Source organism: Bradyrhizobium sp. HKCCYLRH3099, assembly GCF_051167855.1.
In the GTDB taxonomy this organism is placed as follows: domain Bacteria; phylum Pseudomonadota; class Alphaproteobacteria; order Rhizobiales; family Xanthobacteraceae; genus Bradyrhizobium.
This window is the reverse complement of record NZ_JBNPTW010000015.1, coordinates 1-56,328: the sequence shown is the minus strand read 5'-3', so window position 1 is coordinate 56,328 and position 56,328 is coordinate 1. Positions and strand designations below refer to the sequence as shown.

The 56,328-nt window shown below is 64.8% G+C and carries 54 protein-coding genes and 1 tRNA gene; 25 read left to right on the top strand and 30 right to left on the bottom strand.

Annotated elements, in window-relative coordinates; genetic code table 11:
• Positions 1-1,520: 1,520 nt before the first annotated feature.
• Positions 1,521-2,345, bottom strand: coding sequence for a phytanoyl-CoA dioxygenase (locus ACQR1Y_RS24670; protein WP_434878761.1), 825 nt, complete (start codon positions 2,343-2,345; stop codon positions 1,521-1,523).
• Between ACQR1Y_RS24670 and ACQR1Y_RS24665 the strand changes: the two genes are divergently transcribed.
• Positions 2,344-2,580, top strand: coding sequence for a hypothetical protein (locus ACQR1Y_RS24665; RefSeq protein ID WP_434856963.1), 237 nt, complete (start codon positions 2,344-2,346; stop codon positions 2,578-2,580). The two genes, ACQR1Y_RS24670 and ACQR1Y_RS24665, sit on opposite strands and share 2 nt — an antisense overlap.
• 130 nt (positions 2,581-2,710) lie before the next feature.
• Here the strand turns inward: ACQR1Y_RS24665 and ACQR1Y_RS24660 are convergent, their stop codons facing one another.
• Complete coding sequence (locus ACQR1Y_RS24660; RefSeq protein WP_434856964.1) at positions 2,711-3,481, bottom strand: hypothetical protein; 771 nt, start codon at positions 3,479-3,481, stop codon at positions 2,711-2,713.
• Between the two features lie 116 nt (positions 3,482-3,597).
• On the opposite strand from ACQR1Y_RS24660, the gene ACQR1Y_RS24655 reads away from it, so the two are divergent.
• Positions 3,598-4,368, top strand: coding sequence for a serine O-acetyltransferase (locus tag ACQR1Y_RS24655; protein ID WP_434878805.1), 771 nt, complete (start codon positions 3,598-3,600; stop codon positions 4,366-4,368).
• Here the strand turns inward: ACQR1Y_RS24655 and ACQR1Y_RS24650 are convergent.
• Positions 4,365-5,078, bottom strand: coding sequence for a DUF899 domain-containing protein (locus ACQR1Y_RS24650; RefSeq protein WP_434878762.1), 714 nt, complete (start codon positions 5,076-5,078; stop codon positions 4,365-4,367). The two genes, ACQR1Y_RS24655 and ACQR1Y_RS24650, sit on opposite strands and share 4 nt — an antisense overlap.
• A gap of 159 nt (positions 5,079-5,237) precedes the next feature.
• Here ACQR1Y_RS24650 and arr point away from each other — a divergent pair, with 159 nt between their 5' ends.
• Positions 5,238-5,648 (top strand): NAD(+)--rifampin ADP-ribosyltransferase, encoded by a 411-nt coding sequence (gene arr / locus ACQR1Y_RS24645; RefSeq protein ID WP_434856967.1) that lies wholly within the window; start codon positions 5,238-5,240, stop codon positions 5,646-5,648.
• Positions 5,649-5,666: 18 nt separating this feature from the next.
• Here arr and ACQR1Y_RS24640 read toward each other — a convergent pair whose 3' ends face one another.
• Both ACQR1Y_RS24640 and ACQR1Y_RS24635 read right to left on the bottom strand, forming a co-directional pair.
• The gene (locus tag ACQR1Y_RS24640; RefSeq protein ID WP_434878763.1) at positions 5,667-7,685 is read right to left on the bottom strand and encodes a PAS domain-containing protein; all 2,019 of its coding nucleotides are present in this window, start codon (positions 7,683-7,685) and stop codon (positions 5,667-5,669) included.
• 444 nt (positions 7,686-8,129) lie between these two features.
• Positions 8,130-8,282 (bottom strand): hypothetical protein, encoded by a 153-nt coding sequence (locus tag ACQR1Y_RS24635; protein WP_434856969.1) that lies wholly within the window; start codon positions 8,280-8,282, stop codon positions 8,130-8,132.
• A gap of 327 nt (positions 8,283-8,609) precedes the next feature.
• On the opposite strand from ACQR1Y_RS24635, the gene ACQR1Y_RS24630 reads away from it, so the two are divergent.
• Entirely contained in the window at positions 8,610-9,338 is a 729-nt protein-coding gene (locus ACQR1Y_RS24630) for a Crp/Fnr family transcriptional regulator (protein ID WP_434878764.1), read from the top strand.
• 14 nt (positions 9,339-9,352) lie between these two features.
• Entirely contained in the window at positions 9,353-9,565 is a 213-nt protein-coding gene (locus ACQR1Y_RS24625) for a hypothetical protein (RefSeq protein ID WP_434878765.1), read from the top strand.
• Between the two features lie 74 nt (positions 9,566-9,639).
• Here the strand turns inward: ACQR1Y_RS24625 and ACQR1Y_RS24620 are convergent, their stop codons facing one another.
• From ACQR1Y_RS24620 to ACQR1Y_RS24610, 3 genes are all read right to left on the bottom strand, one after another.
• Positions 9,640-10,110, bottom strand: coding sequence for a DoxX family protein (locus tag ACQR1Y_RS24620; protein WP_434856972.1), 471 nt, complete (start codon positions 10,108-10,110; stop codon positions 9,640-9,642).
• 133 nt (positions 10,111-10,243) lie between these two features.
• Positions 10,244-11,941, bottom strand: coding sequence for a response regulator (locus tag ACQR1Y_RS24615; RefSeq protein WP_434878766.1), 1,698 nt, complete (start codon positions 11,939-11,941; stop codon positions 10,244-10,246).
• Positions 11,931-13,457, bottom strand: a complete 1,527-nt coding sequence (locus tag ACQR1Y_RS24610; protein ID WP_434878767.1) for an ATPase domain-containing protein — start codon at positions 13,455-13,457, stop codon at positions 11,931-11,933. Before ACQR1Y_RS24610 ends, ACQR1Y_RS24615 begins: the two co-directional genes overlap by 11 nt.
• A 452-nt stretch (positions 13,458-13,909) precedes the next feature.
• Between ACQR1Y_RS24610 and ACQR1Y_RS24605 the strand changes: the two genes are divergently transcribed.
• Genes ACQR1Y_RS24605 through ACQR1Y_RS24595 form a run of 3 tightly spaced genes read left to right on the top strand, consistent with a single transcriptional unit; the run spans position 13,910 to position 17,528 of the window.
• A complete protein-coding gene (locus tag ACQR1Y_RS24605) occupies positions 13,910-14,677 on the top strand; it encodes a FadR/GntR family transcriptional regulator (protein WP_434894323.1) in 768 nt (255 codons plus the stop codon).
• 20 nt (positions 14,678-14,697) lie between these two features.
• Positions 14,698-16,101, top strand: a complete 1,404-nt coding sequence (locus ACQR1Y_RS24600) for an amidase (RefSeq protein ID WP_434878769.1) — start codon at positions 14,698-14,700, stop codon at positions 16,099-16,101.
• An 11-nt stretch (positions 16,102-16,112) separates the two neighbouring features.
• Complete coding sequence (locus ACQR1Y_RS24595) at positions 16,113-17,528, top strand: amidase (RefSeq protein WP_434878770.1); 1,416 nt, start codon at positions 16,113-16,115, stop codon at positions 17,526-17,528.
• A gap of 335 nt (positions 17,529-17,863) precedes the next feature.
• On the opposite strand, the gene ACQR1Y_RS24590 is transcribed toward ACQR1Y_RS24595, so the two are convergent.
• Complete coding sequence (locus ACQR1Y_RS24590; protein WP_434878771.1) at positions 17,864-18,886, bottom strand: YihY/virulence factor BrkB family protein; 1,023 nt, start codon at positions 18,884-18,886, stop codon at positions 17,864-17,866.
• Positions 18,887-19,229: 343 nt separating this feature from the next.
• Here ACQR1Y_RS24590 and ACQR1Y_RS24585 point away from each other — a divergent pair, with 343 nt between their 5' ends.
• From ACQR1Y_RS24585 to ACQR1Y_RS24575, 3 genes are all read left to right on the top strand, one after another.
• Positions 19,230-19,475, top strand: a complete 246-nt coding sequence (locus ACQR1Y_RS24585) for a DUF3551 domain-containing protein (protein WP_434856979.1) — start codon at positions 19,230-19,232, stop codon at positions 19,473-19,475.
• A 181-nt stretch (positions 19,476-19,656) separates the two neighbouring features.
• Complete coding sequence (locus ACQR1Y_RS24580; protein WP_434878772.1) at positions 19,657-19,821, top strand: hypothetical protein; 165 nt, start codon at positions 19,657-19,659, stop codon at positions 19,819-19,821.
• 9 nt (positions 19,822-19,830) lie between these two features.
• Entirely contained in the window at positions 19,831-20,721 is an 891-nt protein-coding gene (locus ACQR1Y_RS24575) for a hypothetical protein (RefSeq protein WP_434878773.1), read from the top strand.
• A gap of 91 nt (positions 20,722-20,812) precedes the next feature.
• On the opposite strand, the gene ACQR1Y_RS24570 is transcribed toward ACQR1Y_RS24575, so the two are convergent.
• The 4 genes from ACQR1Y_RS24570 to ACQR1Y_RS24555 all read right to left on the bottom strand — a co-directional run bounded on the left by ACQR1Y_RS24570 (position 20,813) and on the right by ACQR1Y_RS24555 (position 23,357).
• The gene (locus ACQR1Y_RS24570) at positions 20,813-21,292 is read right to left on the bottom strand and encodes a GNAT family N-acetyltransferase (protein WP_434878774.1); all 480 of its coding nucleotides are present in this window, start codon (positions 21,290-21,292) and stop codon (positions 20,813-20,815) included.
• A gap of 74 nt (positions 21,293-21,366) precedes the next feature.
• Entirely contained in the window at positions 21,367-21,639 is a 273-nt protein-coding gene (locus tag ACQR1Y_RS24565; protein ID WP_434878775.1) for a hypothetical protein, read from the bottom strand.
• Positions 21,640-21,777: 138 nt separating this feature from the next.
• Positions 21,778-22,497: a hypothetical protein gene (locus ACQR1Y_RS24560; RefSeq protein WP_434878776.1), complete on the bottom strand. Its 720-nt coding sequence runs from the start codon at positions 22,495-22,497 to the stop codon at positions 21,778-21,780.
• Between the two features lie 29 nt (positions 22,498-22,526).
• Positions 22,527-23,357: an alpha/beta fold hydrolase gene (locus ACQR1Y_RS24555; RefSeq protein ID WP_434894322.1), complete on the bottom strand. Its 831-nt coding sequence runs from the start codon at positions 23,355-23,357 to the stop codon at positions 22,527-22,529.
• A gap of 552 nt (positions 23,358-23,909) precedes the next feature.
• On the opposite strand from ACQR1Y_RS24555, the gene ACQR1Y_RS24550 reads away from it, so the two are divergent.
• Positions 23,910-25,736: an ATP-binding protein gene (locus ACQR1Y_RS24550; RefSeq protein ID WP_434878778.1), complete on the top strand. Its 1,827-nt coding sequence runs from the start codon at positions 23,910-23,912 to the stop codon at positions 25,734-25,736.
• Positions 25,737-25,780: 44 nt separating this feature from the next.
• On the opposite strand, the gene ACQR1Y_RS24545 is transcribed toward ACQR1Y_RS24550, so the two are convergent.
• Positions 25,781-26,446 (bottom strand): response regulator transcription factor, encoded by a 666-nt coding sequence (locus tag ACQR1Y_RS24545; RefSeq protein WP_434878779.1) that lies wholly within the window; start codon positions 26,444-26,446, stop codon positions 25,781-25,783.
• 284 nt (positions 26,447-26,730) lie between these two features.
• Between ACQR1Y_RS24545 and ACQR1Y_RS24540 the strand changes: the two genes are divergently transcribed.
• Complete coding sequence (locus ACQR1Y_RS24540; protein ID WP_434878780.1) at positions 26,731-27,102, top strand: response regulator transcription factor; 372 nt, start codon at positions 26,731-26,733, stop codon at positions 27,100-27,102.
• A 78-nt stretch (positions 27,103-27,180) separates the two neighbouring features.
• On the opposite strand, the gene ACQR1Y_RS24535 is transcribed toward ACQR1Y_RS24540, so the two are convergent.
• Positions 27,181-27,813 carry a glutathione S-transferase C-terminal domain-containing protein gene (locus ACQR1Y_RS24535; protein WP_434878781.1) on the bottom strand — a complete coding sequence of 211 codons (633 nt, stop codon included), beginning with the start codon at positions 27,811-27,813 and terminating at the stop codon, positions 27,181-27,183.
• A gap of 166 nt (positions 27,814-27,979) precedes the next feature.
• Positions 27,980-28,318 carry a hypothetical protein gene (locus ACQR1Y_RS24530; protein WP_434878782.1) on the bottom strand — a complete coding sequence of 113 codons (339 nt, stop codon included), beginning with the start codon at positions 28,316-28,318 and terminating at the stop codon, positions 27,980-27,982.
• Between the two features lie 426 nt (positions 28,319-28,744).
• Between ACQR1Y_RS24530 and ACQR1Y_RS24525 the strand changes: the two genes are divergently transcribed.
• Positions 28,745-31,201: an FG-GAP-like repeat-containing protein gene (locus ACQR1Y_RS24525; protein ID WP_434878783.1), complete on the top strand. Its 2,457-nt coding sequence runs from the start codon at positions 28,745-28,747 to the stop codon at positions 31,199-31,201.
• Between the two features lie 28 nt (positions 31,202-31,229).
• Here the strand turns inward: ACQR1Y_RS24525 and ACQR1Y_RS24520 are convergent, their stop codons facing one another.
• The 12 genes from ACQR1Y_RS24520 to ACQR1Y_RS24465 form a co-directional block, all read right to left on the bottom strand.
• Positions 31,230-32,405: a Gfo/Idh/MocA family protein gene (locus ACQR1Y_RS24520; protein WP_434878784.1), complete on the bottom strand. Its 1,176-nt coding sequence runs from the start codon at positions 32,403-32,405 to the stop codon at positions 31,230-31,232.
• A 13-nt stretch (positions 32,406-32,418) separates the two neighbouring features.
• On the bottom strand, positions 32,419-33,474 hold the full coding sequence (locus tag ACQR1Y_RS24515; protein ID WP_434878785.1) for a sugar phosphate isomerase/epimerase family protein: 1,056 nt from the start codon (positions 33,472-33,474) through the stop codon (positions 32,419-32,421).
• Between the two features lie 711 nt (positions 33,475-34,185).
• Positions 34,186-35,223, bottom strand: coding sequence for a heme-dependent oxidative N-demethylase family protein (locus ACQR1Y_RS24510; protein ID WP_434878786.1), 1,038 nt, complete (start codon positions 35,221-35,223; stop codon positions 34,186-34,188).
• A gap of 18 nt (positions 35,224-35,241) precedes the next feature.
• Positions 35,242-36,207, bottom strand: coding sequence for a PDR/VanB family oxidoreductase (locus tag ACQR1Y_RS24505; protein ID WP_434878787.1), 966 nt, complete (start codon positions 36,205-36,207; stop codon positions 35,242-35,244).
• Complete coding sequence (locus tag ACQR1Y_RS24500; protein ID WP_434878806.1) at positions 36,204-36,806, bottom strand: dimethylamine monooxygenase subunit DmmA family protein; 603 nt, start codon at positions 36,804-36,806, stop codon at positions 36,204-36,206. Before ACQR1Y_RS24500 ends, ACQR1Y_RS24505 begins: the two co-directional genes overlap by 4 nt.
• 8 nt (positions 36,807-36,814) lie before the next feature.
• Positions 36,815-37,951, bottom strand: a complete 1,137-nt coding sequence (locus ACQR1Y_RS24495; protein ID WP_434878788.1) for an aminomethyltransferase family protein — start codon at positions 37,949-37,951, stop codon at positions 36,815-36,817.
• Between the two features lie 127 nt (positions 37,952-38,078).
• On the bottom strand, positions 38,079-40,094 hold the full coding sequence (locus ACQR1Y_RS24490) for a hydantoinase B/oxoprolinase family protein (RefSeq protein ID WP_434878789.1): 2,016 nt from the start codon (positions 40,092-40,094) through the stop codon (positions 38,079-38,081).
• A gap of 32 nt (positions 40,095-40,126) precedes the next feature.
• Complete coding sequence (locus tag ACQR1Y_RS24485; RefSeq protein WP_434878790.1) at positions 40,127-42,184, bottom strand: hydantoinase/oxoprolinase family protein; 2,058 nt, start codon at positions 42,182-42,184, stop codon at positions 40,127-40,129.
• A gap of 208 nt (positions 42,185-42,392) precedes the next feature.
• Positions 42,393-42,983, bottom strand: coding sequence for an ANTAR domain-containing response regulator (locus tag ACQR1Y_RS24480; RefSeq protein WP_434857000.1), 591 nt, complete (start codon positions 42,981-42,983; stop codon positions 42,393-42,395).
• 4 nt (positions 42,984-42,987) lie between these two features.
• A complete protein-coding gene (locus ACQR1Y_RS24475) occupies positions 42,988-44,223 on the bottom strand; it encodes a transporter substrate-binding domain-containing protein (RefSeq protein WP_434878807.1) in 1,236 nt (411 codons plus the stop codon).
• Between the two features lie 339 nt (positions 44,224-44,562).
• Entirely contained in the window at positions 44,563-45,753 is a 1,191-nt protein-coding gene (locus ACQR1Y_RS24470) for an acyltransferase family protein (RefSeq protein ID WP_434878791.1), read from the bottom strand.
• A gap of 315 nt (positions 45,754-46,068) precedes the next feature.
• Positions 46,069-46,563, bottom strand: coding sequence for a hypothetical protein (locus tag ACQR1Y_RS24465; RefSeq protein WP_434878792.1), 495 nt, complete (start codon positions 46,561-46,563; stop codon positions 46,069-46,071).
• 447 nt (positions 46,564-47,010) lie between these two features.
• Here ACQR1Y_RS24465 and ACQR1Y_RS24460 point away from each other — a divergent pair, with 447 nt between their 5' ends.
• Entirely contained in the window at positions 47,011-47,247 is a 237-nt protein-coding gene (locus tag ACQR1Y_RS24460; RefSeq protein WP_434878793.1) for a hypothetical protein, read from the top strand.
• 278 nt (positions 47,248-47,525) lie between these two features.
• Here ACQR1Y_RS24460 and ACQR1Y_RS24455 read toward each other — a convergent pair.
• A tRNA-Pro gene (locus ACQR1Y_RS24455) sits at positions 47,526-47,602 on the bottom strand.
• 227 nt (positions 47,603-47,829) lie between these two features.
• Between ACQR1Y_RS24455 and ACQR1Y_RS24450 the strand changes: the two genes are divergently transcribed.
• Genes ACQR1Y_RS24450 through ACQR1Y_RS24435 form a run of 4 tightly spaced genes read left to right on the top strand, consistent with a single transcriptional unit; the run spans position 47,830 to position 51,336 of the window.
• On the top strand, positions 47,830-48,831 hold the full coding sequence (locus tag ACQR1Y_RS24450) for an L-threonylcarbamoyladenylate synthase (RefSeq protein WP_434878794.1): 1,002 nt from the start codon (positions 47,830-47,832) through the stop codon (positions 48,829-48,831).
• Positions 48,832-48,849: 18 nt separating this feature from the next.
• On the top strand, positions 48,850-50,277 hold the full coding sequence (locus ACQR1Y_RS24445) for an FAD-binding oxidoreductase (protein WP_434878795.1): 1,428 nt from the start codon (positions 48,850-48,852) through the stop codon (positions 50,275-50,277).
• A gap of 15 nt (positions 50,278-50,292) precedes the next feature.
• On the top strand, positions 50,293-50,745 hold the full coding sequence (locus tag ACQR1Y_RS24440) for a GNAT family acetyltransferase (protein ID WP_434878796.1): 453 nt from the start codon (positions 50,293-50,295) through the stop codon (positions 50,743-50,745).
• A gap of 9 nt (positions 50,746-50,754) precedes the next feature.
• A complete protein-coding gene (locus ACQR1Y_RS24435) occupies positions 50,755-51,336 on the top strand; it encodes an NUDIX domain-containing protein (RefSeq protein WP_434878797.1) in 582 nt (193 codons plus the stop codon).
• A gap of 137 nt (positions 51,337-51,473) precedes the next feature.
• On the opposite strand, the gene ACQR1Y_RS24430 is transcribed toward ACQR1Y_RS24435, so the two are convergent.
• A complete protein-coding gene (locus ACQR1Y_RS24430) occupies positions 51,474-52,241 on the bottom strand; it encodes an SOS response-associated peptidase (RefSeq protein ID WP_434878798.1) in 768 nt (255 codons plus the stop codon).
• A gap of 63 nt (positions 52,242-52,304) precedes the next feature.
• Between ACQR1Y_RS24430 and ACQR1Y_RS24425 the strand changes: the two genes are divergently transcribed.
• The 6 genes from ACQR1Y_RS24425 (at position 52,305) to ACQR1Y_RS24400 (ending at position 55,987) form a co-directional block, all read left to right on the top strand.
• On the top strand, positions 52,305-52,859 hold the full coding sequence (locus tag ACQR1Y_RS24425) for a hypothetical protein (protein ID WP_434857008.1): 555 nt from the start codon (positions 52,305-52,307) through the stop codon (positions 52,857-52,859).
• A 66-nt stretch (positions 52,860-52,925) separates the two neighbouring features.
• A complete protein-coding gene (locus ACQR1Y_RS24420) occupies positions 52,926-53,342 on the top strand; it encodes an NUDIX hydrolase (RefSeq protein ID WP_434878799.1) in 417 nt (138 codons plus the stop codon).
• Positions 53,343-53,391: 49 nt separating this feature from the next.
• Positions 53,392-53,772, top strand: coding sequence for a TIGR02301 family protein (locus tag ACQR1Y_RS24415; protein WP_434857010.1), 381 nt, complete (start codon positions 53,392-53,394; stop codon positions 53,770-53,772).
• A 154-nt stretch (positions 53,773-53,926) separates the two neighbouring features.
• A complete protein-coding gene (locus tag ACQR1Y_RS24410) occupies positions 53,927-54,193 on the top strand; it encodes a hypothetical protein (RefSeq protein ID WP_434857011.1) in 267 nt (88 codons plus the stop codon).
• Positions 54,194-54,947: 754 nt separating this feature from the next.
• Positions 54,948-55,109, top strand: a complete 162-nt coding sequence (locus ACQR1Y_RS24405; protein WP_434878800.1) for a hypothetical protein — start codon at positions 54,948-54,950, stop codon at positions 55,107-55,109.
• A 356-nt stretch (positions 55,110-55,465) separates the two neighbouring features.
• Positions 55,466-55,987: a protein phosphatase CheZ gene (locus ACQR1Y_RS24400; protein ID WP_434857247.1), complete on the top strand. Its 522-nt coding sequence runs from the start codon at positions 55,466-55,468 to the stop codon at positions 55,985-55,987.
• The last annotated feature ends 341 nt before the right edge of the window (positions 55,988-56,328 follow it).

Below are 56,328 nucleotides of genomic sequence, written 5' to 3'. Positions count from 1 at the left end.
TGTTGCGACATTCGATTGAATCCACCCCGGCATTCCCTGCGCGATGGTCTTCACGCTTACTTCGTACTCTCCCCGGTGTACGGGCTCTTTAGCCACCGTCACCGTCGGGATCATCGCCCGACAGCTTAGCGCCAGCGTCGCGGCGCCAGGACCATACGACTTCACGTCCGCCAACTGCCGTTCGTCCGCACGCCGAAACGCGCTGCGGCCAGCCAGCGGCCATCGCCTCCCCGCCTCACGTGCCGTGACGATCGCGATACGCCCCTCGTGGCGAAGCAGGATGGCGGGAGTAGAGCACAATTTCTGCGAAAGCGAAAGATAAATCTTCTGGAATTGCGAATTTTATTGAGCGCGAACCGTTCGCTTCGGCGCCGGACCTGGTTCTGCATGAGGACAGAGGCCATGGAAGCGGCAGGTCAGCATCATTATCGGGATATCCAATCGCGGCTGAGTTGACGAGCCGGTCCGATCAGCTGCCGAGCTGAGGCCTCGCTCTCGTAACTAAGCGTTTTTCTACTTGGCGCTCTCGCGTCCGCGACAGCGGACGATCCAGTACGCCAGGGCGATTCGGGTCTATTTTTTCCGCCGCGGCGTACTGGATGCTCCGCCTTCGCGAGCATGACAGCTGCGGAGACGGTGAAAAGCTGTCCTTGGAAACTGCCGCTGCCAAAGAAACGCTCATCTAGATCACACAATTCTGCGACCGAAGCGCGGTGACGCATCATGACCGACACACCATGATACTCGCGCCAACAACGACCGGTATCTGATTGGTCATCGTCAGATCGAATCTCATCTTGATCAACTCAGAGAGGCCGAACCAACTTGCACGTGAAACCTACAACAACTATGCTGGTTGCGTTTCGCCGTTGTCTCAATCTTTCATTGATTGGAGAATTCACATGCGGCATTCCTCCCTTGCTCTCCTGACAGGTCTCACCGCCACGCTCGTGTTCGGCGCGACAGCTCCTGCTCTCGCCGTCGATCGGTTCTGTACGAGATGGCTCATCTATGAAGTCTATGACCCTGCCACTCACAGCTTTCATTGGACACGAGGCAAGTGTCTCCACTGGGAGATTCTATCCTTCACAATACCGGTGAATCCCTTCGTCAATTTCGGTTTGGGCCAGTCTCCTGGTGATCCTACCCCCTGGATTACCGAACGAGAGTACAAAGCTCTCCAACGCGCAAAGCGGCAGGCTTTGAATCCTCAACCTTTGCCTCCGGCGACACGAATGGCGAAACAGACCTGAGCTGAGGCATAGGAGGTTAGGACGGCGCATTTGCGGGACAACTTCACCGCGGCCCACGGCAGTTCGATAACGGCAGCGGTTGAACGGGCTTGCGCGGTGCGCTCCAAGACCTCGCCTGACTGGCGATGCAATCGACAAGGCTCATCTTCTCGGTATTTCGTATTTCGGTGGTATGTCGGTGACAGTGCACTCAACTACCTGTCATATTGAGTGCACTGTCACCGAATTATCGTCTTGCCTCGGCGTTAGCGCTGCCGAACCGGGCGTTCAGCCTTTGCCGAGCGCAAGACGGGTCGCGATCTCGACCGGCGAGTAGGCCGCATCCGCCCGATCGAGACAGACCGGCTCGCTTGGATGCAGCGGCGGCTGGGCGAGGAAGCGCGGCTCCGTGCCCCGGTGCATCTGCGCCGCATGCGACAGAAACGGATGGCAGAGATAGACGTCGCCGGCTTCCCCGGTCGCAAGCACCTGGGGGCGCTCCAGGCTGGCGGAGAACTGGCTCAGCTCATCCGCGGAGCGCCCGGCCTCGCCGGCCGGCGCCAGATATCGCGCGACATCGAGATGCGACCCGACCTTGATGCGCGTCGGCGCGTCATGCTCGCCGATGTCGGAGAACAGAAACAACATCAGCAGCGCACGACCCTGCGACAGAAAATTGACGCGCCAAGTCGAGAAGCCCGGACGCGCTTCCGAGTTGCTGTCGGGACCGGGAAAGCTCAGATCGACGTGCCAGCCGGCGTCGCCGGGATCATCGGGATGAGGAAAGCGCACCGGGAACGTGCCGAGGCCCGGACGCGGACGCCAGCGTCCAGGGCCGACCAATTGATCGAAGGCGGCGTAGAGACGCGGCGTGTTGACGGCCTGCTTGAACGGCTCGTCGTGATACTGGCCGAGCCTGATCACCGGCCGCGTCCATGAGGTGGGATCATCGGCGCGGCACGGCAGGTCGCGCCAGAGAATGGCGCGCGCCGCCGTGGCAAGCTCGCGCGAGAACGCGCGCTCGAGCTTGACGAACCCGTCGCGGATGAACTGATCGATCTGCGCAGACGACAGCACAGGCGGCTGCGCCGCCGAGATTGGATTGTCGGGCATGAAGGTCCTCGCATCGCATGGCCAAGTGAGATCCTTCCGCGCGTTGCGCGGTCACTGGCCGGGTCTGATCCTGAAACATGCGGCAACGCGCCGCGCCACGTCGTGCGCCCGCGAGACGGGCCGCGATCAATGGGTCAGGAAGAAGACCGAAGCGATGGAGATGATGCTCTTCATGCAGAAAGCGTATCACTCGTCACCATTCCAAGCAAGCAATCGCGGCATCGCAAGTCCATAGCGACGGGTGAGCACGAACCTCTGCAGTTGCAAACCCGAGCCCGTACGATCGTAACCGAGTTCATGGCACGAACCGCGGACCTCCGCCCATGCCGCCGTTGACCTGCAGAGTGCCGAGCCTCGTAAACAAGTTAGTTTTTCGGCGACTGAAACACTGTCCACCGATCGTCCTTGAACAAATAGAGCCCGGACGACACCCGCAAGCGATCGCCGCTGGCGTATATTTGATTGATGTTTCTGCGCAGCCAGTCGACGGCGTCGCGGCGGGCGAGCGGAGCAAACAGCAGGGCACCACGCCTGGGCACCGCAGCGACCAAGCCCTCAGGATGGTCCTGCAATCGACGCTGCCAGAATTCGCGATCCAGAAAATAGCTACTGTCGAGATCGGGCGACCTCCCGGCGACCTCCATGACGCCGTTGTCCCAAGGCTTGACGACAGGATCGCCATATACTCGCTTGATATTTGCGACCGCAAGCTGGAGCGCCTCGGCCGGAGCAAGGCCAAGGCGGGCCAGATCCTGCGGTTTGGCGTTCTGCATCATGCTGAGCCCATCGAAGACGAACCTGATGTGCATGTCACCAAGGAGCAGGAATGCGCAGAGCTCGAACTCCACCTCCTTGCCGTCGGCCAATTTCGCCCGCATCCTGCCCATGGGCTCCAGCGTTTCAGTCTGTTTGTTGGCGCCTATCGACTCCCTGATGACCACCATCAGGTTCTTCGCACTCATATCAACCGTGGAGTCGGCTCGCGCGGGCGAGCCTGCGACCATCATCAGCCCAAGCAGCAGCGCGCGGCCATACCGCCGTACGCAGTCGAGCAGATCGGGCGAGGTGGATGGCTTAGAGCTGGACCGCAATTTTTTGCTCTCTCGTGAAAGTCGCCGCTTGACGAACGATATCACGATCGTTCGCGCGGCCAAGAGAAAGGGGCCAGGAACGGTCTGCTCGCCTCGGCGGCTGGCATCGGCGCCGGAAGCCCTGTATGTTAGGGGGCATTGTCAGCGGATTAATGACTGTCATGACGGCTAGCCCTGACGTCGAACACGAATTGTGGTCATCCCTTCGGCGCGAAGCAGAGCTGGCCGCAGCGCGCGATCCCGTGTTTGGCCGCGCGATGTCGGCTGCGATTCTCGATCATCGGGATCTCGGAAGCGTGATCGCATCCCAGATCGGCGTCCGCCTTGGCCGGGCGAGGGCCGAGCAGGCGCAGTTCGCCGCGATCGCGAGCGAAGCGCAGCTCGCGGCCCCCGAACTGGTCGACGCAGCGTATCACGACCTCGGCGCCATCGCCGCGCGCGATCCTGCAACCACGGCGCTGCTGCCGCCGCTGCTGAACTACAAGGGCTACATCGCGCTTCAGGCGTATCGTGTTTCGCATTGGCTCTGGAGCAACGACAAGCCCGACCTCGCGCTGCTGCTGCAGGCGGAGGCCTCGACCTCTCTGCAGGTGAGCATTCATCCATCCGCCAGGCTCGGAACGGGGGTGTTTCTCGATCACGCCACCGGGATCATCATCGGCGCGTTTGCCGAGATCGGCGACGAGGTCACGATCCTGCAGAACGTCACGATTGGCCGGCAGGACGCGCTGCCTGGCCGCGCGCCGCGGATCGGGCGCGGGGTGCTGGTCTCGTCGGGGGCAATCATCCTCGGCGACGTCGCGGTGGGCGCGTTCGCCAAGATCGGCGCGGGAGCGGTCGTCACCGCGGATGTGCCCGCCGGCTGCACCGCCATCGGCTCTCCGGCGCGTTTGACGAATTGCCCGGATCGGCTCGCGCCTGCCGAGGCTTAGGCCCGCGGCGTGTATTCGTCGTGCAGGCGGACCCAGTCCGAGAGGTTGCCGCGGCCGGTTTCGTTGCGGCCCTTCGGCGTGAGATCGAGATAGTGATAGGCGCCGATCAGCGGGTCGCCGCCGCGGGAGCGGACCTGGAAGGTGCAGAAGATGTCGCCGGCCGCATCCTTGGTGAACACGGTGAGGCCGGGAAGCTCGTGCGAGCCGCGCTTCAAGGGCGCGAAATTGTAGATCGCCTGCCCGGTCGCGATCTGCTCGTCCGAGAACGAGACCTGGAAATCGAAATTGAAGTCGCTGGCATGCGATGACACCCAGTCGAACGCCCAGCCCATCCGCGCCTTGTAGGGCAGGATCTCGGCCAGAGGGGCGCGCGACACCGCGACCAGGCTGACATCGTGGTGGCGCAGATGCTGGTTGGCGCCGTCGATATGGTCGCACAGGAACGAGCAGCCGGGACAGCGGTGCGGATCGCCCGGGCCCATCATGAAATGATAGATGATGAGCTGGCTGCGGCCCTGGAACAGACCGCTCAAGGTAACGGGCCCCTGCGGCGCCTGGAACAGATAGTCCTTCTCGATCCTGAGCCAGGGCAGCGCGCGCCGCTCGGCCGACAGCGCATCGCGTTGCCGCATGAAGGCCTTTTCCTTGGCCAGATGGGTGCGATGCGCCTCGGTCCACGCGTCCTGAGCGACGATCTTCGGAGCGGTCATGTCGGGTTCCTCCGTGCTGTGCGCTCGGAGGACGATGTGACGGCGGGAATTCCGACAGGTCTCCCGGTGATTTTTTCGTGCGATCGCCGGCTTGGATTTCAGCTTGCCGGCGGCGGCGCCTTCGCGCATGACGACAGGTCACATGATCGAGGGACCCTCATGTCATCTGTCGCGACCGTGTTTGCGCAATCCTTCTTCCACGGCACGCGCGCCGATCTGAAACCGGGCGACCTGATCGCGGTCGGCCATGGCTCGAACTACATGGACGCGGCGCTGTCCTGGGTCTACTTCACGGCCACGCTGGATGCGGCGATCTGGGGCGCCGAGCTGGCAGCGGGCAGCGCGCGGGAACGGATCTATGTGGTCGAGCCGACCGGAGAGATCGAAGACGATCCGAACGTGACCGACAAGAAGTTTCCGGGCAATCCGACACGGTCGTATCGATCGCGTGCGCCGTTGCGGGTCTTGGCCGAGGTCGTCGGTTGGCACGGGCACGCGCCGGAGGCGCTGGAGCGCATGAAGCAGGGCGTGGCGCGGGCGATGACCGACGGCCCGGGGATCATCGACTGACAGGCGGGGCGAACGGCGTCATGGCGACGCCTGTGCCACGCGCGGCAGGGTCACCGTGAACGTGGTGCCGACACCGGCCTCCGAGGTCAGGCTGATGCTGCCGTTCAGACGGCCGAGCAGCGACTTCACATGCGCAAGGCCGATGCCCTCGCCCGGCTGGTCAGGCTTGCCGGCGCGCTGGAACAGCTCGAACACCCGCGCCTGGTCCTCGGGGCGGATGCCGCGGCCGTTGTCGGCGACATGAAACAGCACGTCGCGGCCGCGCTCCTCGCCGGTGATGGCGATGCGGCCGGGACGCGCGGGATCGAGATATTTGACCGCGTTGTCGAGCAGATTGCCGAAGATCTGGCCGATCGCGAGCGGATCGGCGACGAGCCGCGGCAGCGGCGCGACCTCGATGATGGCGCCTGCCGTCTCGGTCTGATGGCGGATGGCGTCGGCGAGCTTCTGCACCAGCGCGCTCATGTCGAGCGGCTCCGGATGCAGCGGCTGCTGGCCGTGGCGCGAGACCTTCAGAATGGCGGAGATCAGCCCGTCCATCTTCTGCGTCGCGGCGCGGATGAACGACAGGGACTCGTCGAAGTCGCGCTCGGCCTGCTGACGCACGGGATCGGACTTCGGCAACCGGCCGGCGTCGAACATCTCCTCGCGCAGGCTCTGCAGCTCCTGGGCAAAGCCCATGATGTTGACCAGCGGCGCGCGCAGGTCGTGACTCACGACATGGGCATAGCGCTTGATCTCCTCATTGGCGACTTCGAGGCGCTCGTTGAGATCGCGCAGCCGCGCTTCCGCGGCCTTGCGATCGGAGATGTCGATCGCGGTGCCGATCAGGCGAACGCAGCGGCCGGACGCGTCGAACAGACCGCGGCCCTTCGCCGCCACCCAGCGTACCACGCCATCGTTCTTGCCGATGGTGCGATATTCGACGTCATAGAGCGCACGCTGCACCGGGTCGGCGGCCGCCGCGAAAGCCGCGTTGGTCGCCTCGGAATCGTCGGGATGCACGCCCTCGTAGAAGTCCGCGATCGTGATCGCCGCGTCCTCGGCGACGCCGAACATCTTCCTCACCAGCGGCGGCCACACCAGGACATCGTTGACGGGGTCGTAGTCCCAGAAGCCGATCTCAGCGAATTGGGTGGCCAGCCGGAGCTGTTCTTCCGTGTCGCGCAGCGCGGCCTCGGCCGCGCGACGCTCGTGAACGTCGAGCAGCACGCCGGGAAAGCGCACGGGCCGGCCGTCACGCTGCTCGACACGGCCATTGGCCTCGATCCAGCGATAGACGCCGTCGCGGCGGCGAACGCGATATTGATGCGCGTAGGATCCGCCTGATGTCAGCGCCTCCTGGATGACGGCTGCGAGCCCGGCCTGGTCCTCGGGATGCACGGTCATGGTGACCTGCTCGAGGCTCAGCCCCTCGCGTCCGAGCGACGGATCGAGGCCGAAATTATGCGCAAAGTTCTCGTCGACGGTGAAGCGGTTCGACGGGATGTCCCAGACCCAGGTGCCGATGATCGCGCCCGCCGCGAGCGCGAGCTGCACGCGCTCGGCATCGGCGCGCGCCTGCATCTCGCTGGCGCGCAGCGCCTGCTCGGCCTCGACCTGCGCCGACACCTCCATGTTCACGCCGAACCAGCGCCTGACCTTTCCGGAGGCATCGCGCATCGGCTGGATGCGGGTGAGAAACGGACGAAAGAGGCCGTCGGCGCCGCGCAGCGGAAAGGTCATCTCGAACGGCTCGCCGGTGGCGATCGAGGCCTGCCAGCGCTCCATCACCGAGGACAATTGCTCGGGATCATGCACCGACTGCCAGCCCCAGCCTTCCATCTGCTCGGGCGTGCTGCCGCAGTATTCGTGCCAGCGGCGATTGTACCAGACGATGTAGCCGTCACCATTGGCGATCCAGCACAGCGTCGGGATGCCATCCGCCAGCAGGCGGAAATCGCGATCGTCGAGGGTGCCGGCGACAAGGTCAGGAAGATCGTAGGCAAGGGATGTCTGATTGCGCCAGAAACGACGCACGAACTCGCGACTGCTCATCCATCCCCCACTTGCGGCGACATTGCCGCCTCGCCTTGCACGACCCACGGGCAGTCACGAGTCAACGCATCGACGTAACGGCTGGGCGGGGAGGAAGTTCCACGCGAGGAACAGATTTCTCGATCGCCGCAAGGCGGCTAAAAGGGCCGGAGATGCGCCGGACATTCGGCGCAATCGGCTCCGTATTGTCCCGAATTGTCTTCCGGCGCTGATCCGCCGATTGATCTCGTGAGTTTTGGGATCGTGATGTCAGACGTGCCAGACAACAAGAGCAGCTTTTCGGGCGACGGGGGCAGCGGTCTGCCGTCGTGCCGCAGCTGTGGCCAGCCCGCCCCTCGGATTCGGAGCATCCTCAATCCCCGGACAGGAGTTGCAGAGCGGCTGTTCAATTGCTCTGGCTGCGGAACTCTCAACTGGGTGGAAGCCCGGCAGCGGTGAGCGGCCCTAGCTCTTGGGCACCTCGGAACCCGGCGGAACCTCCCGGGCTTCCTCAGCCGCGAGCAGCTGCTGAATGACCCTGCGCTTCTGCTCGTCGGTCTCGGACTCGAGCAGCTGACGAAAGCGGCGAATGTTTTCGTTCCGGATGTAGCGTTCCATGCGGGCTGCCTCTCCGTCCTGATGGGGAGAGGATGCGAGCAAGTGCGTGCCGAATCAACCTAAAAGGAGTGAGGGTCGTCCCGCGCCTCGGCCCTCTCTGCCCGCGCAAAATGCGACGGATCAAGAAAATATTCCGGCGAGGGAACAAAACTGACGCTCACCGGATTGTCTTGCACCAGCCCCACTTCTTAGCGGGAGGCTGGCCGAGAGATGATTGTGCTCCCCCTGCCTGCGCAGCGAAATTTGGCATATCGCTCTCCGGTCCCAAAGACCCTGCCTCAAGTCGATGGTCTTGTCCTTCGCCATCGCGAGCATCCGATGCACCACATGGCGACGCTGGTCCGCAAGCTGCGGAACGCGACCGAGCTGAGCGAAGACGACATCAGAGCGATCGAGGCGCTTCCCGTCGCAATGAAGGCGGTCGACGCTGAAACCCACATTGTATTCGAGGGCGACAGTCCGAGCGCGTGCTGCCTGATCATGAGTGGGTTCGCCTACCGCGCCAAGGTCACGGAGACCGGCAAGCGCCAGATCCTGTCGTTCCATATCCCCGGCGACCTGCCCGATCTGCAGAGCCTGCTACTCAAGACCATGGACCACGACCTCGTCACCATCTCCGCGGCGACGCTGGGTTTCATCGACCATGACGACATCGCCCGCCTGATTGATACACATCCAGCCGTAGCCCGTGCGCTGTGGCGCGAAACCCTGGTCGATTCGGCAATCTTTCGCGAACGGGTGCTGAACCTGGGCGTGCGCTCGGCGTCGGCCCGCATGGCTCACCTGCTCGCGGAGCTGCGGCAGCGGCTGGCCGAAGTCGGCCTCGTCGAAGACAACGAGTACCAGTTCCCGATCACGCAGTCGGATCTCGCCGATGCGCTCGGCCTCAGCACCGTGCATGTGAACCGCGTGCTTCAGGAGTTTCGCAGCCAGCGCGTCCTGGACATCCGCAAGAACCTTGTCAAATTGATCGATGTCGACAAAGTCGTCGCTGCCGGAGAATTTGATCCCGCGTATCTCCATCAAATCGACAACTCCCCTCGCGGGGGCCTGTAGCCGGAACGGACGAGATGCGCTTCTATGTCACACATCCCGGCGAAATGCCCGGCGACGCCGTCGAGCTTCCGGACGTCGAGACGGCGCTGCGGGAGACGGCGGACACCGCCCTCGCGATCGCGCGGGACCGGCTCGACCTTGCATTGACCAATGTCAGCCTGGAGGTCAGCTCCGACCATGGCCCCGTCGGACGCGTGACGGTGTCGGTGCTGATCGCGCGGAGCTGACGGAGTATCAAACGCGAGAGCCGCCCATGGGGCGGCTCCCTTGCAATCGCAGATGGTGAAGTGAAGGGGCGATCTCACGCCGCCGCACGGGCCGGCAGCACGCCGGCGCGGGGCTTGGCCTGGGCGAGGTGCACCTTCCAGGCCTCGATCGCGACGACCAGCGAAGTGATCGCCCAGAACACGGGGTATTCATAGCCGCCGGTGTTCCAGGTCCAGCCGAAGCCCTTCACGACCTGCAGGGCATAGACCGCGAACAGCAGCAGCGCGGTGGCGCCGAGCGCGGCGAAGCGCGTGCAGATGCCGAGCACCAGCGCAACACCGGCAGCGCATTCGGACGCGGCGGCGATCACCACCCAGATCTCCGGCGGATGAAAGCCGGCCTTGGCGAAGAAGCCAGCGGTCGCGGCCGACACGGTGCCGGCGGCAAACTTGCCGGCGACATGGGGAAACAGAAACAAACCGCAGATGATGCGAAGGATGTTCAGGCCATTCGAGAGATCGAAATTCTCCGCCTTGATGCGGAAGTCGTCCTTGGTGAGCCACATGGTTTTCAACTCCTTTCCGTCTGCGCCTACTATTGCAGCGGGGGGAGCAGCAGCCATTGCGGCACATCAAAATGCGGTGAGCGAAAAACGCAGAGCTGACGCTTGATTATCGATAGCTGCGTTGCTCAACTAATCAGGACGTGCGCGCACGCGACCAGACGTTCTCCACCTTCACCGCATCCAGCGCGGCGGCGAGCTCGTCGATCCGATAGGGCTTCGGCAGGATCCGAACCCCCGCCTCCCGCGCGGCGTGGACGGCCGCGCCGGAATAGCCCGAGGTCAGCAGGATCGGCATGTCGACGCGCCGCTTCTGGATCTCGCGGGCAAGATCGACGCCGTTCATGCCGCCGGGCATCATGACGTCGGAGAACACCAGATCCACGTTGCGGCCATCGGCGAGCGCGCCGAGCGCCGCCGCAGCGCTCGCAGCGCGCGTCACGTCGTAGCCGAGCTGGCGCAGCATCTCGCTGACGAGCGCGGCGACCTCGTCGTCGTCCTCGACCAGCAGGACCCGGCCTTCGTCGGGGCGGCGCGGGCGCGGCCGGTCGAGATCGACCAGATGATGCTGGTCCTTGGATGCGGCCTGGGTGGATCGCGGCAGATACAATGCGATCGTCGTGCCATTGCCGATCGCCGAGTCGATCCGCACGCTGCCGCGCGACTGGGTCACGAAGCCATAGACCTGCGCCAGGCCAAGTCCCGAGCCCTTGCCGATGTCCTTGGTGGTGAAGAACGGCTCGAACACCCGCACGCGCACCTCGTCGCTCATCCCGGTGCCGGTGTCGATCACCGACAGGCGGACATAGTCGCCGGCCAGTTCATCGTCGTCGAGATCGCGCAGGTTCTCCGCGCGCACCACGATCGTGCCGCCGCTCGGCATCGCGTCCCGGGCGTTGACGGCGAGGTTGAGCACGACGAGTTCGAGCTCGCCGGGATCGACCTCGACCGGCCACAGATTGTCGGGAAATTCGAACTGCACGTGCACGTCGCCGCGCAGGCTGCGGTCGAGCAGCTCGCGCATGCCGCCGATCTGGCGGGCGATGTCGACCGGCTCCGGCCGCAGCTCCTGCCGGCGCGAGAAGGCGAGCAGCTGACGCGTGAGGCTCGCGCCGCGCTGCGCCGCCTGGATCATGCCGTCCATCAGGCGCCGCCGCCGCGCCGGATCGCTCTGCCGGTCGAGCATGTCGAGGCCGCCGGAGATCACCATCAGCAGGTTGTTGAAGTCGTGGGCGACGCCGCCGGTGAGACGGCCGATCGCCTCGATCTTCTGCGCCTGCCGCAGCGTCTCCTCGACGCGGGCGCGCTCGGCCATCTCGACGCGCAGATGTTCGTTGGATTCTGCCAGCGCGCGGGTGCGCTCGACGACGAGCAGCTCGAGCTGCTGCGCCGACTGTTCGCGCGCATCGATCAAGGCGCGGATCTCATACTGTCGGCGGCGGGCGCGCAACGCCGACTGCACCGCGCTGGTCAGCGTGATCGGCTGGATCGGCCGCTCGAGCAGCGACACGTTGCGCAGCGCATGGACCAGCTCGCGCCGCCACGACACGACAGCGCGCTGCTCACGATGGCTGGTCAGTACGATGAACGGCAGGTCGGACCAGGGCGGCTGCCGCTCCGCCCATTGCCGCAGCGGCGCGGTGGCCTTGGCGAACAGCCCCTCTTCGGCCACGACCACCGCACCGACGCCGGCGCTCATCTCCGTGATGAGCTCCGACAGGTCGCGGCAAACGTTCGTCGCGATCCGCGCGCTGCGCAGCAGCTCCGCCGAGGCCGGGCCGTCGCGGCCGATCGGCGCGAAAACGAGAACGCGGTGATCCCGCTCAGCGCTCATCTGGCATGCTCGTCTCGGGAATGTCGGTGCCGGTATATTGCGGACTGCCCGCGAAGATGCCGCTGAACGCCTTGAGCGGCGGGCCCAGGCTGATGCCGGCGCTGCTCATGCGGAATTCTCGGATGCTATGCTCGTGGTGACCGCTGCGCTTCTTGACCACCGACATGGCACGCCGGACGTTACCCCCCGCCTCGAAATAGCGCAGCATCAGCACGGCATCGCTGAGATAGCTGATGTCGAGCGGCGTATCCATCGGCCCGACCATCCCGTGCTGCGCCAGAACCAGGATGGTCAGCACGCCCTGCTGGCCGAGATAGGTCAGAAGCTCGTGCATCTGCAGGATGAGAAAGCGCTCGTCGGGCATGGCGTTGAGATAGCCGTTGAGACTGTCGATGATGACGACGCGGGCGTTGTCCCGCTCGACGCTGTCGCGGACGATGGCGCCGAACTCGCCCGGCGACAGCTCGGCCGGATCGATCTGCTGGAAACGGATGCGGCCGGATTCGATGTGGTCATCGAGCGCGAGGCCCAGCGTCCGCGCGCGCGCCTCGACGGTGCCGCGGCCCTCGTCGAAGGCGAACAACACCGCATGCTCGCCGCGTTGCGCGGCCGCGATCGCATAGAGCATCGCCACCGACGACTTGCCGACGCCGGCCGCGCCGATCAGGAGCGCATTGGTGCCGCGCTCCAGCCCGCCGCCGAGCAACTGGTCGAGCTCTGCATTGCCGCTCGGCGTGAAATCGCCGGTGAAATCCCGATGATGCTCGGCCGCGACCAGGCGAGGATAGATCTTCAGCCCGCCGGGCTCGATGGTGAAATCATGGTAGCCGCCGCGAAACGCGATGCCGCGCATCTTGATCACACGCAGCCTGCGCCGCTCCGCGCCGTAGTCGATGGCGAGCTGCTCCAGCATCACGACCCCGTGCGCAACGGAATGCAGCTGGAGATCGTCCTGCGACGAGGAGAGATCGTCGAGCAGGATGACGGTGCATCTGCGTCTGGCGAAGAAGTGCTTCAGGGCAAGCACCTGACGGCGATAACGCAGCGGGCTCTGCGCGAGCAGGCGCAGCTCGGACAGGCTGTCGATCACGACGCGGCTCGGATTGATCCGCTCGACCTCGGCGAACATCAAGCCGGTGGTCTCGCTGAGTTCGACCTCGGCCGGATGAAACACCGTCAGCTCGCGTTCCGGATCCAGCGTGGTCTCCGGCGGCACCAGTTCGAAAATGTCGACACCAGTCAGCGACCAGCCGTGCCGTCGCGCCACCAGGTCGAGTTCGCGGCCCGTCTCCGACAGGGTGATGTAGAGCACGCGCTCGCCGAGGCTCACGCCCTTGAGCAGGAATTGCAGCGCGATGGTGGTCTTTCCGGTCCCTGGCCGGCCCTCATAGAGATAGAGGCGATTGGGATCGAAGCCGCCGCCGAGGATGTCGTCGAGGCCGTTACTCCCGGTGGAAACGCGCGGCAGATCGCCGGGGCCGCCATTGTCGCTCCCGCGAACAGGCTCCTCCGTCATGCAAAGCTCCGTCGTGACAATGAACTCAACGGCAATCACCCGGCCGGGGCAAACCGCAGGGTTCGACCGGCCAGACAGGAACACGATGAAGCCGCTCTGGGTTCCCGCGGAACCGACACTGGCACCGCAGGCGGTGGGAGACGCTTGTGTCTGGTGAGAGTTCCTAGCGCCGCGATGGCGGTCAGCTCCCCTCCCCATTGCGGGGAGGGGTTGGGGGTGGGGGTGACTTGCTCGGAGCGGAATGTGGGGCACGCGACGCAAGCGGCAGGCATTCAACGCTTAGACCGCGGGAGAGGTTAGGTCTCATCGGCACTTTTTCCGGGGACCCCCACCCCCGACCCCTCCCCGCAAGGGGGAGGGGAGCGCAGCGGGGAGGTGGCGCGAGCGAAGCCTGCTCACTCACGACCCGGACGGAACCCGCCTTGACACCCTAATTCATCATGATCATTATGATGATCATGACAATCAACATGCGCCCTGCTGCCAAGACTCCCGAACGCATCGCGCGCGCCTTGCGGGCGCGGATCATTGAGGGGGCGATGGCGCCGGACGATGCATTGCCCGGCGAGAAGGAGCTGATGGCGGAGTTCGGCGCCAGCCGCGGGTCGGTGCGCGAGGCGCTGAAGTCGCTGGAATTCCAGGGCATGATCTGTTCGGTGCCCGGCCCGCGCGGCGGCGTACGGGTGCGCGCGATCGAGGAGGAGCGCGTGTTCGACTACATGCGCAGCTTCTTCCATTTTCAGGCCCTCGAGGCCGAGCAGATCTATGCCGTGCGCAAGCTGGTCGAGCCGGCACTGGCCGAGAGCGTCGTCGGCCATCTCAGCGACAGCCATTTCGCGCGGCTGCAGGCCAGCATCGCCGTGCTCGACGATCACGACATCCACGCCTGGGCCGCTCAACGCGCGGCAGAAATCGAATTCCACGAGATCCTGGCGGAAGCCTGCCCGAACCCGTTGCTGGCGATGATGGCCCGCTTCGTCAACGAGGTCATCCGCAGCGCGGTGGCCGGCACCGCGCCGTCGCCGACGCATGCGCCGGACGAGCGCGCCTTCGTCCACGCCAATTGCACGGCGCATGCGGCGATCGTCGCCGCTCTGCGCAAGGGCGACCGGGCCAAGGTCAAGCGGCTGATGCTGGCGCATATCGAAAAGGCCGAGCAGTTCATCGTGCCGCTGCACGCGCGCACCCTCGCGCGACGCCCCGCTCCCAAATCCTCCTGATCGCATAAGGTTTGCTTCGCATGGATACGCCGCTGTGGCGCTGGTCGGCCACGCAACTTGCCGCCGCCATTCGCACCAAGGAGATCACGAGCCGCGAGGCCGTCAGCGCGAGCCTCGACCGTATCGCCGCCCTCAATCCCGAGCTCAATGCCGTGGTCTCGGTGCAGCACGAGGCTGCGCTCGAAGCCGCCGATCTCGCCGACCGCATGGTGGCCGCGGGCACGGCGCTCGGACCTTTGCATGGCGTACCGGTGACGACGAAGATCAACGTCGACCAGCGGGGACTACCAACCACGAACGGCGTCATCGCCTTCAAGGACAACATCGCCAAGGACGACGCGCCCGTCGTCGCCAATCTGCGCCGCGCCGGCGCCGTCATCATCGGCCGCACCAACACGCCGGCATTCTCGATGCGCTGGTTCACCGACAACGACCTGCACGGCCGCACGCTCAACCCGTGGCGGCCCGACCGCACACCGGGCGGGTCGAGCGGCGGCGCGGCGGTTGCCGCGGCCACCGGCATGTGCGCGATCGCGCATGGCAATGACGGCGGCGGCTCGATCCGCTATCCCGCCTATTGCACCGGCACCGTCGGCCTGCGGCCGTCATTCGGCCGTGTGCCGGCCTTCAACGGGACCGCGCCATCGGAGCGGCAATTGTCGCTGCAATGGGTCTCGGTGCAGGGCGCGATCACGCGCAATGTCGAGGACGCCCGCCTGGCGTTGGCGGCGATGGCCGCGCCCGATCCGCGCGATCCCTGGCATGTCGCGATGCCGCTCGACGGCCCGCGCATCGACCATCCCGGCGTCGCCGTCTGCCTCGATCCGGCCGGTGTGGGCATCGCGCCGGAGGTCGAGGCCGCCGTGCGCAAGGCCGCGCACATCCTGCACAATGCGGGCTACGAGGTGACGTGGCGTGATCCGCCCGATGTCGCCGCCGCGGCCACCGCGTGGAACGACTTTGCTCAAGGCGAGTCGCGCGTGACGATTGCCGCGCAGGTCGCTGAGCATGGCGACGCGCTGGCGCGACGCGCCTTCGAGCTGATGATGAATCGCACGCCGGAGCTCGATGTCGGCAGCATGATCCGGCTGACGTCGTCACGCGCGACCTATCTGCGGCGCTGGCAGTTGTTCATGCAGGATCATCCGCTGGTGCTGTGCCCGGTGGCGATGGAGACCGCCCTGCCCTACGGCGTCGATGTCGAGAGCGATGCCAGCGTCGATCGGTTGTACCGCTCGCATGTGTTCCTGTTCGCGACCGCCTTCCTCGGGCTGCCCTCGATCAGCGTGCCGACCGGTGTGCATGAGGGCATTCCGATCGGCGTCCAGATCATCGGTCCGCGCTTCCGCGAGGACCTCGTGCTCGATGCCGCGGCCGCGATCGAGCACGCCGCCGCCGAGTCCACCCCACCTCTCGCGCCGTAATGGACCGTCTCATGACCGCACAATCCAACGAGCTCTGGCGCTGGAACGCCGTCGATCTCGCCCGCGCCATCCGCGCCGGCAGACTGTCGAGCCGCGAGGCCGTGCAGGCGTCGCTGGCGCGCATGGCCGAGGTCAATCCCAAGCTCAATGCCGTGGTGGTCGATCTCGGCGCCGAGGCTCTCGCAGCAGCGGATGCCGCCGATGCCGCCGTCGCACGCGGCGAGGCGCTCGGCGCGCTGCATGGTGTGCCGATCACCATCAAGACCAATGTCGATCAGATCTGCCAGGCCAACAGCAACGGCGTCGTCGCCTTCAAGGACAACATCGCGGCCGAGGACGCGCCGGTCGTCGCGAACTTTCGCAAGGCCGGCGCCGTCATCATCGGCCGCACCAACACGCCGGCGTTCTCCTCGCGCTGGGCGACCGAGAACGATCTGTTCGGCCGCACGCTCAATCCCTGGTCCCCGGAGCATACGCCGGGCGGCTCCAGCGGCGGCGCATCGGCGAGCGTTGCCGCCGGCATCACGCCGATCGGCCATGCCAACGATCTCGCCGGCTCGGTGCGCTACCCGGCCTGGTGCACGGGGACGGTGGGCCTGCGTCCAAGCTTCGGCCGCGTTCCTGCGTTCAATCCCTCTGCCAAGGTGGAACGCGCATTGTCGCTGCAATGGATGTCGGTCCAGGGCCCGATCACGCGGAGCGTCGCCGATGCCAGGCTCGCGCTGTCGGTGATGGCGCAGGGCGATCACCGCGATTCCTGGTGGGTGCCGGCGCCGCTCGCGGGCGCGCCGCTGCGGCGGCCGATGCGCGTGGCGCTGTCGCGCGATCCGGTGAAGAGCGGTGTTCACCTTCACAATGCCTCGGCGCTGCAGCGCGCGGCGGATGCGCTCGCGGCCGCAGGCTATGTGATCGAGGAGCTCGATCCGCCTGAGATGGCAGCGATCATGGAAGACTGGCACATCCTGTCGCGCGCCGAAGCGCCACGCATGCTCGAGGCGGTCTATGCCTATGGCGACGACGGCATCAAGCGCGCGATGAAGTGGCACATGGACGACGCGCCGCCTCCCTCCGCCGTCGACTACATGGATGCGCTGACGCGGCGCGCGACATGGCTGCGCAAGTGGAATGCGTTCTTCGATAAAACGCCGCTGTTGCTGTGTCCGGTCTCGCTCGCGCCGCCGTTCAAGCACGGCGCAGACGTCGCAAGCCGCGAGTCGTTCTACGAGATCGTGGCGGCGCAGGCGCCGTGCTTTGCAATCCCGGTGCTCGGCCTTCCCGCGATCTCGGTGCCGACCGGGCTGCACGACGGCCTGCCGACGGGTGTTCAACTGGTCGGACGGCGCTTTCGCGAGGACGTCGTGCTCGACGCGGCTGATGTGATCGAGCAGCACCTCGGACGGATCACGCCGATCGCGCCGACGTTCTGAGACGATCAGGCAATGAGCATGGCGGTTGTTTCCGATTGAGCTTTCGCCGTCTGCAAGGCCGTCATGTTCCTCCGGCCTCCGGCTGGCCGGATGACAAGCTCCGGCGGAACATCCAGTACTCCGCAGCAGCGAATATGAGGCCGAGGTGTCACGGCGTACTGGATCGTCCGCCTTCGCGGACGATGACAGACTTGGGAGGGGGCACACTGCCAACCATCGTCATTGCGAGCGCAGCGAAGCAATCCAGGGGCCAAAATGCACACGCTCTGTGTTGCCCCTGGATCGCGTCGCTGCGCTCGCGATGACGGCGGTGCCGGCGCCTTGAAAACGGCCGCCTAGGCGGAACGTCCGACGGTGTCCGCCATCGTGGCACCGCGGGCGCCGAGCGGCTTCTCGGGGCCGGTCGTCGTATCGCGCGTGGTCTGATGCTCGAGCTCGGCATCGAGTTCGCCGCCGATCAGGATCACGATCGCCGAGATCCAGATCCAGGTCATGAAGCCGATCGCCGCGCCCAACGACCCATAGGTCGCGTTGAAGCTGCCAAAATTTGCTGCATACCACGAGAACAGCGCCGATCCGGCGAGCCACAGCGCCGCCGCCAGCGCGCTGCCCCAACTGATCCAGCGCCATTTCGGCTCCTCACGATTGGGTCCGTAGCGGTAGATCAGCGCGAGCCCGAGCGAGACGCAGACGAAGATCGCGGGCCAACGGCCGATGCGCAGCACGAGGTCGCCGACATCGGACAGGCCAAGAGTGTTCAATAGCACCGGAAGCACGACGACGGCGCCGATGGCGAGCAGCGCGAACAGGATGGCGCCACCGGTGAACAGCAGTGAGATCGCGTTCAGCTTGAAGAAGCCGCGCCGCTCCGGCTCGCGATAGACGACGTTCAGCGTGTCGAACAGCGACTTCATCGCCGCATTGGCGCTCCATAGCGAGATCGCAAGGCTCACCAGAAAGGTGATGCCGAGCGCCTGGCTGCCGTTGGCGGAGACCCGCGTCAGTTGGTCGCGCGCGATGTCGATGGCTCCGCCGGGCATGACTCCTTGCAGTTGCTCAAGGTGTCCCGTGATCTTGGCCGGATCGGAGAACAGGCCATAGACCGCCACAAGCGCCGCCAGCGCGGGAAAGATCGCGAGCAGCGTGTAGAAGGTCATGCCCGCGGCCAGCGCCACGATCCTGTGCTCGGTGACGTTCTCATAGACCCGGAACAGGACGTCCTTCCAGCCGCGCGCCGGAATCTCCGCCGGCGAGTTGGCGAACCGGCCGCGGCCGTCGTCGTGTCGCGTGCGCCCCGACTGTTCGGGCCGCTGCTCCAGATATTGGATCAGGAAGGCGAGGCCGAGAAGGGCCAGCATGCCTCCGGTCCCTCGTCCACCGGGGCGCCCCGCGCCGTGGGAGCCCGTTGGGTCCTGGTGCGTGATGTCTGATTTCCGGGAGCGGCGAAACATGGGATCGGTCCATCACTGTCGAGTGATAGCAACCGGAGGATTCGACGAATGTTCCGGCCTCACGTATGCAGGCGCCTTGATCCTTCGAAACGGGACGAGCGTTACAGCTTAGGTGCCGGCGGACACGAGCAATTTGTCACCGCGCGTGAACGCAAGGCTGTGACAAGGACACAACAGTTAATGTAACCGCGAGGAACGGGCCCGTGCACCCCCGCGTTTCACTGACACCTTCAACGCAAGGAAAAAACCTATGCGACGCCTGCTATTTGCTTCTCTCTCTGCCACCGCCATGCTGACCGGCTTCGCCGCGATTTCACCCGCCTCCGCCGCGCAAGACCAGTACTGCCTGCAGGGCAGGATCTGGGGATATCCGGGCAACTGCCAGTTCGCCACCTATCAGCAGTGCCTGGCCTCCGCCTCCGGCACCGACGCGGGCTGCGGCATCAACCCGGCCTATGCTTACGGCCGGCAGCGCGGCTACTATCCCCACCGGTAGACAGCGGTAAGGCCTTGCCTCTCGACGAACCGAGCGCCAACCCCGATTGAGCTGAGAACGACAAGTTGAGAACGCGCGGCGGCCTGCCTGGCCGTCGCAGCACACCGCAACCACGTCGTGGTGGTTGCGAGCCTGACACCTCCCTGTTGCGACAGACGGCCTGTTCGGCCGCACGATCGTCGTGCGCCTCCTGTTCCCCCGCGCCGCGTTCGGAACATTGCGCCTCGCCGCAACTTATACGGCGACCGATGTCCAACTGGAGGAGGAAACCATGGACGGACTGATTTATCTCGTGGGCCTGATCGTGGTCATCATGGCCGTGTTGTCGTTCTTCGGCCTGCGCTGAGACGGCAGCATGAGCATGGAAACCCAGCCGGTCGCCGTGCCTCCGATGGCACGCGCGGCCGCGGACCGCTGGACGCTGCAATGGACCCCGGTCATTGCAGGCGCCCTCGCCGCCGCCGCCGTCTCGTCGATCCTGATCAGTTTCGCGATGTCGGTCGGCCTCGGCGTCAGCTCCACCGCGCCGACGCGGCGTGACGCTTCCGTGGCGCTGTGGACCCTGTCGGGACTTTACCTGGTCCTGCAGGCACTGATCAGCTTCGGTTGCGGCGGCTACATCGCGGGGCGCCTGCGCGCGCCGCACGGCCTTGCCGAGAGCGAGGAGACCGAAAAGCGCGACGGCCTGCACGGCGTTGCATCGTGGTCGCTGGCGGTAGTGCTGGGCGCGACACTGGCGGTGCTCGGTGCCACGGCGGCGACACGGCCAAATGCGCTCTCCGCTCCCCAGATCGCCAATGAGCCCTCGGCGCTGAGCTACGAACTCGATCATCTGTTCCGCTCGCCGCGGCGGGCGCCGAGTCCCGATCTTGCCCCGGCGCGGAGCGAGGCGGGCCGTATCCTGCTGACGGCGTCGGGCCACAGCGGCGTCAGCGCCGATGATCGCGCCTATCTGGTGCAGCTCGTCACCGGTACCACCGGCCTGGCGGCCCCCGACGCCGAACGGCGAGTCGACAGCGTGATCGCCGCGGCCAAGAGCGCGATCTCGCGGACGCGGGCCGGCACCGTCATCCTGGCGTTCTCGGTCGCGACCGCGCTCCTGCTCGGCGCGGTCGCCGCCTGGGCGGCGGCGGAGAGCGGCGGCCGTCACCGCGACGGCCGGCCGGTCACCGGCTGGATGCTGCACGCGAACCGCTTCAGCCGGCGGCGCGACATGTGGCGACGGCCGATGTCGATGCCGGAATAAATCCACACCGGAATGATGTCGACCAGCCAACGGCCCGGCGCTACGCCGGGCCGTTCTGCGTTGCACCGCGGTCGTCAGCGCAGACTCGAATTCAGGTGAGACGTCGGATCATCGACCGCGCATCGTCGCCGTAGCTGGCGATCCGATCGTCGGACGCGGCTGCCTCGTCCACCGCAAACCCTTGCTGCTCCCAGAACGGCACGGAGCCATTGACGGCCACCAGTGACAGCGCGGGAAGGCCGAGCTCCAGCGCATGGGCGGCAAGATCACCGACGATTCGTGCGGCGGCGCCGCTGCCGCGCGCCTTCGGCAACAAGGCGAGATCATGGATGTAGTAGGTCTGCGCGGGCATGGGCAGCTGCGCGATCAGCACGTTCAATGCCGGTGGCTTGCCGAGATGCCAGGGATGGCTGATCACATAGCCCGTGATGGCCGCCGTGTCGGAGACCAGCACGCGACACCCCGCGGGGTGAAGACGCAGCCGCTCGGCGAACACGGCAGGCTCCTCTGGATAAGCGGAATGCACATGGGCTGCGATACGGTCGACCGCGGCCAGATCAGCCGCCGTCATCGCGCGCCAGCTCAGGCGGCCCGCAACGGGTTGGCGTCCGCCCTGCCCCTCGCTCGCTTGACTGTCCGCTGCGCTCACTTCGCGAGCGCCAGCCAGCGCTCGCAGGCCGACTGCGCCGCGGGCCACAGCGCCTCGGTCGGCTGGCCCCGGTGCAGCGCCTTGCCCACCTCGCAGATCGACATGAAGGCCGAGGAGCGCGCGTCCTCGACCTCGAGCGGCGCCGCCGCGCTCGGGCTGCGCACCAATCCCATCAGGCCGTTCAAAGTCTGCAGAGCCTCGGCCGGCGAACTCGCCGCTGCCGATCTCAGCGCGGCCACAACCTGTTGCGCCTTTTCTGCCTCCGTCATCACATCCGTCATCGTTCGCCGTTCCTCACCGTGCGAACGCTAGCAGCCCGCCCGAGGCCGGGCAATCCTGTGGGCGGGCGCCGCATGAGCGATGCCCCCCGGTTCCAGATCAAGCGTAAATCGCTGCATCAGGAGAGGTCAGGCAAGCCTGATATCGGCGAGATCGATCGAAACGACCAACGGCTCCGGCAGCGCGCTGCCATCCGGCGTGCGCGGATAGATCTTCCGAGAGGTCGGGATCTTGAACCCTTGGACCTCGGCATAGCCCGAGATGTAGTGGGCGCCCGGCGTATTGCCGGCGATCTCGACATCGTAGTCGTGCCGCTTCAGGCGGCCATCGGCATCGGCGTAGAGCGTCTGCACCGTGCTGTGTGTGGCTACATCGGCCGGGAAGGTCACGCGCAGCCGCTGCCAGGTCTCGCCGTTCTCCTGCCAGTCGGACAAGGTCTCGGTGCGAACACCGTCACGCGCCAGCAGGAATGGCAGGTTCAAATACGTCCACATCGCGCAGCCGGCGAAGTAGGCGAGCTGCAGCTCGGACCAGGGCGTCTCCAGCGTGTGACCGGCGAACGAGGCACGAGGATCGTGCAGCTCCTCGAGCACCTCGCCGTCGCGGCTCTTCAACGACACGTAGTCGGGACGAAACAGCGAGACCTTGCCGGCGGGACCGAACGGAGCGTGGGACGCCCACTCCTCCTTCAGCCCGACCGTCACCGACGTCTCGTCGAGCTTGCCGGGATGGCCCTTCAGGGCCCAGAGCGCGCCGCCCTGCTTCAGCCTGGCGGTCAGGCTCGTGTAGTCGCGCCATGCGCCGATATCGCCATGGGCCTGGATGATCTTGGTGGTGAGGGCGTTCATGGGAAACTCCTGTCTGCGCGAAGATGCGTTCAAGCGTTGAGGAAAAGATCGACGTGCGCCGTGAAGATCTCCGGGTATTGGAACAGCGCGCCGTGCGCGGAATCCGGATAGACGATCAAGGTCGCGTTGCTCATGGCCTTGAACATCTCGAAGGCATTGCTCGCCGGAAACATCGTGTCGTCGCTGCCGTGGACGATCAGGGTCGGCTGTGCGATCCGCTTGAGCAGCGCGTGCCCCGTCGTCTTGTCCGCGCACCAGCGGATGATGGCCTTGGCCTGGGCGTCGCTGATCTCCTTGCCGCTCTCGGGATCACGTTCGTGAGTGCGCTTGGCCGCTCGCGCAACAAAGGCTCGACCTGCGGCCTGGCTCCGCTCGGACGCGGTGAAGAACAGCGGGAGACGAACATCCGGCGCGTTATGCGCGAAAGCCGCCGTGACGACTTCGAGCAGATGCTCCTCGCCGCCCTGCGGAGCGCTGCCCACTGAGGCGATCTTGCGCACCGCGATCTTGCCGCGCGCGGCCATCGCCTGCGCGATGAAACCGCCGAGCGAGAAGCCAAGCAGATCGACCGGGCCGAGATCGAGCGCGCCGATGAAGGCTTCTGCGTCGATGGCCATCTGCTCCACGCTGTCGGGCGTCTGGCCGCCGGATGCGCCCACGCCGGCGTTGTCGAACACGACGACCGTACGGTTCTGCGCGAGGGCATCGATCACGGCAGGGTCCCAGGAATCCATCGTTCCCGTGAAGTGCTGAAGACACACGAGCGGCGGCGTGCCTGCTTTGCCGAGCTTGCGATAGGCATATTTCACCCCGTCGGATGCGACGACGTAGCGGTTGGGCGATGTCTCGAATTGCGTCATGATGTCGGTCATCTCGAGTTGGGGTCGAAGGCTTGCTTCGGCTGGTCCTGATGAAGGGCGAGCGATCGCTGCGATCTCGTCGAGAGTCGCAATGTCTGTCGCCATTCGCGGCCGTAAGATCGGACGGACGATCTCCATCCTTGTTGCCTGCTTTTCGCTGGCCTGTGGATCATACGGAGTTATGGGTCACCACCGACCTCGAGGACGCGGCACGAATCCTGACCGCTTACATCAGCGGATGTGCTGTGCTGTCCGGTCACTTCCCATCGTAGCGATGCGAGGACGACGCAGGTCGCGCATGCGCAAGGTCGTGATCAGGACGGGACCTCGCAACGATGCTTTTGAATTGCCGTGGCGCAATCTTTGCAGCTAGAGAGGACCGGAGTTTGTCAGTGGCCGGATCATCCAACCTCCTTCCGGGGACATCACAGCTACGGATGACCATCGACAAAGGTATCGAGCGAGAGTTCACTTGAAGGTATTTTTCAGCACGCCGCGCGCACCCGGCATTTTCAGTGGCCTGTTGATTGCGGAGAGCTTGCGCACGCGCCCATGACCATCTCGTCTGATCCCCGCTTCGCCCCGCCCGACCTGTTCAACCTGACCCGCGAAAGCGTGATCGTGCGCGATCCCGCGGGCCAGATCCTCGCCTGGAATCGCGCGGCGGAACGGCTGTATGGCTGGTCGTCGGAGGAAGCCGTCGGCCGAGCCGCGGATGACATGCTCCGCAGCAGCCCGCGACTGACACTGCCGCCCGGCGGCTACGACGATACCTGGACCACCCAGGTGGTCCGGATGGGACGTCATCTCGGCTCGCTCGTCGTGGATGCTCAATTCAGCATCCGCCGCGACGATGAGGGAAAGATTGTCGACATCATCGAAACCGGACGATTGCTCGGCGATCGGACTTCGGCATCAACCTGGCGCGAAGACGGAGAATACCGCTACCGCACGCTTTTCCATGCCATGCCGACGTCGTTCCTGGAGCTCGACATCACTGGCGTCAGACCCATTCTCGGCCAGTTCAGGGATTGCAGCATCGCCGAGATCAGGGCGCGATTGCTCGCATCTCCGGAGACGGTCCGCCGCTTGATGGAAGCGACGCGGGTCATCGACGCCAACGATCACGCCGTCGAGACGTTCGGGGACGGAGATCGCGACGGCATGTTCGACTGCGTCGCTCCGTTCTGGCCGCTGGAGAGCTACGAGACCTATATCGACAGCATCATCGCCAGGCTGACGGAAACCCCGCGCTTCAGTCGCGAGGTGACGATGACGACCTTGAAAGGCCGTCCGGTGCACAGCATCTTCACGGCCTGTCTCGACCCGAAGATCGTCGGCGACGGCCGCGTCATCATCGGCATCGTCGATATCAGCGCCCTCACCTTGGCGAACCGAACACTCGAAGAAAGCCGCGAACATTATCGCGCGCTGTTCAGCCTGATGCCGCTGCCGCTGTGCCGCGTCAACACCGATGCCGCGGCGGCATTGCTGCGCGAATTCAGCAAGGACGAGCGTCAGGATCCGGAAGCAATTCTCCGCGCTCGGCCCGAGATCATGCAACACATCGCGGGGACGTCCTTTTTCGTCGAGGCCAATTTCAGGGCGGCGAAGCTGCTGGGATTCGACGATCCGGCCGAATTGTACGGTCTGCGCGCGGGCTCCCTGCTGGCTTCCCGCCCGGATACGCTGCGGCGGCTGGCGCATGCGTCGATCCGCTCGGAGCCGTTCGAGGAAGAGACGCAGATCGTCACGCCGCATGGCCGGGTCGTGGACGTGCTGCTGTCGATGAACTTCATCGAGCATGACAGGGGCCGGTTCTCGCTGGCCGGCCTGATCGAGATCGGCGACCGCTTGAAGGCGGAGGCCGATCTGGCCCGGCTGCGCGCCGACTTCGCCCATGCCGCGCGGATCTCCATGCTCGGCGAACTGGCCGCCTCCATCGCGCACGAGGTCAATCAGCCGCTGGCGGCGATCGGCGCGAGCGGCGAGGCCGGGCTGCGCTGGCTCGATCGCGATCCCCCCAACCTCGATCAGGTCCGCACGCAGGTGATCGCCAATCTCGTGATCAACGCCATGCAGGCGATCCACGCGGGCAACGCGACCGACCGGCGCGTCACGATCGACGTGAGTTCGTCGGACCAATGGGTGGAATGCAGCGTGGCCGACAGCGGGCCCGGTCTGGAGCCACACGTTGCCAAACGGCTGTTCGATAGCTTCTTCTCGACCAAGAAGGACGGCATGGGGCTCGGTCTGTCGGTGTGCCGAACGATCATCCAGTCGCTCGGCGGCACGCTGACGGGCGCCAACCGGGATGACGCACCGGGAGCCCGCTTCGCGTTCCGCCTTGCGCGCGCCGATGAGCAGGATCCATCCTGACCGCGACGGATCGGGTGCGATGGCACGACGACGTTTTGCTACGACTAGAGGCCGAGCGCCGCGATCTTGCTGACGATATCGGCCGCCGACATGGCCTTGAGCTTGCGACGCGCGCTGCTGCGATGCATCTTCACGGTGATCTCGGACACGCCGAGTTCGTGGGCGATCTGCTTGTTGAGCAGGCCGCGTCCGACACCCCGGAGCACGTCGCGCTCACGCGCGGTCAGCCGTTCGGCAAGCTGGCGCAGCTCGGTCAGGTCGTCGTCCTTCGCACGCCGCTCCTGGTCGTCGCGGAGCGCCTTGACCACGGCGTCGAGCAGCTCCTGATTGCGGAACGGCTTTGGCAGGAAATCCACCGCCCCTGCCTTCATGGCGCGGACCGACGTGGGCACGTCGCCATGACCGGTTATGAAGACGATCGGAATGCCGACATTCATCTCCGCCAGCCGCGCCTGCAGATCCAGCCCGCTGCCGCCCGGCAGACGTAGGTCGAGCACCAGGCAGCTCGGCCGATCCGGCAACCCGGCCTCGAGAAGCTCCTGGGTGGAGCCGAACAGCTTCGTCTCGATGTCCACGGAGGCCAGCAGATCTCCAAGACTCTCGCGCACGGCGACGTCGTCGTCGACCACGAGAACGATGGGCGTTTTGACCGGCGCAGCCAACGCTTTGACACTCCGCTTGCTGATGACCGGCGGCTGAGTTGCGAACATCTGCTGCTCCCGTGGCTCGGCCTGACGGACGTCGACGAATGTCCGGGTCCAACGATGGGCCCATCACAGACGCTACCAAAGTCAACCGACTGCATCAACGGACCCGTATTCTCCCTGGCCCATACCTAGGTAGTCGGCTCAGTTCGCCCTGCAACGTTGCATCACCGGCGAGGGTCGTCCAGTGTGGCGGGTGGAGTCGGGACACAGCCGACAGCGAAGGGTCCCTGACATCAACGAGCAGGAATGACAGTGCCCGGCTCGGCCGAGAGCGCGAGGAGTATGTCTTGGCCGGAGCTTTGCTATCCATCATCGACGACGATGCCGATGTGCGCGAGTCGCTGCAGGCGCTGGTCGAGAGCGTCGGCTACAGCGCCCGCCTATTCGGCAGCGCCGAGGCGTTCCTGACGTCCGACACGCTCGCCGACACCCAGTGCATCGTCAGCGACGTGCAGATGGACGGCATGACAGGACTCGAGCTGGCGGAGCATCTCGCGCGATCCGGCCCTCATATCCCGATCATCCTGATCTCCGCCTACGCCAAGGAGAACCAGCGGCGTGCGCTCAACTGCCCCGGCGTCATCGCGATCCTGCCGAAACCCCTGCAACTGAATACGCTGATCGACGAGATTGGCCGCGCGGTCGGTGCAGGCATTTGATCGGTCACCGCCGCGCGAACCGGCGGCGATTGAGGGCGGCGAGCCAAGGCGGGGCACCAGCCGATCGACGCGTGACGTTCACGGTGCAGGGGTGATCTCGTCGAGAGTCACCATGCCCGATCCCTCGGCGGCAAGGGCCGCGTGAACCGAGGGCCTGGTCCCCACCCGCGCCAGGAAGCCGCGAAGCCGTGGCAGGTCTTCGATATCGATTCCGTAGAAGCGGGTCCAGCTCGCGATGACGAACAGGTAGGCATCGGCGGCCGTGAACGTCGCTCCGGTGAGAAACGGCCCGACCAGCCGCTGCTCGACCATGTCGAGCCTGTTCCTGATACGGTTGATGAACAGAGGCCGCACCTCCGCGGGAAGTGCCCAGTTCAGCGGAACGAAGCTCTTGTGCAACTCGGCGGCGACGAAGCTCTGCCACTCCATGACGCGATAGCGCGCAACACTGCCGGCTTGCGGCATGAGATCGGTCCGCTCCGCGGCGTCGCAGATGTATTGCGCAATGATCATGTTTTCGGTGAGCGCGCCGCCATCGTCCAGTTCGAGCACCGGCACCATGCCCCGCGGCGCGACCGCGCGATAGTCAGACCCGTCGGACCGGCGCTTCGCCGTCACGTTCACGACCTCGAGCTCGAAGGGACGCCCGATCTCCCGCAACAGGATATGCACGGACAGCGAGCTTGCACCGGGATGTGTATAGAGCTTCATGGGCTGTGATCGCGACGTTCGTGTCCTGCGTCTCGCCGATGGCGCAGTCAGGAGATGACCTGTGCGCACGCCCCGCAATCGCAGCTCAGGCTACTCGGCGACATCGAGCCTCGGTAGATATACCGGGGTATGTGCGCGTCGAAGGCAATGTCCCGAGTCGAAGACCTCAGCATCCGACGAGAGTTGCCCGACGAACCGTCTTGATGCGGTTGCGCCGATACTGGCCGAACTCATGGTCATAGGACAGATCATAGGTGCAACCCACCTTCATGTCCCGGTGATCGGAACTGCGCTCAATGAGATAAACGCCAGGTTGGTCCGTCTTGAGCACAACCATATCCTGCCCCCAACCACCGCCGGAGCCGCGATACACGACGCGATCGGTATGGCCGGCGAGCGTCACCCAGACCGCCATCCCGACCACCAGCAGCGCAAGGATGGAGAGGCCGCGAACATCGTTACGCAGCTTCTCGGCGGGGCTCATGAAGGGCAAGGCGTTTGACATGACGCTTCGTCGCCAGCGACGGCCGTGACGTTCACGACGGGACCGAGGTCTCGGCCGCGACACCATGTCCTTCGCCGGCGATCCGGACGTACACGCGAGCTCGCCAGGGCAGTGCGCCGCTCTATCCGCGTCATTGCGAGCGCAGCGAAGCAATCCAGAGGGGTGGGCGGGACTCTGGATTGCTTCGCTGCGCTCGCAATGACGGGGTCAGAGTTGTGAAGCACGCTTGCAGTCGGGGTGAGCGACAGCAGCTCGGGGACGATGAGCTACATCATCCATCGCAACGAAGCGGGGCCCGCTAGGCGACCAACGGTCCAAGATCCTCGCTCCCGCCATGTGAGCATCATCACAGAAGCTGACGAGCCTGGCCTTCTACTGTCTACGGACGGGACCACGCAGGGCCCATGTGGATGGGAATGAGGGATCATGGCGACGTTTTTCACCGATGCATTGCCGGTTGCAATCAGCGGTCAGGCGGGAGCGACCAAGGTCAGTCTGCTCGACGTGTTGCAGCAGGCCTATGGCGACGGCGCAAGCGCGATCCAGAGCCTCACGATCAGCTACATGGATCCCAACCAGATGACGAGCAACACGCGGTTCTGGGATCCCGCCCATCCTGTCGTCTCCACCGTGCTGAACAATGGCGTCGACATCCAGGCCGGCCACAACGTCACGGTGGATGCCGCGCATTTCAAGGACGTGCAGATCGCCGTCGGCAACAACATCACCTCGAACATCTTTTTCACCGTGCCGGAGAGCACAGCAAATGGCGACTTCGTCGGCCATACGCTGAACGTCACCACGCTTCCGCAAAATCTCGATGCCAATCTGCCGGCCGATCACGTCCCCACCGCGAACGACATCGTCTCGGCAGCGCGGATGTTCGCTACGATCGAGAACGGCGTGGCCGCTCCGAATGACTGCCACAATATCGCAACCGCCATCGCGGCCTCGGCCGGCGCGACGCTGGATCCGAACTCCGCGAACACCGCCAACCCTGCTGCGAACGAGGACAGCGGCTTCTGGCGCATCGCTTATCGCGGGAGCGATGCGGGTGCGGTCGACGATTGGCAGAGCAAGGTCCAGGCCGGCGACGTCGTCCGTATGGCCCGCACCGATGGCGGGGTGCATACCGTGACCGTGACCGCCGGCCTCAATGCCGACGGCCATCATCCCGGCCAGATCGAAGTGGTCGACAATTGGAACGGCATCATCAGTCAGCATTGGACCGATTACGACAACAACACGGTCAAGGGCAGCGTCACGGTGTACCGGATCGGGTCGGACGGTCATTACCTGACCGACCAGAGCGCCGACTCCCACAACAACACCATTCTCGGCAGCCAGTTCAACGACGTCCTCAAGGGCGGCAGCGGCAACGACATGCTGAGAGGCGGCCATGGCAATGACATCATCGACGGCGGCGCTGGCGACGACACGGTCGCGTTCAGCGGCAAGCAGTCGGACTACAAGATCGCGGTCAACGGGGGATCTGCGGTCATCACCGACCTGCGCGGCGGCACGCCGGATGGCAGCGACACCATCACCCATGTCGAGCATATGAAGTTCGCCGACGCGACCGTCAATTTCGGCGACCTGAAGAGCGCGCCCGCGCCGGTTCCAGCGCCCGTGGCAGGCTCGGTCAGCATCAGCGATGTCTCGATCGCCGAGGGGGCGGACGGCTCGAAGGTCGAGACCTTCACCGTGACGCGCAGCGGCGGCAGCGCCGCGTTCGACGTCCACTTCGCGACGGCCGATGGCTCGGCCACCACGGCTGATCACGACTATGTCGGCAAATCCGGCGATCTGCACTTCGATGCCGGCGTCAACAGCCAGACCATCTCGGTCACAATCAACGGCGATGCCAAGGCCGAAGGCGACGAGAGCTTCAGCGTCAACCTGTCGGCCGCAACCAACGGCGCGAAAATCGCCGATGCCCAGGGCATCGGCACCATCGTCAACGACGACGTCGCGCCGCCCGCCCATCAGGATCCGCCCCAGGTCAGCGACGCTCACGCCGGTCAGGACTTCAACGGCGATGGCATGAGCGACATCCTGTTCCGCAACACCCACAATGGCAGCGTTGCGCTGTGGGAGCTCGACGGCAACCACATCACGTCCAACACCACGGTCGGCTCGGCCGGGCTGAACTGGCATGCCGACGGCGTCGGCGACTTCAACGGCGACGGCAAGTCGGACATGCTCTGGGTCAGCGACACCGGCAGTGTCGCAACCTGGCAGCTCGATGGCGACCATATCGAGGCCAACCAGACCGTCGGCAGCGTATCGAAAGACTGGCATGTCGCCGGCGTCGCCGACTTCGACGGTGACGGCAAGTCGGACGTGCTGTGGCAGAACGACAGCGGCAAAGTCGCGCTGTGGGAGATGAACGGCAACCACATTGAGGCCAACCAGACCGTCGGCAACGTCGCGGCCGGCTGGCACATCGAAGCGACCGCCGATTTCAACGGTGACGGCAAGGCCGACATCCTGCTGCAGAACGACGCCGGCAAGGTCGCGCTCTGGCAGATGGACGGGAGCCATATCGAGAGCAACCAGACGATCGGCAGCGTGTCGAGCGCCTGGCACGTCGCGGCCGCCGACGACTTCAACGGCGACGGCAAGGCCGACGTGCTCTGGCAGAACGACGACGGCAGGATTGCGATGTGGCAGATGGACGGCAACCACATCGATGCCAACACCACGGTCGGGAAGGCCGCGGGCTGGAACGTCGTCGGGACCGGCGACGTCAATCATGACGGCAAGGCCGACATCCTGTTCGAGAACGCCGGCGGCCGCATCGCCGAGTGGCAGATGAACGGCGACCATATCGACCACAATCTCTCGGTCGGGTCGGTCTCGACCGATTGGCACGTGGTCTGAGGCACGCCGCCTGCCCGGCCACCGCGCATCACGTGATCCGGACCCAAGTTCCGTGGTTGGCGGACGAGCTCACCGCGGCGTCGATGAACTTCAGACCGGCGAGCCCATCCTCGACGGTCGGGAGAATGACGGCGGGATCCAGGGTCTTGCCCGCCTGCTTCGCGCGAATGGCCTGCGCGGCCTCGGCATAGATCGTTGCAAAGCCTTCGAGATAGCCCTCAGGATGCCCCGACGGGATGCGGGTGACGCGGGAGGCATCGGTCAGCGCGCCGGCCCCGCCGCGGGTTAGCAGCTGCTTCGGCTGGCCGTAGGGCGTGAACCAAAGCTGGTTCGGGTTTTCCTGCGCCCATTCCAGCCCGCCCTTGGTGCCGTAGACGCGCAGCGTCAGGCCGTTCTCGTTGCCGACCGCCACCTGGCTGGCCCACAGCATGCCCTTGGCTCCGCCCTTCCATTTCAGGAGGATCTGCACATCGTCATCGAGACGCCGTCCGTCGACGAAGGTGGAGAGCTGCGCGAGCAGCCCGTCGAGCTCCAGCCCAGTGACGAAACAGGCGAGGTTGTAGGCGTGTGTCCCGATATCTCCGATGCAGCCGCCGGCGCCGGATCGGCTCGGGTCCGTGCGCCACTCCGCCTGCTTCTGGCCGGTTGCCTCCAACGGCTCCGTCAGCCAGTCCTGCAGATATTCGGCTCGAACGAGCCGGATGTCGCCGAGATCTCCCCGCGCGATCATCGCCCGGGCCTGCCGTATCATCGGATAGCCGGTGTAGTTGTGAGTCAGGACGAAGACCTTGCCTGTCGTCTTGACTAACTCCACCAGCTCCTCCGCCTCGGCCACGGTCGTCGTCAGCGGCTTGTCGCAGATGACGTGGATGCCGGCCTTGAGGAAGGCCCGGGCCACGGGCGCATGCATGTGGTTCGGCGTCACGATCGCCACGGCCTCGATGCCGTCGGCGCGCGCGACCTCCGCCGCAGCCATCTCCTCGAACGTGCCATAGGCACGGTCGGCGGCGATCCCGAGCTCGGCCGCCGAGGCCTTGGCGCGGACGGGGTCCGACGACAATGCGCCCGCGACCAGCTCGAAATGATTGTCCAACCGCGCGGCGATGCGGTGGACGGCGCCGATGAAGGCACCTTGGCCGCCGCCCACCATGCCCAGCCGGATCCGACGCTGATCGGTCTGCTCGCTGCCCGCCTCGATGACCATGGCTGTTTCTCGCTCAATCAAGACCAAGCGTCTTGCGGTTCATCCGTTCGTCGCTGCCGGATCCCGCAAAGTCGTCGAACGCCTTCTCGGTGACCTGGATGATATGCTGCTTGATGAACTCAGCGCCCTCACGCGCGCCCTGCTCGGGATGCTTCATGGCACATTCCCATTCGAGCACCGCCCAGCTGCCGTAGCCATATTGCGTCAGCTTGGAGAAGATCGCAGCGAAATCGATCTGTCCATCGCCGGTCGACCGGAAGCGGCCGGCGCGATCGACCCAGCTCTGAAACCCGCCATAGACGCCCTGGCGTCCTGTCGGGTTGAACTCCGCGTCCTTGACGTGGAAGGCCTTGATGCGCTCGTGGTAGATATCGATGTAGGCGAGATAATCGAGCTGCTGCAGCAGGAAGTGCGAGGGATCGTACAGCAGGTTCGCGCGCTTGTGGCCGTTCACGCGTTCGAGAAACATTTCGTATGACGCGCCGTCGTGGAGGTCCTCGCCCGGATGGATCTCATAGGCGAGGTCGACGCCGTGCTCGTCCGCATAGTCGAGAAGCGGCTGCCAGCGCCTGGCGAGCTCGTCGAAGGCGGCTTCGACGAGGCCCGCGGGGCGTTGCGGCCAGGGATAGATGTAGGGCCATGCCAAAGCGCCGGAGAACGTCGCGTGCGCCGTCAACCCAAGCCGGCGCGACGCGCGGATGGCCCGCTTGACCTGGTCGACGGCCCATTCGGTCCGTGCCTTGGGATTGCCGCGAACCTGCGGCGCTGCAAAGCCGTCGAATGCGGCGTCATAGGCCGGATGGACGGCAACGAGCTGCCCCTGAAGATGTGTCGAGAGCTCGGTAATGGACAGGCCATGCTCGGCCGCGATCCCCTTCACCTCGTCGGCATAGTCCTGGGAGTCCGCAGCCTTGTCGAGGTCGAAGATCCGCCCGTCCCAGCTCGGGATCTGAACGCCAACATAGCCCAGCGAGGCTGCCCATCGGCAGATCGCGTTCAACGAGTTGAACGGCGCCGTGTCCGCCGCGAACTGAGCAAGAAAAATCGCAGGCCCTTTGATCATTTTCATTGGTGTTTCCTTCCCCAGACCGTCGAGCAGCAGGCCTCCGCCGACAGGGATATCCCACCATGGAACGACGTCGTCAGGCAAGCGCCCGCTCCGCGTTTCAGCTGCGTCGATGTGCGCACGCCCAATGGGCATCGACGGGACTCTTGATCTTGGCGGGACATGAGAGAAGCGCTGAAAGCATCGACGCCACAACGACAAACCGCGGCGGCCATGTCTTCGCTCGTCTCTGCAGCAACGCGGCCTCTTATGATGCAATGCGGCAATCGTGCGCTTCTCGAACTCATCGAAAGCATCAGCCGCTTCGTCGGAATGATCAGCTCTCCTCCACGACCATTTTCGGCCAGGAAGGCCATCGAGCGTTGCGCAGCAACGACCGCGTGCCGACGAGGGCTATGGCCCGGTCGCCGTCTCCCGCCATGTCGGGAACATCGCGTTCGCCGCCGCAAGGGATTGCCGCCACCGTCGGCAATTTCCGTCGCCGCGCCGCCGCGTGATACTCTGCGCAGTCGCTCTTTTGAGAGACGCGTCGTGAGAGACCCGCCGCCTTTTCAGCTGTTGACGCGTGGGTACTGCGCGCTCAGAGGGCGGCCAAAGTAGAACAAACAGCAATGACTTAGCCGCCGCGTTAAAAGCCGACCTGTATCCAATCCCGATTCACCACAAGATTAGTGTCAGACACAGATCCGTCGCGAGGATGGTGAGGGCCGACGTCTATGGCTGCGTTCCTGGCGTGGTCGCCATACCATCATCGAAGCCCGCGAGATAGTCCACGGCTACCTCGCGCCATCGCGTCAGCCCCTTGTACGCAGCCAAGTCTTCCGGCAGATCACGAAGCACGCGATGCATTCGTCGTCCCCATTTCGGGATCGTGACCAGCTCATCCAGGCGCAGCAGGTAGCAGCGGATTGGGAAGACGATCGCATTCGAACGCGGCAGCCGCCAGAAGCTCTGCAGTTCGACGCGCAAATGCACCTTCTGCGCGACATTGTCCCGCGTTACGGTGGCACGGTCGACACCCCAGCGATGATAGTTCTCCGGACTGGTATCGAGCCGCGGATTGACCGTCATGGTCCAGTTCAGCCGGCGCATCGGCTGCCCGTGGCGCAATTGCAGCAGGAATTTCAGCGCGCGATCGAACACGCCCATTTCGTGAGCGCGCGGGACCGGCGCATGCCACTCCATGAAGTTCATGCCGATGTCGAAATCGAGCGACCAGTCGGCCTGGGTCGTGACAATGCCGGCGTCCATCCACAGATTGCCGTCGCGCTGATCCAACAGGCAGAAATCACCCTGGGCCTGACGCGTGATGTATTCCATCGGTCCGTAAGGCAGCGACGCCGCATTGCCGAACTCGAAGCGATCGTCGACCCCGAGCGGCCGGTTGACCCATCGCCAGGCGAGACCGTCGCGATGCAGCTCGAAATGATCGGGATAGCCCGCGGCCTGCTGCTCCATCAGAAGCTCCAGCAGATCCCAGCCGGCCAACGTCATGTGCGGCAGCGACTGGCAACGCAGGGCATCCTCGTTCAGCACCAGCGCCCGCTCCGCCATCTCGGCGACGTAGTGCTCATCGACGTCGATCAGGTTCTCGTAGGCGGTCCCCGCCGGGCCGCTCTTGTGCGGCTCGATATTGACACCGTACATGTAGGCATCGCGGTCGAACGAAAACGGAAAGCGGCGAATGGTCGCCGGACTGTTCGCGAAGGTGAAATCATCACGGAACGTCTCATGTCGGAAGGCCAGCGTCATCGGCGTCTCCTGCATATTCTAGAGATCGAGCACCAGCCGGCGTCCCTCGAACCGCGAGACACACGGCATCACCTTGCCTGTGGCCGCCTTGTCGGCTTCACTCAGATAGTGATCGTGATGCTGAATGATGCCGTCGCAGGCGACCACGCGCGTCTCGCATTGGCCGCAGGCCCCTCCCCGGCACAACGATGGCACGTCCACGCCGGCGTGCTCGAGCGCGTCGAGCATGCTCTGGTGCGAGCCCACCGCGACCGTGACACCGGACTTCGCCAGCGTGACCTCGTACGGTCGGCCGATGGCCGGCGCCACGAAGCGCTCGGAATGGAGGCTCTCCTCCGGCCAGCCGAGGCCGCGCGCCGCCGCCAGGACATCCTCGGTCAATGCTTCGGGGCCGCAGACGTAGAGATGGGTGCCGAGCGGCTGATCGCCCAGCAGCGTCGCCGTGTCGAGTCGGCGACCTTCGGCACTGATGTAAAGATGCAGATTGTCGCCACACATGCCCGCGAGCTGATCCGCGAAGGCGGCATGATCCCGCGATCGCACCGCATAGTGGAGCTCGAAGGCCCGGGCTTCCATCGTCAGCTCCGCGACCATCGCAAGCAGTGGCGTGATGCCGATGCCTCCCGCGATCAGCAGATGCTTCCTGGCCCGGCGGTGCAACGGAAACAGGTTGACGGGATGCCCCACGGCGAGCTTGCTGCCGACGTGAACACGATCATGCAGGAACACCGAGCCGCCGCGCCCCTGCGCGTGGCGACGGACGGCGATGGTGTAGTTGCCCGCGCCGTTCAGGCTCCCTGTCAGCGAGTAGGCGCTCCTGCGTAGAACCGCGCCGTCGCGCATTTCGAGCATGATGTGAGCGCCCGCAGAGAAGCTCGGCAGCGGACCGCCAGCCAGCGGCGCAAGACGATAGCTCTTGATCCCCTCGGCAATGTCGGCGATGTCCGTGACCACGACATCCACCATCTGTGGCGCCGCGGTCATTTGAAGATGTCCTCAGCCACGGGAACGACGCCCGGCTCCTCGGCATCGATGCAGACGCCCATGAAGGCGGCCAGCCGGCGCGAATAGTGATCGCGCACGAACAGGTGCAATCCGCAATGGCTGCACTGCACCGGCTGCGTCGTGACCTGCTCGGTCACGCCTTTGCAGTGGACGCACTGCACCCGGCGCGCCAGCGATCCGCGATGCTCCGCCTGAATGGCTGACATCTCGAGGCCGGCACTCAGGGCCGCCGCCACGGCCTGGCCGATCAAACCTTCTGTGCCGGCAAGGTAGAGACGCGTTCCCATGCGGGCGGACCCGAGCAGATGAGTGAGCTGGGGCAAGATCGACGCGACGGTCGGGGCGAAGCAGAGGGTGCCCGCTCCGACCGAGGCAAGCCGCTCCGACGGCACATCGTCACCGAGCCCGTCCCGCACATAGAGAATGTGCGCCCGGGACAGGAATTTTCTGGACGCGCCTGCGGCCAGATCAGCCAGCGCGTGACCGCCCTCGCCATCTCCAAGCAGGAAATGGCTGGTTCCGGGCCGCGGCGCGAGCCTGCCGTAGACCGGCCGGCTCTTGATGCTGGGGACGATCATGGTGATGCCTACGCTGCCGTTCTCTTCTTCTTGTCCGGATCGTCGAAATTGATCGGGTGCGCGATCGCCCGGCATGAGGCGGACTTGCCACGGACTTCCAGAGGCGTTCCATGCCTGGCGACCGGCACGGTCATCCGAGCGATCGCCATCGAACGTTGCGTCAGACGGGAATACATGCCGCAGGTGACGACACCGACCGCAGCGTCTCCGGCATAGAGCTGGTCGCCTGCCTCGAGCGGCCGATCGGTCTCAGCGAGCACGCCGAAGATCTTGAACCGTTCCCTGCCCTGCAGCCGGTAATGCTCCTCGGCGCCGCGAAAGCCGGTCTTGCCGGGAGAGACGGTGAAATCGAGGCCCAGCTCCCAAAGCGTGTCGCCCGGCGGCTCGTCGGCGAACGGATACATCTGCGAGTTGTCGTAAGGATAGAACAGCAAATAGCTCTCGACGCGCAGCCAATCCAGCGCGGTGAACGAAGCCGGGACGATACCCATGGCCTTGCCTTCGGCGACGATGGTGTCCCAGATCTCGACCGCATCTTCCGCCCGGCAGAAGATCTCATAGCCGCGTTCGCCGGTGTAACCGGTTCTCGAGATCATCACGTGCTTTCCGAACAGCGTGGTCGGCATGTGATGGAAGTATTTCAGCACGCGGATGCCCGGCACGTGCCGGCTCAGATATTCGACCGCGAGCGGTCCCTGCAGCGAGAGATCCTGCAGATCGTCGTCGAACAGCAGCGAGGCGTTCTTCCCGGAAAGCTCCTTCGTCAGCTCCTCGTGCCCGGTGCCGGAACCGATGACAACCATCCAGGCGTTCGGCCCGGTCCGATAGAGGATGCAGTCGTCGGTGAACTTGCCGGCCGCGTTCAGCATGCAGGCATAGACGGCGCGCCCCGGATAGAGCTTGCGCACGTCCCGCGTCGTCGCGTGCTGCAGGATGTGATGGGAATGCGGCCCCACCAGATGGTACTTGCGCAGGCCCGACACGTCCATCAGCGCCGCGCGCGTCCTGATCGCCTCATGCTCGTCCGGCAGCGTGCTGGCCGAATAGGACCACGGCGTCTCCATGCCGTTCCAGTCCTCGAGATTGGACCCGAGGGCCCGATGCCGCGCCGCGAGCGGCGACCGGCGCCATGACATCGCACTCATGTCAGCGACCTCCTTGTTCTACTGCCGTCCATCCTTGCACCTCGTCGCCGGCGCCGCTCACGCATGACGCCCGCCTCCGGTGACACGCCGGCTACAGGCCCGCAGCCGGCGGCTCACAGTCGCGATGTCACGCCACCTGCAGCGTCACCGACGGATTGCGACCGCCAGCGATGCTCTTGCCCCAATACGGCGCGGTACGGCGCTTCAGCATGGCCCTGAACTGCTGGGTGGTCTTGGACAGCAGCTCGCCGGACCCCCAGTTCACGATCACGCCATAGGTCCGGATCAGGTCGAGCATGCCGAGCTCCTTAGCGCGATACCGCGCCGCGATGGCCTCGGCATCCTCATCGAGCCACTTCATGCGGTTCGCCCGGATGTAACTGCGCTTGGCGAGCGTGGCCTCGGCATCGACCTCGTAATGCGCAAGGTCGGCATCGATCTCCTTGATCACGACGCCGTAGTCGATCGCCGCGCGCTCGACCGAGACATAGCCATCGATGACGTCCTCGCAGACCAGCGCCGCGTCCCGCTCGAGCGGATCGCCGAGGCCGCCGCCGCCGGCCGACGGCCGCGTGACCGTGTCGCCAGCCTCGAGCGAGACGTTGGAGAAGATCGAGCCAAGATAGCGCTGTCCCTGCGTGCCCGGATTGACCCAAACCCCATGCGGGATCGACGGAAGCCCGCCCCACAGGCCCCAGGTGATCGAGCGCTCGCGATCGCAGCAATAGGATGCGACGGTGCGGTCGACCTTGGTGAGGATCACACCCTTCTCGACGCCCATGCCGCCGCGGAATTCACCGGGCCCGCCGGAGTCGACGCGAAGCTCGTGGCAGGTCGTCAGCACCGGCGCCAGACGTTCCTGGCCTTCGAACGGCTGGGTCCCGAGCTGGACGCCGAACACCGGCCCCGTGGCCGCCCAGCCATCGCGACCGTTGCGTGCGCCCCAGCCGCCGACCATCCAGTCGTACCACATGAAATATTTGTAGCCGTCGGCCTGCCGGCCATCCCTGCCGCCGATCAGCAGATAGTCGAGGTTGAACGTGCAGGCCATCGCGCGATCGGGCAGGATCTCGGCCCACAACTCGAAGATCGAGTTCATGATCTTCTCGAAGGGTCCCGAGCAGAAGCCCGCGACCGGGGTTGGCCATGCTGCGTTGACGACGGTGCCCTCGGGCCCGAGATTGACCGTGACGACGCGATAGAAACCGGAGTTCAGCGGGATCTCGGGAAACTGCATCTTGGTGCCGGCGACGATCGCCGCAAACGAGCCGCCGAAGCAGGCATTGAGAAAGCTCGATATGGACTTCGGGTGCGACTTCGACAGATCGTAGTGGACGGTGTCGTCCTTGATGGTCATCACGATCCGGATCGGAACCAGCCCCTCGCCCGCGCCGGGATCGACGTCGATGTAGTCCTCGGTTTCCCAGACGCCGTCCGGCAGCGCGGCGACGCGTTGCCGCGTCAGCGTCTCAACGTAGTCCTGCACCGCGCCGAAGGAGGTCTTGATAGTCGCCAGACCGTATTTCTCGACCAGCCGGCAGATCTCCTGCTCGGCCACCCGCGTGGCCTCGGCCTGCGCCTGCATGTCGCCGATGATGTCGGCCGGCGCCCGTGTGTTCGATGCGATCAGCCGGCAGACGTCGTCGAGACACTTGCCCTTGCTCCACACCCGCGTCGGGGTGATGCGCAGCCCCTCGGCCATATGGTCGAGCGCGTTGACGTTGAACGAACCCGGGACCGCGCCGCCGACGTCGGCCCAATGGCCGTTGGCCTGGGCAAAGCCGAGCAGCTCGTCGCGGTAGAAGATCGGCCGCACGATGCGCGTGTCGTTGAAATGCGTGCCGCCCTGATAGACGTCGTTCACCACGAACACGTCGCCGGGATGGATGTCGTCCTTGAAGTTGTTGATCACCGCCTTCGCGGTGTAGTGCAGCGTCCCGACATGAGCGGCGATGTCGCCGCTGCCCTGCATGATCGTGTCGCCATTCGGATCGCAGAGCGCCGACGAGAAGTCGCGGGAATAGATCACGAAGGAATAGCAGGTCCGGAAGATCTGCTCGGCCATCTGATCGACAATGTTCACATAGGCATTTTTCAGCACTTCGAAGGTGACCGGATCGAGATCCGTCTTGAAGGTCGCCATGGAATGGTCTCCGTGTGTCTGTTGTCCGAATGTCAGGCTTGCGGGATGCGCATCACGATCGTCAGCGACCGGTCGATCTCGGCCGTAACCCCGGGGGGAACGAGCGTCGTGGAGTCGAGTTGATCGATCACGGCGGGGCCTTCGACCTTCATGCCGGCCTTCAGCAGGTCGCGGTCGTACACCGGTGTCGGGACGGCCATCTCCGTCTCGTCGAAACGGACGGCGCGGCTGCCCACCGGCTTGGCCGGCTCGTTGGTGAGCTCGAACTGGGCGAATTTCGCCTTCGGGGTGAGGCCCGTCGCGATGACGCTGACGCGGTAGATCTCGACCGGCGCGCCGGGACGCGAATAGTTGTGCTCGCGCCCATGCTCGTGGTGAAAGATCGAGACTGCCTCGTCGAGCGAGGTGATGCTGGACGGCAGCGGGATCGACAGCGCGCGCCACTGGCCGAGATAGCGCATGTCGATCTTGCGCTGGAACACCATGCGGTCGTCCGGAACGCCCTCGTTCTTCAACCGCTCGCGTCCCTCGATCTCGAGACCGCGATAGGTCTCCTCGAGATTGGCGACGTCGACATCCTCGACCTTGGACAGGTACATCTGAGTGACGTCGTGCTGGATGTCGACCAGCAGGCAGCCCAGGGCCGAGGTCACGCCAGGGTTCGGCGGCACCAGCACGACGGGAATCGCGAGGTCGCGTGCGAGCGCCGCGCCGTGCAGCGGTCCGGCACCGCCGAAGGCAACGAGCGCAAAGTCACGCGGGTCGTAGCCGCGCCGGATCGACAGCAGACGAACCGCGTCGGCCATGTTGGCGTTGGCGACCTTGAGCACCGACAGCGCGGCGTCTTCAAGCGAGAGACCGAGCGGCTTGGCGACGCCGCGCTCGATGGCCTCGACGGCCAGCGCCCTGTCGAGCGAAACCTTGCCGCCCGCCAGCCTGTCGCTCAGCCGGCCCAGCACGACATTGGCATCGCAATTGGTCGGGTTGGCGCCGCCCCGCCCGTAGCAGGCCGGTCCGGGAGTCGAGCCCGCCGATTGCGGACCGTTGCGCAGCGACTTGGCGGCGTCGATCCAGGCGAGCGAGCCGCCCCCAGCGCCGATGGTCAGCACCTCGATCGATGGGAAGCAGATCGGATAGCCGTACTCGACATACCATTCCTTGGTGACGCGGAGATTGCCGTTGTCGCACAACGAAACGTCGGTCGAGGTTCCGCCCATGTCGAGGCCGATCGAGTTCTTGAAGCCCGCGTTCTCCGCGACGAAGCGGCTGGCGATCGCGCCGGCGGCAATGCCGGAGGCGGACAGTCTGGCAGCGAACTTCTCCGCCGTCTTCGCCGTCATGACGCCGCCGCCCGAATGCAGCAGCAGCACGTCCTCGTCGTAGCCGCCTGCCTTCATCCGGCCTTCGAGCCGCTGGGCATAGGAGCCGACCACGGGCGCCAGCACGGCATTGGCCACCGTCGTCGAGAACCGCTCATGCTCGAAGATCTCGGGCAGAATGTCGCTGGACAGAGAGATCGTCGCGTCCGGCAACTCGGCCGCGAGGATGTCGCGCATGCGGCGTTCGTTCGCCGGGTTCATGAAAGCGTTCGCAAAGCAGATCGCCACCGTCTTCACGCCGCGCTTCTTGACGATGCGGGCGATGTTACGCGCCTCGTCCTCGTCGAGCGGTGTGATGACTGCGCCGGAGAAATCCACGCGCTCCGAGACGACGAGCCGGTCACGGCGCGCGATGTACGGCTTGGCCATTTCCTTGTAGGTGTCCCAGAGATCATCGCGATTGCCGCGGCGAATCTCGATCGTGTCGCGAAATCCCTTGGTCGTGATCATCACCGCGGGCGGGAAACGGCGCGTGATCAGCGCGTTGGTCGCGAGCGTCGTGCCATGCGAGAACAGCACGAGATCGTGCAGGTCGACGCCGCCCGCTTCGATCCCGGCCAGCACGCCCTCGATCGGATCCGGCGTCGTCGGGACCTTCGCGACATGCATGCGCCCCGACAGCTCGTTGAGCACGCAGATATCCGTGAACGTGCCGCCAACGTCGCATGCGACGCGAACGGATTTGTCGGTGAGATCACCAGCCATCGTCATTTGCTAACTCTCCTTCGCTCCCGTGAGGGCATAGGTCCGCGTTGGCGCGCGCCGGTCGGCACGAGCCCAAAACAAAAAAGCCACCGACAGCCGCTACGGGCTGCTGGTGGCTTCCTTAGCCGCGATCCGGCGACGACAGCTTTGGCGCGCGCACGGATCTAGTCGTTGTTGGAATTGTCTGTTTCGGAGGCTCCCGAGCCGCCTTGGCTCAATCTCCGAACACCTCATTCGCCTCGACGATGGCCGCACATAGCGCTTCCATCGTCGTCCGCTTGGACATCGCTCTCTCGCGAAGATAGTCGTAGGCCGCTTGCTCGGTGAGGCGCTTACGATCCATCAGCAGCGTTTTTGCCTTCTCGATCTGCTTCAGAGAGGTCAGTCTCGTTTCGAGCTTCTTGACTCGCTCGGAGGCAACTCGAAACTTATCAGTTAGCGTATGGGCGAGGACAATGCTTGTCAATAGACCAAAAGCGCGGATCGGTTTTGTGACGATTGCCGTGGTACCTGCGCGCACAATACACTCGATCACGTTCGGACTTTCGAACTCGACGATGCCGATCACCGTGCTCCCTGGCGGACGCCGTTCCAGCGACCTTGCCAGGCTGATACTGATGGCGTCCTGACGAAACAGGACGAAGATCACATCCGCGTCCGGCGGAATTTCATCCTGCGGCGGCCAGATCGCCTCGACGCGGCAACCTATCCTACGAATTTGAGTCGTGAGCTCGTCACGCTCACGATCCTTCGGATGGAAAACGAGCACCCTTACGTTGCGTATATCCCTGAGGGCGTTCAGCACGTCTTCAACTCGCTCTTGGAACCAGCTCGATGTCCTCTGTCGTGCGCCAATCCTCCAGACTATGATTGATCATGTAAGGATCTGGCTTCATCGCGGCCGGACTTTGTTCGACGATGGCGAACTGCCCCGTCGCCTCGGCCCGACCAATTCGCGGCCACAGGTAACAGTGGCCATTGTCCGGATCGAGGCACACCGTGCCTTGCGGCGCCTCGAACGGAGTCCTTGCAAGCTCGGCACGGACGACGGCGACATCCGTGGATTCGCTGCGGGCCGCGGCCTGTAGCACCATGTGGGTCAGGCTGTAGGCCGTCTCAGCCATTGCATTCGTCGTCGCCTCGGGACCGTACTTCGCCCTGTAGCTACTCACGAAGCGCCGGTTGGCCGGCGAGCTGATCGACTGGAAATAGGTCGCAGCGGTCAGATGTCCGACAGCGAGCTCGGGTCCCATCAGCGCCAGCTCGGCCTCGGTGATCGTCAGGCTGGCAATCTGGGTATGCGCGCAGATGTCCGCGTCACGACAGAGCTCATAGAAAATGCGAGCCGCCTCGCCCACCACGGTACAGAAGACGACGTCCGGCCGCTTGAGCCGGATGTCCTCGACGATCGCCTTCAGCTCGCGATGGCGGACGTCGAGGGGAACATAGCGCTCGGCCAGCACTTGCCCCTTCTGTTCCGCAACCAGAGTCATCATCACGCGGTTCGATTCAATTGGAAATGTGTAGCGCGTTCCGACGAGATAGAACCGCTTGCCGACATTCGCGATCAAATGTCGCGCCAGAAGCAGAATGTGCTGGTTCGGCACGGCGCCGCCATAGATGACGTTCGGGGAATATTCGAAGCCCTCATAGGGCGCAGTATAGGCCAGCAGCGCGCCGCGCCGCTCGACGACGGGAACCACGGCCTGCCGCGTGTTGGTCATGTAGCAGCCGATCAACAGCGAGACGTGCTCTTCGTCCAGCAGATGTTCGGCGAGCTGGCTGAAGCGATTGGGATCCGACCGTGCGTCACCGCTGACGGCGATAACTTCGCGTCCGGCAAGCCCCCCGGCGAGATTGATCTCCGTGATCGCAAGCTGCAGGGCGTTCCATTGCGTACGCTCGATAAACGCTGTCGGGCCGGTTTCGGAAAACAGAGCTCCAACTTTGAAAGGCCGATGCGGGTCGCCCTCCCATGCCATCGCGTACTCCAAAAAAATAGGGGGCCCTCCCCGACCAATGCGGTGAGAGCCCCCTTTGCTCATATCCAAGGCTAGCGGCTACAAGGGATTGCGTCAAGCTTTGCAATCAGCAGGCCTTCCGCTGACCGATCAAGGCGGCATAATGCGTTGGATGATCAAGATGGGTCGTCTGGACGAGGACCACGACCCGACCATACTAGCAGATGGCTCTGGAGACCTGGACCACCATAGCCGGCATCGCGGTAGAGCGTCGGACGTTCATGCGTGATGGACATATGAACATCACAGCTGCTGGCGGACCGACGTGAACGACGCCCGGCCGCACTCCCCGCGCGGACGGCAGACATCGTCCGAGTTCGCCGCAGGCGGAGGCAGCCGGGACCAGGGTAAGACGCACGTCTGCTAACGCACGGCTGGCGCAACCCGCGCGTTCGGGCTTGCTGGGTCGCGCATTGCATCGTCCAATCTGCGGCCAACCTGGCGTGACAGCGTCACCGCGCCTCCGTCGACCCATGGCGTCAGGGCAGCCGAAGCGGCGAGACAAAGCGTCAACGTCAGGGGTAAGCCAATGGCTGCGGCGAACGTACTCCCCTGTGGAGCAAGCGTGACGATGAGCCATGCCCCAAAGCTGCAAAGGATCGGAACATGGATCAGATACAGCGTGAAGCTGATATTTCCGAGCCATCTGGCGGGCCGCGATGCCAGTGACCTCTGGGCCCTCTGAGAGGCTGCCACGCCGGTGAGCAATAGTACGGCTCCGATCGAATGCCCGATCCTGCCATTGTCGTAACTGAACGACAGAATCGGGTAGAGAACCTGAAGCTTGCCGCCGGGAGGGGAGTCCGGAAGTGTGCAGAAATAGAAACCAACGGTGCACAGTGCCGCAGGAATCCATGGCAGGCGGGAAAGACGTTGAACGATCGGATCATATTCGCGCAGAAAAGCGCCGATCACGAAGAGCGGAAGATAATCCCAAAGATAGACGGCGATGACGCAGGCATACAAAGCAGCGCGCCATCGCCTGCTTTGAGCAACTGGATTGATCAACAGCACATAACACGATCCAAGAATTTCAGGATGCATGGTCCAGAGGTTTGGATTGTAAGTGTTCGAACCGCTCGTGAAAGTGCCGACGAGAGCCTCGTAAGCCATGGCTTGGAATGACGGGTCGAACCGATACCACATTCCCGCCCACTCGCCGAAGATGCGAGCAGATTCAGCATTTCGGAAAAGACCCCACCGAAGCAACACGTAGGCAAGGGTTGACGTGATCAAGATGGGGACGGCCAAGCGCAGATAGCGACGCACGATCTGCGCCGGAAGGCTGAGCTTGGTCGCTTGCGCGAAATCGGCAAGGACATAGCCGCTCAGCAAGAAGAATATGCACACGGCAGAATTGCTGTTTGCCAAAAGCCCGATGATCTTGAGGAGTACTGCGGGCAGTGCGGAGATGCCATCATTGGCTTGGTAGCTGGAGATTGGCTGGCTGAACATCTGCCAAGAATGACCGATCAACACGACGAACGCCGCGACTCCGCGCAAGCCGTCCAAATATGCCAAACGTCGCCCGCCCTCGCGGTATTCCTCGGTCATCGAGCCAATATCTCCCACAAAACACGCCGCATCACCCCTGTCAGCCTCCATTGAGACGACCTATCGACCCGGCCTCCAGTGAACCTCAATATCTGTGTCAACCGGCATGGTCCGGCCAACAATCCTCACCTGAACGTGCCGTCATGGCACCGTCAGAATGAACAACCTCTCGCATTGGCGAAGGATCACCCTGCTCAATGCTTCTCCTCCAACTTTGCTACATCCCTTGCGTTTGGAAGACATAAGTAGTCCGTCGTTTTGTTAGCTCGGCTCATTACAGCGGCAGAGTTGTCGCCAAACCAAGTCTGATTCCCATTACCGACCACGTCTCCGAGAAAGAGCAGGCCGAACACGACGTCGAGCACCCGCGTCAGCGCGGACGAGGTGACGAACTGGCGGATGGTCTCCAACTCGCGCACGCGGGCAACGGCATGCGCGGCGGCGCGGCTCTCGAAGCAGCCGATCGGAAGCGCGACGAGATGACGGAACAGCAGCGAGCCCGGCAGCATCCATCCGGCTGGTCGGGTGCGCGAACGCATAGATCCGCAGCCGGTTGAGCGCGACATCAGCGAGGGGCGACACCAGCGCCACGGGCTGGATGAACACCGAGATGACCAGCACCTCGACGCGCTTGGCAATCACCGACAGCGACAATGTCTGAATGCGGCCGACTGACGAACGACTGAGTCGCGCCTTCAGGCCCTCTCCCTTGGCAAGGCGCAGCAGATCATGGCTTTCTGCAACGCAGCCGGGCTTCAGATATTCGCGGCGCGCGCGCTCGACGTCGAACGCCACGCCGGCAATCGCCAAGACCAACCCCAGACAACCGAGACCCGTATCCGCAAGACCGGGACTGCTACCTTGCTGGCCGGCGTTGCCCCCAACGTCCGCCATGCGCCCCCACACAAACGTCCCGACCAGAGCGCAAGTAGTTACACCTCGGCAAGAACTCAGTCCTGATTGCTAACACAGCCCTCCGTAGACGCTCCGTGTCTCGACTGTCAATCGCAGCCACCGTCAGAAAAACAAACCCGTTATGACGCGTTGCCCGGAGGACATAGTGAACGAGAGAAGGCGTCGCAGCACTATCAATTGCGCCGCCTTCGATCACTCTCAAAAGTTGAAATCAGGAACTTGCTTCCGGCACGACTTTGATGGTCTGCCGACCTTGGGGCGCCCAGCGATGCATCTTGCAGGTCTTCACCTGCAGCGCTCTTCATCCATGAGAACCGTAAACCGCTTCAGGAACGGAATCGCTTGGGCTTCTTCACCCGTTTCGCGGGCACCCTGTCGCTCATCCGACGGCAGGAAGCGTTAGGCGTAGACGACCGCAATCCGATCGAGCAGGTGTTCGCAAAACTCAAACACCTCCTGCGCGCCGCAGAACCGCGAACGACCGCGGCGGCCTGGCGAAAAGCCGGAGCTCTTGTCGATATCTTCTCGGAAGAAGAGTGCGCCAATTGCCTCGGAAACTCAGGATGCGTTTTCGTGTGAAAACATCCGCTCGAGCACCGGCTCGCCAATTCCATTGGCTATATGAGCCATGCTTGGATGGAGCTTCGTGTCCAGGGTCTCGATGAGGTGCAAACCGGCTCATGGACCAGGGACAAGCCACGTCACAGCGTGCTGAAACACCCTGGCGTCGAGCCTCGGGAAGACTGGTGGCGCTTTCCGAATTCAACAGGATGAACGCCCCGATTCGGCTCTAAGAGCCAATTCGTTGCGCATTCGTAGCGGTCTCGGGAAAGCACGATTGTCAGTGCTCGAAAGAATGGTCGGAGCGGCAGGATTCGAACCTGCGACCCCTGCGTCCCGAACGCAGTGCTCTACCGGGCTGAGCCACGCTCCGACTTGGGAAGCCGGCTTATAGCGTCGGGTTTCCGTCTTCGCAAGGCACACGAGGCAGGAAATCGCATCGAAATCGCAGATCGCCGAGCGATGGGTTAACTCCTTGGCGCAATGGCGCTTTGCGCGCCGGCCATGGCGCAGATGCAAGGCAGCGCACGATTTGCGTGCTTCATTCGCCCGGCACCAGCCGCTATAGCGGGCGCGCAGAGGTACCACCGCCGGCCCCAGATGTCCGAGCCCGAGACGACAGCGCTGAAGACCGAGATCCTGCCCGCCGACGCGACCGGAATCGCGAGAGCGGCGGCCGTGCTCGCGCGCGGCGGGCTGGTGGCGTTTCCGACCGAGACCGTCTACGGCCTCGGCGCCGATGCCGCCAATGCGACGGCGATCGCTCATCTCTATCAGGCCAAGGGACGGCCCGCCTTCAACCCGCTGATCGCCCATGTCGCGGACAGCGCTGCGGCGCGCCGCATCGGCCGTTTCGATGCCACCGCGGAGCGTCTCGCCGCCGCCTTCTGGCCGGGGCCGCTGACGCTCGTGGTGCCCCAGGCGGAGCGATGCCCGGTCGCCGATCTCGCCACCGCCGGCCTCGATACGGTCGCGATCCGCGTGCCCGCCGATCCCATCGCGCGGGCGCTGCTCGCCGCGTTCGGCGGCGCCGTGGTGGCGCCGTCGGCCAACATCTCCGGCCACGTGTCGCCGACGACGGCAGGCCATGTCGCGGCCGACCTCACGGGGCGAGTCGACCTGATCCTGGACGGAGGCCCGGTCGACGTCGGCGTCGAATCGACCATCGTCGGCTGCTTCGACGCGCCCACCCTGCTCCGCCCCGGCGGAGTTCCAAGCGAAGCGATCGAGGCGGTGCTCGGCCGGCCGCTGACCCGACCCGCCACGGCCGAGATGCATGCCGCCGAGCAGCCGCTGGCGCCGGGCATGCTGGCCTCGCACTATGCCCCGCGCGCGACGGTCCGCCTCGCAGCGACAGAGGTTGCCCCGGGAGAGGCCCTGCTCGCCTTTGGGCGAGAGACCTTGCCGGGCGCTGCATGCGCCGCCGCCGTGCTCAACCTCTCGGCCGCCGGCGATCCGGCAGAGGCGGCGACGCATCTTTTCGGCTATCTTCGCAGCCTCGATGCGAGCGGCGTCCGCAGCATTGCCGTGATGCCGATCCCGAACGACGGGCTGGGCGAAGCGATCAACGACCGGCTGCGCCGCGCCGCCGCGCCGAGATAACCCTGGAAGCGACTGACCATGAACATCAGCCAGCCTGCCCTGCCGCCACTGCCCCCTGAATTGATCGCGCAATTCGCCGCCATCGTCGGCGAGCGCCAGGCGCTGACCGCGGAAACCGACGTCGCGCCTTACGTCACCGAGGAGCGCAATCTGTTCCACGGCCGCTCGCCGCTGGTGCTGCGCCCCGGCTCGACCGCTGAAGTGGCCGCGATCTGCAAGCTCGCCAGCGCGCATCGGATCGCATTGACGCCGCAAGGCGGCAACACCGGCCTGGTCGGCGGACAGACCCCGCACAACGGCGAGGTCGTGGTGTCGTTGAAGCGCATGGACAAGATCCGCGACATCGACACCGCCTCCAACACGATGATCGCCGAGGCCGGTGTGGTGCTGCAGACGGCGCAGCAGAAGGCCGCCGAAGTCGATCGCCTGTTCCCGCTGTCGCTGGGCGCCGAAGGCAGTTGCACCATCGGCGGCAATCTCTCGACCAATGCCGGCGGCACCGCCGCGCTGGCCTATGGCGTCGCGCGCGAGATGGCGCTCGGCGTCGAGGTGGTGCTGGCGGACGGGCGGGTGCTCAACGGCTTGTCCAAGCTGAAAAAGGACAACACCGGGTACGACCTGCGCAACCTCTTCATCGGTGCCGAGGGCACGCTCGGCATCATCACCGCGGCGAGCCTGAAGCTGTTTCCGAAGCCGCGCGCGATCGAGACCGCCTTTGTCGGGCTGAAGTCGCCGGAGGATGCGCTGAAACTGCTGGCGATCGCGCAGCGCGAGGCGGCCGGCAGTCTCACGAGCTTCGAGCTGATCGCCGCGATCGCGCTCGACTTCTCGATCCGCCATGTCGCGGGCAACCGCGCGCCGCTGTCCGGCCCGCATCCGTGGTTCGTGCTGATGGAACTGTCGTCGTCGCGCGACGATGCCCGCACCACCTTGGAGAATATTCTCGAGCAGGGCCTGGAGGCCGGCATCGTCGACGACGCCGCGATCGCCGAAAATCTCACTCAGCGCCTGGCGTTCTGGAAGCTGCGCGAGGACATCTCCTGGGCGCAGAAGCCGGAGGGCGGCTCGATCAAGCACGACATCTCCGTGCCGGTCGCGGCCGTGCCGGCGTTCATCGCCGAGGCCAACGAGGCCGTCGTCAAGCAGGTGCCCGGCGCGCGGCCGGTGCCGTTCGGCCATCTCGGCGACGGCAACATCCACTACAATGTCAGCCAGCCGGTCGGCGCCAATTCGGCGGACTATCTCGCGCGCTGGCACGAGGTGAACAAGGTCGTATTCGACATCGTGCTGCGCATGGGTGGCTCGATCTCCGCCGAGCACGGCATCGGCGTGCTCAAGCGCGACGAACTGCCTGATGTGAAGGACCCGACCGCCATCGCGCTGATGCGCGCGATCAAGGCGCAGTTCGATCCGCTGGGGATCATGAATCCCGGCAAGGTGCTCTAGGCCGTCGATACGCTCATGACCCCTGCTCCGCTCTCGATCTCCGACATCACCGATGCCGACGTGCCCGCGATCATCGCGCTGTGGCAGCGCTGTGGCCTGACGCGGCCATGGAACGATCCCGCTGCCGACATCGCACAGGCCCGCCGCGGCGGCAGTTCCACCGTGCTCGTCGGCCGCAGCAGCGGCGCCATCGTGGCCTCCGCGATGGTTGGTCATGACGGCCACCGCGGCTGGGTCTACTACGTCAGCGTCGATCCCGAGCATCGCGGCCACAGCCTGGGGCGAGCCATCATGGCCGCCGCCGAGGACTGGCTGCGCGCGCGCGGCATCGCCAAGCTGATGCTGATGGTCCGTGGCGACAACACCAAGGTTCAGGCGTTCTATCAGACGCTCGACTATGCCGTGCAGGACAGCGTCGTGTTTTCGAAATGGCTCGACGGCCGCCCGCCGACGCCGGGGATGAAGTAGGAATTCAGCATGAGCATCTCCGATCGCATCCGCGTGCATGACAAGCGCGTGCTCTCCGATCACTACGGCACGCTGACCTCGACCCGGTTCGAATGGCGGCGCGACGACGGCACCTGGCAGATGCAGAGCCGCGACGTGTTCGACCGCGGCAACGCCGCGGCGATCCTGCCCTACAATCTCGCGCAGCGCCGCGTCATCCTGGTCAAGCAGTTCCGATATCCGGCATTCCTCAACGGCTATGACGACCTGCTGATCGAGACCGCCGCCGGCCTGCTCGACAACGCCTCGCCGGAGGAGCGCATCCGGCTCGAGGCCGAGGAGGAGACCGGGTTCCGGCTGCACGACGTCAAGTTCGTGTTCGAGGCCTTCATGAGCCCCGGCGTGGTCACCGAGAAGATCCACTTCTTCGTCGCCGAGTACGAGCCGGGCATGCGCGTCAGCGCCGGCGGTGGGCTGGCGCATGAGGGCGAGGAGATCGAGGTGCTGGAACTCGGCATCGAGGAGGCGCTCGCGATGGTCGACGACAAGCGCATTCAGGACGCCAAGACCATCATGCTGCTGCAGCATGCGGCGCTGCGGATCTTCAGGTAGGCCACCGTCCGCTGTCGTCCTCCGCGAAAGCGGGGGACCCAGTATTCCACCGCTGTCTGTGACAAGCCGAGAGGCCGCAGGGTAATGGATCCCCGCCTTCGCGGGGATGACGACCTCTTCTGTCGAAACATCCAGCCTCAGAACAAACTCCCCTGCCCATCGTCGACGACAGGTGTAGCCTTGCGGGGTGCAACCTTCTTCGCTGGCTTGCGCTGCGCATCCTCCGCCGCGCGCATGTCCTCGGTCATCGGCAGCAGCAATTGCTCGTCGTCATTGGCGACCGCATTGACGCGCGTCGAAACCTCGTACCAAGCGAACTCGCCGTCGTCGGGCGCCACCATCAGCCGCATAGCGTCGGTCGGATCATCGCTGCGGCAGTCGAGCCAGAGCGAGAAATCATCGGGCCTGATGGTCACGGGAACACGATGATGCAACACCGAGAGCGCGGGATTGGCCGCCGTCGTCACGATCGCCACGGTATCGACCTCCTCGCCGTTCGGACCCATCCATGTCTCGGCGAGAGCTGCGAAGCCGAACGGCGCGCGGTCGCTGCGATGGATGAAGAACGGACGCTTGCGGCCGTCGATCACCTGCCATTCGTAATATCCATCAGCGGGCACAAGCACGCGGCGCCGCCGGATCGCATTCTTGAACGCGGGCTTCTCGCGTACGGACTCCGAACGCGCGTTGATCACAAGCGTAAAACTACGGGGATCCTTGACCCAGGCCGGCATGAAGGCCCAGCGCATCAAACGATAGTGACGCCTGTCACGATCCAGCAGGACTACGGGGATCGGCTGCGTGGGCGCGATGTTGTGACGTGGCGGAAAGTTCGGCTGTTCCTCGTAGCCGAAGATCTGCCGCAACGCTGCGGGTGGTGAAGTGATGACGAAACGTCCACACATAATCTCACTCAAATCGTCGTGTGTTCAGCACCTTTTAACTCGGTTTGCCAACACTGCAGCCCGATGACCGCAGTTGCGACCCAATCCGTGCCGTCCGATCGCACGACCCAACGACCGGCCGGCAGCGCTATCGATCCCGCGCGCGCCGCGATCCTGCGCGCCGCGAACATCAATCCGCGCACCGGTCTCGCCACCGACTATCTGAATCATTTCAACGAAGCCGTGATGCTGCTCGAAATGATTCCCGATATCCCGGAATGCGCCGAGGATTTCCTGGCGTGGTCGCCGCTGACCTATCCAGAACATTTCACGCACACCAATTTCAAGGCCCGCGATCTCGTGATCGAGGCCTATGAACAGGCCGATCCGTCGATTCGCGATCGTTTCGACCATCTCACCAAGACCATGACCGACATCCTGCTCGCGGTCGGCAGCGCCATGCGCGAGGCCAAGCAGGACAAGACCAAGGCCGCGCTCGCCGAACAGGCCGCGGGCTGGGTCAAGCCGCTGGTGGCCCAGGCTGGCGGCATCATCAACGGCGACATCGAGTTCGATCCGGAACCGGTAGCGGAGGTCGACGAGGTCGATGCCGTCGACGCGATCATGGCCAGCTTCTGACCAGAACGACGCTGCGCGCGCCGCGGTCTTCACGGTAGAGTGCATGCCCCAGCCGGAGCGCCTCGCATGACCGCCACGCCGCCGTCTCGTCCCCAACTCGCCGTGAGCGCCGCGATCTTCCGCGACGACCGGCTGCTGCTGGTGCGTCGCGCCCGGTCGCCGGCGAAGGGCGTCTACACGCTGCCCGGCGGACGTGTCGAGTTCGGCGAGACTTTGCACGAGGCCGTGGCCCGCGAGGTCATGGAGGAGACCGGGCTCTCGATCGCCATCATCGGCCTCGCCGGCTGGCGCGAGGTTCTGCCGGCCGCGGGCGGCGGCGGCCACTACGTGATCCTGCCATTCGCGGCGCGCTGGATTGCCGGCGAAGCGCAGCTCAATCCGGAACTGGACGACGCCCAATGGCGCGTCACCGACGCGCTGGACGGCCTGGTGCTGACCGAGGGGCTGCCGGAGATCATTGCCGCAGCCCGGGCGCTGCTGTAGGCGCCTTGCGTCCGCCGCTGGGCGCAGGCATATCACGGACGTGTTCCCGATGCTCTCCAAGCGCCTCCTGGCCCTCCTGATGCTCGTCATGGCCTGCGCCGCCGCCCCGGTGCGGGCGCAGGATGCGGCTGCGCCCTTCGATGGCGATCTGCAGCGCTTGGCCGAGATCCTCGGCACACTACATTACCTCCGCGGCATCTGCGGCAGCAACGAGGGCGCCAAATGGCGCAACCAGATGCAGGCGCTGATCGACGCCGAGACCCCGTCGGGCGAGCGCCGCGCCCGCATGATCGCCGGCTTCAACCGCGGCTATAACGGCTTCCAGCAGACCTACCGGACCTGCACGCCGGCCGCCATGGTCGCCATCCGCCGCTACATCGACGAGGGCTCGAAGATCTCGCGCGACCTCACGGCGCGCTATGCGAATTGAGGCCCGCGGCGCGTTATCCACGTTTGCGTTAACCTTGTTAACCTTTCCTAAAGAACTGGCCTAGGCGTTCCCGCCGCGCGTGTTAAACCTCGCTTGTCCGGCGCGCCCGCGCTTGGATTTCCTTGCGCCGCGGCGCACCGCCAGACTGAATTCAATGAGCTTCCCCGTACCCTTCAGCGCCCTCCCCGACGTCCTGCCCGACCATGAGCAGAAGCAGGCCGCGCTCAGCTATCTCAACGAAGCCTGGGCGGAAGCGCGCCATGACGGCGTCGATGGCGACTGCCTGGCCCAGGCCAGCCTGTTCGCCGCCCTCGCCGAGCTCGTGACGACCTATGGCGAGGACGCGGTCGCGACCTTCGTCGAGGGGTTTCCGGAGCGCATCCGCAACGGCGAATTCTCGCTGGCCCGCGCAACGCAGTAGGCTGTTCGCGTCGGCTGGAGGTGGGCAAAGGCGCGCCCGCCTCGCCTGCGGATCATGCCGCGCTGTCGCCGGCGCCGTGCCCACCATCGCGCTCCGCGTTCGTCTCACGACTCACGCCACAACTCACATCGTCATGCCCGCGCAAGCGGGGGCATCCAGTACGCCGTGACCTCTCGGTTGATCACGACAGGCGGTGAGACCTGGATCCCCGCCTTCGCGGGGATGACAGCGGTGGACGCGGCGGCGTCACGGCCCCGCAGCCGCGCAACCGTCAGCAGCGTGAGCTGGCGCCTTCTTCACTTCTTCAAACAGCACAGGACACGTTTCATCGTCCTCGCGGCGCATTGCGTCCGAGCGATGACCGACATTCGTCCCTCGCAAGATCGAGGGCGCAGGGAAGGCTGGGCGTCGGCTGACGCCCATGGCCCCCGTGCGAACAGGAATGCACGGGGTAGGAACCACAGGTGCAGCCGGATGAGCCCAGCCTTCCCTGCGCGATGGGTTTAACGCTTACTCCGCGCTCTCCCTGGGGACCGGCTGTCTTGCCCCCATCACCAGCGCCGACGCTCTCGCATCGACAGCAGGCTTGACCTCGGCATCGGGAGGCCAGGACCACACGGCTTCACGTCCGCATCGAGATTGTTCGTCCACGCGGACAAGCCACGCTGCAACCCGACACGTCCACCGCCTCCCCGCCTCGCGTCTCGTGACGACCGCGCGTACGCCCCTCTCGTTGAGGCGGGATGCGAGAGGAGTGACACATTTTCTGGAAAAAAGAAAGACCATTCTTCCGCCGACGCGGTGCTGCGAGCGCGATGCCATTGAAGCAACGCGCCAACTTTCCGATTCGGCGCATGCGTTGCGTGTCGTCGCCGTGATCGAGATCGTCGCCCCGCCTGACCAAGTCGCGCACTGATTCGCCCGTCGGGCGGCGCGGAGCAGCAACCGCTCATACCTCGTTCGACGCAAGGACGGACGTGTCCTGTCAGGCGGCCCGGCCGCCAAGTCGCGTCAGAAATCCTTCACCATTCGAAGGCCTTGGGCATGATTGAACATCCGCCCTTAACGAAAATGGGAAAAACTGAGCCGCTGATCTTCACCGACCTGATCACAGTACCGATTCGAGCTGACGCGAAAACTCGGCTCCGTGTCGCGACCTGGTCATCGCCAGAACGAGGTCCGACATGCCGTCACGGACGAGCAGGCGGAGCTTGATGCTGCCGCGTGAAGACTTGGGTTAAGGAAACGTTAGGGAAAAGCTGGGGATTGCTGATGATTGCGCCGGAAGAAGAGAGGATGCTGAAGACGCTCCTGGTCGAGATGTTCGGTCACCTCAGCAGCATGCGACGGGAATTCGCCGCTCTTCAAGGCGACAGCAAGTATAATTTCGCGAGCATGGCCGATACACTCGACGCGATCGTCGAGAATACGGAGACGGCCGGGAACGCAATCCTCGAAAGCATGGAAGAGATCAGCACCAGCGTCGGGAAGTTGCAAGGTGTCAAGGACCCGACGGTGGCGGCGGTCAGCGACGAGATCGTCGACAGCACCAACAAGGTGTTCGAGGCCTGTGCGTTTCAGGACCTCACCGGGCAGCGGATCACGCGGGTGGTCAAGTCGCTGAAGTTCATGGAGGAGCACATCAACCGGCTGGTCCGCATGTGGGGAAAAGAGGAGCTGGCGCGGATGGCCGCCGAGGTCGCCGCCCCAAGCACCGAGCCCGATTTGCTCGAAGGCCCGAAGCGGGTGGGCGTGGCGATTTCGCAGGACGACATCGACAAGCTGTTCGCGTGAACGGCGGCGGGGCTGTCGTATCAGCTCCCGCGTCATTGCGAGCGCAGCGATGGGATCATACCTCGCCCCGCTTGCTGGGAGAGGTCGGATTGCATCGAAAGATGCAATCCGGGTGAGGGGGACTCTCCACGCACCGCACTCGTGGAGAGTCCCCCTCACCCCAGCCCTCTCCCCGCAAGCGGGGCGAGGGAGCGCACCGTCCGTGCGTTAAAGAGCCGGGATCCGATTTCGATAGGTGCGCTCGCGCCAGCCTCCTTGTCGCAACCGCGTAGATGGGGTAACGGGCCGACCACCCGAGCGTCTCGCTCGCTACGGCGCGATTTATAAGCGCGCTCGCGAGA

Coding starts and splice junctions, on each gene's coding strand:
- ACQR1Y_RS24550 (WP_434878778.1), top strand. CDS start 23,910: ATGACCATCTCGTCTGATCCCCGCTTCGCCCCGCCCGACCTGTTCAAC.
- ACQR1Y_RS24650 (WP_434878762.1), bottom strand. CDS start 5,078: ATGACCGCTCCGAAGATCGTCGCTCAGGACGCGTGGACCGAGGCGCAT.
- ACQR1Y_RS24630 (WP_434878764.1), top strand. CDS start 8,610: ATGGCGACGCTGGTCCGCAAGCTGCGGAACGCGACCGAGCTGAGCGAA.
- ACQR1Y_RS24615 (WP_434878766.1), bottom strand. CDS start 11,941: ATGAGCGCTGAGCGGGATCACCGCGTTCTCGTTTTCGCGCCGATCGGC.
- ACQR1Y_RS24555 (WP_434894322.1), bottom strand. CDS start 23,357: ATGACGCAATTCGAGACATCGCCCAACCGCTACGTCGTCGCATCCGAC.
- ACQR1Y_RS24640 (WP_434878763.1), bottom strand. CDS start 7,685: ATGAGCAGTCGCGAGTTCGTGCGTCGTTTCTGGCGCAATCAGACATCC.
- ACQR1Y_RS24505 (WP_434878787.1), bottom strand. CDS start 36,207: ATGACCGCGGCGCCACAGATGGTGGATGTCGTGGTCACGGACATCGCC.
- ACQR1Y_RS24490 (WP_434878789.1), bottom strand. CDS start 40,094: ATGGCGACCTTCAAGACGGATCTCGATCCGGTCACCTTCGAAGTGCTG.
- ACQR1Y_RS24475 (WP_434878807.1), bottom strand. CDS start 44,223: ATGAGCAAAGGGGGCTCTCACCGCATTGGTCGGGGAGGGCCCCCTATT.
- ACQR1Y_RS24495 (WP_434878788.1), bottom strand. CDS start 37,951: ATGAGTGCGATGTCATGGCGCCGGTCGCCGCTCGCGGCGCGGCATCGG.
- ACQR1Y_RS24535 (WP_434878781.1), bottom strand. CDS start 27,813: ATGAAGCTCTATACACATCCCGGTGCAAGCTCGCTGTCCGTGCATATC.
- ACQR1Y_RS24450 (WP_434878794.1), top strand. CDS start 47,830: ATGTCCGAGCCCGAGACGACAGCGCTGAAGACCGAGATCCTGCCCGCC.
- ACQR1Y_RS24520 (WP_434878784.1), bottom strand. CDS start 32,405: ATGGTCATCGAGGCGGGCAGCGAGCAGACCGATCAGCGTCGGATCCGG.
- ACQR1Y_RS24435 (WP_434878797.1), top strand. CDS start 50,755: ATGAGCATCTCCGATCGCATCCGCGTGCATGACAAGCGCGTGCTCTCC.
- ACQR1Y_RS24545 (WP_434878779.1), bottom strand. CDS start 26,446: ATGTTCGCAACTCAGCCGCCGGTCATCAGCAAGCGGAGTGTCAAAGCG.
- ACQR1Y_RS24570 (WP_434878774.1), bottom strand. CDS start 21,292: ATGACGGCGGCTGATCTGGCCGCGGTCGACCGTATCGCAGCCCATGTG.
- ACQR1Y_RS24670 (WP_434878761.1), bottom strand. CDS start 2,345: ATGCCCGACAATCCAATCTCGGCGGCGCAGCCGCCTGTGCTGTCGTCT.
- ACQR1Y_RS24515 (WP_434878785.1), bottom strand. CDS start 33,474: ATGAAAATGATCAAAGGGCCTGCGATTTTTCTTGCTCAGTTCGCGGCG.
- ACQR1Y_RS24485 (WP_434878790.1), bottom strand. CDS start 42,184: ATGACGATGGCTGGTGATCTCACCGACAAATCCGTTCGCGTCGCATGC.
- arr (WP_434856967.1), top strand. CDS start 5,238: ATGTCATCTGTCGCGACCGTGTTTGCGCAATCCTTCTTCCACGGCACG.
- ACQR1Y_RS24445 (WP_434878795.1), top strand. CDS start 48,850: ATGAACATCAGCCAGCCTGCCCTGCCGCCACTGCCCCCTGAATTGATC.
- ACQR1Y_RS24510 (WP_434878786.1), bottom strand. CDS start 35,223: ATGACGCTGGCCTTCCGACATGAGACGTTCCGTGATGATTTCACCTTC.
- ACQR1Y_RS24585 (WP_434856979.1), top strand. CDS start 19,230: ATGCGACGCCTGCTATTTGCTTCTCTCTCTGCCACCGCCATGCTGACC.
- ACQR1Y_RS24440 (WP_434878796.1), top strand. CDS start 50,293: ATGACCCCTGCTCCGCTCTCGATCTCCGACATCACCGATGCCGACGTG.
- ACQR1Y_RS24420 (WP_434878799.1), top strand. CDS start 52,926: ATGACCGCCACGCCGCCGTCTCGTCCCCAACTCGCCGTGAGCGCCGCG.
- ACQR1Y_RS24665 (WP_434856963.1), top strand. CDS start 2,344: ATGAAGGTCCTCGCATCGCATGGCCAAGTGAGATCCTTCCGCGCGTTG.
- ACQR1Y_RS24400 (WP_434857247.1), top strand. CDS start 55,466: ATGATTGCGCCGGAAGAAGAGAGGATGCTGAAGACGCTCCTGGTCGAG.
- ACQR1Y_RS24425 (WP_434857008.1), top strand. CDS start 52,305: ATGACCGCAGTTGCGACCCAATCCGTGCCGTCCGATCGCACGACCCAA.
- ACQR1Y_RS24655 (WP_434878805.1), top strand. CDS start 3,598: ATGACGGCTAGCCCTGACGTCGAACACGAATTGTGGTCATCCCTTCGG.
- ACQR1Y_RS24590 (WP_434878771.1), bottom strand. CDS start 18,886: ATGCTGGCCCTTCTCGGCCTCGCCTTCCTGATCCAATATCTGGAGCAG.
- ACQR1Y_RS24500 (WP_434878806.1), bottom strand. CDS start 36,806: ATGATCGTCCCCAGCATCAAGAGCCGGCCGGTCTACGGCAGGCTCGCG.
- ACQR1Y_RS24430 (WP_434878798.1), bottom strand. CDS start 52,241: ATGTGTGGACGTTTCGTCATCACTTCACCACCCGCAGCGTTGCGGCAG.
- ACQR1Y_RS24620 (WP_434856972.1), bottom strand. CDS start 10,110: ATGTGGCTCACCAAGGACGACTTCCGCATCAAGGCGGAGAATTTCGAT.
- ACQR1Y_RS24410 (WP_434857011.1), top strand. CDS start 53,927: ATGAGCTTCCCCGTACCCTTCAGCGCCCTCCCCGACGTCCTGCCCGAC.
- ACQR1Y_RS24530 (WP_434878782.1), bottom strand. CDS start 28,318: ATGTCAAACGCCTTGCCCTTCATGAGCCCCGCCGAGAAGCTGCGTAAC.
- ACQR1Y_RS24600 (WP_434878769.1), top strand. CDS start 14,698: ATGGATACGCCGCTGTGGCGCTGGTCGGCCACGCAACTTGCCGCCGCC.
- ACQR1Y_RS24625 (WP_434878765.1), top strand. CDS start 9,353: ATGCGCTTCTATGTCACACATCCCGGCGAAATGCCCGGCGACGCCGTC.
- ACQR1Y_RS24610 (WP_434878767.1), bottom strand. CDS start 13,457: ATGACGGAGGAGCCTGTTCGCGGGAGCGACAATGGCGGCCCCGGCGAT.
- ACQR1Y_RS24605 (WP_434894323.1), top strand. CDS start 13,910: ATGATCATGACAATCAACATGCGCCCTGCTGCCAAGACTCCCGAACGC.
- ACQR1Y_RS24470 (WP_434878791.1), bottom strand. CDS start 45,753: ATGACCGAGGAATACCGCGAGGGCGGGCGACGTTTGGCATATTTGGAC.
- ACQR1Y_RS24525 (WP_434878783.1), top strand. CDS start 28,745: ATGGCGACGTTTTTCACCGATGCATTGCCGGTTGCAATCAGCGGTCAG.
- ACQR1Y_RS24595 (WP_434878770.1), top strand. CDS start 16,113: ATGACCGCACAATCCAACGAGCTCTGGCGCTGGAACGCCGTCGATCTC.
- ACQR1Y_RS24565 (WP_434878775.1), bottom strand. CDS start 21,639: ATGACGGAGGCAGAAAAGGCGCAACAGGTTGTGGCCGCGCTGAGATCG.
- ACQR1Y_RS24635 (WP_434856969.1), bottom strand. CDS start 8,282: ATGGAACGCTACATCCGGAACGAAAACATTCGCCGCTTTCGTCAGCTG.
- ACQR1Y_RS24560 (WP_434878776.1), bottom strand. CDS start 22,497: ATGAACGCCCTCACCACCAAGATCATCCAGGCCCATGGCGATATCGGC.
- ACQR1Y_RS24575 (WP_434878773.1), top strand. CDS start 19,831: ATGAGCATGGAAACCCAGCCGGTCGCCGTGCCTCCGATGGCACGCGCG.
- ACQR1Y_RS24415 (WP_434857010.1), top strand. CDS start 53,392: ATGCTCTCCAAGCGCCTCCTGGCCCTCCTGATGCTCGTCATGGCCTGC.